This is a genomic window from Streptomyces sp. NPDC048257 (genome assembly GCF_043201855.1).
Taxonomy (GTDB): domain Bacteria; phylum Actinomycetota; class Actinomycetes; order Streptomycetales; family Streptomycetaceae; genus Streptomyces.
Genome location: NZ_JBICZI010000002.1, coordinates 631544 through 687570, shown reverse-complemented (window position 1 = coordinate 687570; position 56027 = coordinate 631544). Strand labels below are relative to the sequence as shown.

Sequence of the window (56027 nt, the reverse complement as noted above, 5' to 3'; positions counted from 1 at the left end):
ATCGCCACGATCAGCGCGGCGCGGGTCGTCGCGGGCCTCGTCCAGTCCGTGGCGGGTGCGCGTACCGGGGTGGCGGGGTCGGCGAGCATCTTCGTCAACATCACGCGGATCGTGGTCCTCGTGATGGGTGTGCTCGTCGCCCTGGAGACCATGGGCGTGTCCATCGCGCCCCTGGTCACCGCTCTCGGCGTGGGCGGTCTGGCGGTGGCCCTGGCGCTGCAGGACACTCTCGCCAACCTGTTCGCCGGTGTGCACATCCTCGCCTCGAAGACCGTGCAGCCCGGTGACTACATCCGGCTCAGCAGCGGTGAGGAGGGCTACGTCGTCGACATCAACTGGCGCAACACCGTGGTGCGCAACCTGTCGAACAACCTGGTCATCATCCCCAACGGGCGTCTCGCGCGGACGAACATGACCAACTTCACCCAGCCGGAGGCGCAGTTCTCGATCCTGGTCCAGGTGGGCGTGGGCTACGAGAGCGACCTCGAGCACGTCGAGCGGGTCACCCTCGACGTGGTCGGCAGCGTGATGGCGGAGGTGAACGGCGCGGACCCGCAGCACGAAGGGGCCGTCCGCTTCCACACGTTCGCGGACTCCCGGATCAACTTCACGGCGATCCTGGGCGTCGGCGAGTTCAGCGACCAGTACCGGATCAAGCACGAGTTCATCAAGCGCCTGCACGAGCGGTTCCGGGCGGAGGGCATATCGATCCCCGCCCCGACGCGTACGGTCGCACTCCACCGGGATGACGTCCAGGCGCCGGCGTCACCGCACGCGCCGGTCCCGCACCAGCGCGACACGTCGCCGTCGGCGTCGATGCTCGCGGACAGCGGCCGATAGGGCTGCCCGCCCTCGCCCGGACGTCGGAACGTCGCACTCCGCGCACGTTCCGACGTCCGGGGGCAAAATCCGTGTGTGGTACGTCAAGACCTCACCACGGCGGGTGCCTCCGCCCTGCGCGGTGGGCAGAGTGCCGGTGCGAGATCGTCACGTCCGGACGGGAGGCAGCACATGCCCGGGTACCGACTCCACGACCGTGCCGCACTGTTCGGGGCCCTCGTCGTGCCCTTCCTCGTGGCACTCGCGCTCGTACCCTTCCGCGCGTACCTCTCCGCGACCAACGAGGCCCTGGTCCTGGTGGTCGTCGTGGTCGCGATCGCGGCCTGCGGTACGCGGGCCGCAGCGGCCCTGGCCGCCCTGTCCGCGGCGGCCTGGTTCGGTCTGCTCCTCCTCGCCAGGCCCTACGAGCGGTTCGCCCTCGCCGACCGGGAGGAGATCGAGACGGCCGTCCTGCTGCTCGCCGTCGGCTTGATCGTCTCGCAACTGGCCGTCCGCGCCCGCCGGCTGGAGGCGGACGTGGTCACCGGCGCCGCGCATCTGTCCAGCCTCCAGGGCACCGCGCGGCTGACCGAGCAGGGCGGCTCACCGGACGCGGTGGTCGAGTTCGTCCGTCAGGAGCTCGTCGGTCTGCTGCGGCTGCGCGGCTGCCGCTTCGAGTACGGGACGCTGATCGGGCGCCGACCGCGGCTCGAGCGCGACGGCGGCCTGTGGCTGCGCCGCGGCAGCGAGGTCACCGGGTACGCCGACTGGCCGGACGGCGAGACCGAGCTGCGGGTCGTCGGGGGCGGGCACTACTACGGCCGTTTCCTCCTCGACCCGTTCCCCGGCCATCCCCTGCCCCCCGAGGAGGCCCGCTCGGTGGCGGTGGCGCTGGCGGCGCTGGCGGGCGCCGCGCTGGACACGGCCGGGGTGTGCCACCGGGGCTGAGCGACGCCGCTCACCGCCGGTCGCGGTGGACGCGGGCGAGAACGAGGACCGTGTCGTCGGCCGGCGGGTCGGGCAGCAGGTTCGCGAGGATGCGGTCCGCCGCCTCCTCCAACGGCTCTCCGTTCCTGCCCAGTTCGCGGCGCAAGGCGTCCAGCCCGGTCTCGATGTCCCGGCCCCGCGCCTCGATGAGGCCGTCGGTGTACAGGGCGAGGGTCGAGTGCTCGGGCAGTTCGATCCCGGTCGTGCGGAACGGGCAGCCGCCGACGCCCAGCGGGACCCCCAGGACCTCGTCGACGGCCTCCACCGTGCCGTCCGGCCGGAGCACCAGGGGCGGTGGGTGGCCGGCGCTGGCCATGCGGGCGCGTCCGCTGCGCGGGTCGTAGACGATGTACAGGCAGGTCGCGAGCTCGATGCCGGCCTCCTGGGCGCACGCGTCGAGTTCGGTGAGGAGCTCGGCGGGCTCGCTGTCGTGCCGGGCCAGCGCCTTGGTGGTGATGCGGAGACGGCCCATGGCGGCGGCCGCCGACACGCCGTGCCCCATGACGTCGCCCACGACGAGGGCGACCCGGCCGTCCGGCAGGTTGATCATGTCGTACCAGTCGCCGCCTACCTCGGTGATCCGGCTGCCGGGCACGTACCGGTGGGCCACGTCCACGTACGGGCTGGCCGCGAGCGTGCTGGGGAGCAGGGCGCGCTGCAGGGTCAGGGCGATGTCCTGCACCCGGCTGTAGAGACGGGCGTTGTCGAGGCAGATCGCGGCGCGCGAGGCGAGCTCACCGGCCAGACTGACGTCCTCCGGGGAAAAGGGCGGGCGGGCGGCGGACCGGCCGAACATGGCGATTCCCTGGACGGTGCCCCGGGCGACGAGCGGGGCGACGAGGATGCAGGCCACCCCGCTCTCGGCCATGAGCCGTGCGCGTGACTCGATGACGACGGTCCGGGCGAGGAACTCCTCGTCCACCATGGCCGAGATGGCACGACCGGTGCGCAGCATGTCGTGGATGACGGAGCCCGGCGGGTACCGCACCTTGTCCACGCCGCTCACGAGTTCGACGGCCGGGGCGGAGAGGGTCGTCCCCGAGGCGATCCGGCGGGTGATCAGCGGTCGTCCCGGATCAAAGTCCTCCGCCTCGTCCATCCACTCGACGATCTCGACGACGGCGCCGTCGCAGAAGTCCGGCATCGACGCGTCGACCAGTTCCTGGGCGGTGACGTTCACGTCCAGGGTGGTCCCGATCCGGGTGGAGGCCCCGTCGAGGAGCGCCAGCCGGCGGCGGCTGGCGGTGGCTTCCAGGATGGCCCGTTCCCGGTCCGTCACGTCCACCATCAGCCCGCCCACCCCGGGGCGCGAGCCGACCGCCTGGCTCAGCGGAAAGAAGCTCACGGAGCGCACCTGGTCGCGATCCGGATGTCCCCGGGGGCGTACACCGACCAGCGTCCCGACGACCGGAGCTCCGCCCCGGGCGACGGCGCGGAGCATGCGCTCGTACTCGCCGCCGTCGGACATGATCATGACCTCGTCCATGTGCCGCCCGAGGTGGGCCTCGATCGGCAGGCCGTCCATGTCGGCGAGCGCCTGGTTGAGGTGGATGTACCGGAGGTCCTGGTCGAGCATGACCAGGCCGATGGGGCAGGTCTCGAAGAGGGCGTCGACGAAGGCCAGGTTGGTCTTGACCCGGTCGAGTTCGTCGCTGCGGCTCGCCAGGACCATCACCACCGAGGGGCCGCCGGATCCGGTCACGGAGAAGGCCCGGAAGCCGCAGTCGAAGGGCGTGCCGTCCTGGTGCCGGGCCGTCAGGCGCCCCCGCCAGTAGCCCTGGGAACGGCCCTGTTCCGTCAGCCGGGCGCACGACGGCGACGTGCCCCGGGATCCGTCGGCGAAGAGGAGGGCGCCGGGCCGTGCCAGGACGGCGTCCGGTTCGTGGCCGAAGAGGCCGCGCGCGCCGGGTCCCCAGTAACAGACCAGGTCGTGGTCGTCGATGCCGAGGACGGCCACGGGCACGCGCTCCAGCAGCGACCCGGGCTCGGACCAGATCGGGCCGTGGGTCTCCTCGCCCCCCGGCAGAGCCGATGGCACGAGACGTCCCCTTCCGCACGCCGTTCCCTCCCCATCATTATGCGGACGCGCCGGGTGGCGCGCGGCAGGAGGAGGGTCGGAGTGCACCCTGCGACGCGGCAGCGCCACCGTCCGGCATTCACCAGATGCAGTGCCGTTCCCGGCCTGCACATGCAATCCGGATGGCCTCTTTTACCTCTTGGGTGATCCACTGACGTGGGACATGCCCGACCCGCTCGATCCCGTGGCCGGAACCAGAAGCCGCCGGGGGCTGCTCCTGGTTGACTGGGCCGTGGCCACCACCCTCCGGACCGCTTGGCGGCTCTCGCGGTCACGGAGTGACCTGGTGCAGGAAGCCCCTGCACGCCGACAGCGGTGTTCGGTGTGCAGGGGCCCCACCGTCACCTGTACATCGCGGCGCCTGCGCGGCCGGTGTTTCGACACCCCGGCACCTGCCGGGCCCGCCGGACTCCCGCATGATCGAACTTCTGCACCCACCTTCGATCATGCGGGAGTCCAGTCCTATGCCCGACATCAGCGTGCGTTCCGTGCGGGACGCGGATTTCGCCCAGTGGCGCGCCCTCTACCGCGGCTACGCCGACTTCTACAAGGTGGAGCAGACCGAGGAGGCGGCCGCCACGGTGTGGTCCTGGGTGACCGACCCGGGCCACGAAGTCGGCGCCCTGGTGGCCGAGGACTCCGAGGGCCGGCTGCTGGGACTCGCCCACTACCGGCCGTTCGCGCGCCCGCTCTCCGCGACGGTCGGCTGCTACCTCGACGACCTGTTCGTGGCACCGCAACACCGCGGCTCCGGCGCCGCCGACCTGCTGCTCGGTGCACTGCGCGCGCTCGCGACCGAGCGGGGCTGGAGCGTGGTCCGCTGGATCACGGCCGACGACAACCACCGGGCGCGGTCCAAGTACGACCAGGTGGCCAGGCGGACCATGTGGGTCACCTACGACATGACCCCCTGAAGCCCTGACCCGATTCCCGTCCGGCCAGGGTGGATCGGGGCGGGGCGGATCGGGTCGGGTCGGGTCGGCGTCAGGCGGGCAGGTCCATCAGGAGCAGCGGGGCCGTGGTGGGCTGCGGGGACCCCCCGGCGGGTTCGAGGGTGAGGCCGACCGCGGTGGCATCGGCGGTGTCGCCGTCGATGGGCACGGTGCCGTCCTGCGCGATGAACCCGGCCGGGCTCAGGGTGCCCTCGTGGTCCAGCCAGAGCTGATAGGTCGTGCCGGGGGCGGGCGCCGGCAGCCCGCCGGCGGTGAAGACGGCCTTGTTGCGCAGGGCCGAGGAGACGACCGTGGCGGAGGCTCCGTTACCGGTCCGTCCGTGAACGGCGCGGGCGTCGGGAGCGGCCAGGACCGCGCTGACGTCGTCGAGGCGCTGCTCGGTCTGCCGGACCTGCGCTTCGTAGTGGCGGGCTTCCTGGTTCTGCCAGGCAGCCAGGCCGGCGAACAGCGCGGCGGCGGCCACGCTCGCGGCCACGACCAGCAGGCCGGCCCTGCGGCGCAGCGGGCAGCGGAGCGGGACCGGGGTCAGGGCGATGGAGCTTCGGGGCGGGAGTTGGCGTACCCCGTCGACGGCCGCCATGGTCCGCTCCTTCATGGCGGCGGGCGGCGGCTGGGCCACGGCGGCGGCCAGGCGCGCGGCGGTGGCCCGGAACTCGGCCACCTCCTGTCGGCACTCCTCGCACTGGGCGAGGTGGGCGGTGAACGGCTCGTGTTCGCCGGGGTCCAGGGCGTTCAGGGCGTAGACGGCGCCGAGGGCGTGGACGTCGGGCGGGCGACGGCTCATGTGGTCACCCCCATGCAGTCGCGCAGCCGGATCAGTCCGTCGCGCATGCGTGTCTTGACGGTGGGAAGCGGTGTGTGAAGGGCTTCGGCGACCTCGCGGTAGGTCAGGCCCCGGTAGTAGGCCAGGGTCACCGCCTCGCGCTGGAGTTCGGTGAGGCCGCGCAGGCAGCGGCGGACCTGTTCGCTGTCCAGGCGGGTCTCGACCTGCTCGGCGACCTCGTCGAACGCCGTGCGGTGCTCGCGGGCGGCCTGCGCCTGTTCCCGGTCGGCGGATGCCTGGGCGTGGCGGACCCGGTCCACGGCCCGCCGGTGGGCGATGGTCGCCGCCCAGGTGGTGACGCTGCCGGAGTCGGGCCGGTAGCGGGCGGCCTGCCGCCAGAGGTCGATCATGACCTCCTGGGCGACCTCCTCGGACTGGGCCCGGTCGCGTACGACCTTGAGCGCGATCCCGTGGACCAGGGGGGCGAGGGCGTCGTAGAGGACGGAGAACGCCTGCTTGTCGCCCTGGGCGACCTGCCGCATGACCTGGGCGAGGCCGGCGGGGCCGCGGCCGGGTTCGGGACGGGGCCCGAAGGGGTTCGGCTGGTTCACGGGGCGGGCTCCGACCGTGGCGACCGGACGCAGGGTCCGGGGGCGGCCGGCCGGGGGCGGGGTGTCCATCGCATGGTGGTCCTTGTCCGGCCGGGGGATCGTCTGAGGGTTCTTCGTAGCGGACGTCTGCGCGGATGGGCGGGCATGCACGCGCGGGAACGGCCGCCGGTTCCCTCCTTCGAGGGATGCCGGCCGTCAGGTGTCCGGCCAGGTGATCACGGCGATGACCTGCTTGCCGCGCGGTGAGCGGCTGACGAAGACCTCCGCGCCGAGCGCCCGGACGATCTGCAGCCCGCGCCCCCGGGTGGCGAGCGTCCCGCATCCGGGGCCCCGCTGGGGCAGGGAGACGGAGCCGTCGCTGACGCAGATGCCCGCCCGGCCTCGCTCGAGGCTGATCGTGAGTGCGTACGGGGGCACGGCGTGCCGCACGGCATTGGTGACCAGCTCGGAGGCGATCAGCAGGATGTCGCAGGCGGCCTCCTGCGGGCAGCGGCAGGGGTGCAGGGCCAGGGTGCGGGCGGCGCTGCGGCGGGCTTCCCGGGCAGCGTGCGGCCCTGACGGCAGGGGGTGGTGCACGGTGCCCGGCCGCGCCGGGGGTGCGGTTGCGGTGTCCATGACGGTTCCTCGCTGTACGAGCGGTTCCGGGCGGGGTACCGGGGCGACGGCCCCGGAACCCCTTGACACCGGTTCGGCGCTACCACTTGCTGTGGCAGTTCCAGTGGCCCGGTACCCATTGCTTGCTCCAGTGGCCGGAGCTCTTGTTCCATCCATCGTCGTGCCAGTTGCCGTGCCGCCACTTCGCGTCCCAATGGCCCTTCACCCAGGTGCACCGCTCATGGCGGTCCCACCGGTCCCACCGGTTCTGACGGTGGTCACGGTCACGGTCACGGTCACGGTCGCCGGTGAGCGTCGAGGTCACCGTGGCGGACGCCGCCGGGGCGGCGTTCGCGGTGCCGGCGAGGCCCAGCAGCGATCCGCCGGCCAGCAGCCCGGCCGACGCGGCCCCCACGAGCAGACGCCGCGTGTACAGCGAACCGGTCATCGCACCCACCTCCTTCCCTTCATCGGACGGTCTTCGGTTAAGCGGCCCCTCCAACCTCAGGAGCCTCATCAGGGATTCGCCACGAACCGGGCGAGGGATTGGAAAAACCTCAGGAGGGAGGAAAAGGCCGCAGGCGAAGGCGTCCACCCCACCTACCGGCGAGTACGGCATCTGCCGGGTGAAGTCGCTGATTTCGGCGCATCTGCCGCCGGATCCCGCTGATGCATTCTGCAGGCTCCATCCGCACACCCCGCCCCGCCGCGGCTGTCCCCGACCTGGTTCGACGCCGTGCCGAGCGCCTCGGTCAGACCGAAGTCCCGAGAACCACCACGGATGCGTCGCAGGCGCGGCAGCAACAACAACACCGTGCGCGCCTACGCGATCTGCAGCGGGAACGCCGTCAACGCCAGCGGCGCCACCGTCAAGGTCCGGCACAGCGATGCGAGCGGCCCGACCGCGGCGACCAGCGGCCGGACACTTCGGGGACGGCCCGGTGCTGCTGGCCACCCGCCTGGACGGGGCGGACCTGAACGGGTCCGGGGCCCGGCTGGTGGTCCCCTCGGACCGGTGCGGGGCCCGCTGCGTCAGCGCGGTCACGAACGTGTGGTTCGGCGCCCTGGCGGCGCCGGGCATCCGACGGTGTCCGGGGCCGTGTGCGGATCAGGCGGTGGCGAGGGAGATCTCGGTCGACTTGATCAGCGCCATGACGGAGGAGCCGGCGGCCAGGCCCAGCGCCTCGACGGCGTCGGCGGTGACCGCCGCGGTCAGTCCGCCACCGTTCACATTGACCTTCACGACGGCCATGGCCGGGCCGGTGGCGACGTCGGACACCGTGCCCGTGATCTGGTTGCGGATGGAGATGTTCTCGACCGGCCCGGTGGCCAGGGCCACCTCGGTGGCCTTGACGAGGGCCTTCACCGCGGAGCCCGCGCTGATGCCGAGTTCCTTGACGGCGTCGGCGGTGATGGCCGCGGTGATCTCCTGACCTCCCTCCAGACGGACCTTGACCGCCGCCATGGCCTCGCCGACGGTGACGGCGGTGACGGTGCCTGCGATCTGGTTGCGGATGCTGAGACTCATGAAGCTTCGACCTCTTGCGTAGGCGGTTGGTGCGGTCCCGAGCGGCCGCCCGGGATCGACCGTAGGGCCACCCGATCCGGCCGGCGTCGACCTCCTCGGGTCGGCGAGCCGGAACCACCCGACCGGCTGGCCCCGCACATGGCCGAGCCCTGATGGCCCGCCACGGGACCCGGTGCTTCACTGAGGAACATGCCATTCGACCACTACGGCGTACTGGCCGGAACCTTGCACCAGCACTTCCGCGACACCCCAGACATGGAAGGCTCCTGGTACCACGTCAACCTCCGGGTCGACGCGCCGGACGGGCGGTACAAGTGCGCCGTCGACGTGGACAGCCACGACTCGGACACCGGTGTGCAGTGGAAGGCCTTCACCCTGGACGCGTCGGCACTCGGGCCGGTCCCCGCACTGGCGCCGGGCTACCACGAACTCGCCCGCACGGCCCGCTCCGGCGCCCTCGACTACCTCCGCCATCCGGCCCTGCGCAGGCGGCCGGCCTGGCCCGCGTGGCTGCCCGGCCCACTGCGCGAACTCCTCGACCGGCTGCTGAAGTCGTCCCCGCCCTGGACCTCCGGTTCCAACCTCGAGGCCGCCACCGCCTTCGAGCCGATGCTCGTCGTCGGACGGCCGATCCTGGTCTTCGGCGAGCCGTTCGACTCCGGGCTGGGCATGCACAACGTCCACCAGAACCAGGGCGACCCGTACGGCAGCCGGTGGTGGCCCGAGAACGGCATCTGGCAGGACGGCGCGACCATGACCCGCCGCCCCGACGGCCGCTACGACGTCTTCCTGAACAAGTTCTCGTCCCAGAAGGACCCCACGGACGCCGACGGCCACCCGGTCTGAGGCCTTCCACCCCACCCTCCCGAACGGTTCCCGGGCAGCCGGGAACCCCGGGCGCCCCGCATCCGACTACTGCGGTGTGGGAGGCGGAGCTTCGCCTCCCCGCACAGCGGAGGACGAGTGTGGGGGTGTGATGGGCGGGCTGGATGTGCGGATGCGGGAGGTCGTGTGCCGGCACGGACGGGTCGAGGCCGTCGCCGACGTCGATCTGGAGATCGCCGCCGGTGAACGCGTGGCCCTGACCGGCACCAACGGCTCGGGCAAGACGACGCTGCTGCGCGCCGTCCTCGGCCTGCACCGCCAGACGACCGGCTCGATCCTGGTCGGCGGCCGCGAGGGACGTTCTCCCGCGGAGTGGGCCTGGCGGCGCCGGGCCTGCGCCTGGATCCCGCAGAAGCCGGCCGCCGGCCGCTTCCCGCTGCTGGGCGCCGAACTGCTGGCCGCCAGCAACGCCCCGGCGGAGGCGGCCGAGGCCGCGCAGCGGCTCGGTGTGGGCCCGCTCGTCGGGCGGCCCCTGCACACCCTCTCCGGCGGCCAGTTGCAGCGGATGTACCTGGCCCGGGCGATCGGCTGCATCGCCGCGGGGGCCGAGTTGCTGCTGGCGGACGAGCCGACCGCCGCGCTCGACTTCGACGGGCAGTCGGAGGCCGCGGACGTCCTCACCTCCCTGCCCGTGACCCTCATCGTGGTGACCCACGACCGGGCCCTGGCGGACCGCTGCGACCGCGTGCTGGAGATGGCCGCGGGCCGGCTGCGGGAGGTCCGGTGACCCTCGCCACCGCCGACCTCGGTGAACTCCTCCAGCTGCTGCCCGTGCAACGGGCGGGCGTGGCCCTGCTGCTGGCCGCGATCGGTCTGCCGGTCATCGGTGTGGTCATCGTCGGGCTCGACATCATGCCGGTCCGGTTCGCGATGATGCACGTGGCCCTACTGGGCATCGCCGTGGGCCTGCTCACCGGGCTCGACCCGATGCTGTGCGCGCTGGTGGCCTGCGCGCTGGCAGGTGCGGGCGTGGCCCCGCTCGCCCGGACCCCGGACGGGCTGTCGGGGGCGATGGGCCTGCTGATGAGCCTGGCCATCGCCGCGGCGCTCCTGCTGCTGGCCGTTTCCGGGGTCAACGCCTCCGGCGCCTTCGCCCTGTTGTGGGGGTCGATCCTGTCGGTGGGCACCTCCGACCTCGTCGTCCTGGGCGTCCTGGCCGTCGTCGTGCCCGGCCTGTTCTGGTGGCGGCGGCGCGAGATCGGCCTGTTGCTGTACGACCGTGAACTCGCCCAGTGTTCCGGCGTGCCGGTGCGCGCGCTGACGGCCGCACTGCTGGTGCTGGTCGCCATCGCGGTCGCCGGGGCGATCAAACTCACCGGCGCACTGCTCGTCGACGCCCTGACCCTGCTGCCCGCACTCGCCGCGCGCCGCCTGGGCAGCTCGCTGAAGTCGATCACCCTCTGGGCGGTCGGCATCGGCGTCGCGGTGAACCTGACGGGGTTCCTGCTGGCCCTGTGGCTGGACTGGCCGCCCGGCCCGGTCCTCGTCCTGACCGCGGGGGCGCTGGTCCTCGCGGTGCATTTCATACCCGAACGGAGAATCAGCTCATGGCGCGCACCAGCGTCCGTATCCCTTCCCTCCTCGCACTGAGCGCGGCCCTCCTCCTGACCGCCGCCTGCGGGAACGACGCCTCGTCCGAGGCCGGCGAGCAACCGCACGACGGGAAACCGGTCGTGGTCGTGACCACCACCTGGGAGGGCGCCTTCGCCAAGGCCGCGGGAGCCGAGGACGTCAAGGTCATCGTGCCGCAGTCGGTCCACCACGCCCCGGACTACGACCCCAAGCCGTCGGACCTCGCCGCCGTGGCCAAGGCCGACTTCGTGCTGTACGCGCCCTTCGAGCCGTACGCCGCGAAGATCAAGGAGGCTGCCGGCTCCAAGGCGCGGCTGGTCGAGGTGAACCTCGACAACGACCCCGCCAAAGCGGCGGCCGAAGTCGCCAGGCTGGGCGGGCTGTTCGGCACCGAGGATGCCGCCACGCGGTGGAAGACCGGCTTCGACACCGAGTATGCGCAGCTGAACAAGGAGGTCCAGGCGGGCTGGCCCGGTGGCCGCAGCCCGTCGGTCGTGACGCAGGTGTTCACCGCGTGGTCGGCGAAGCTGGCGGGCGCGACCACGGTGGGCACGTACGGCCCCGAGGCCGTGACCCCGGCGCAGCTGGCGGAGCTGGCGGCGAAGAAGCCGGAACTGGTGCTGGACAACGCGCACATGTCCACGGGCACGGTGCTGCCCGACTCCGGAGCGAAGCAGGTCAAGATCGTCAACTACCCGGGTGAGGACCTGGACCTCCTGGCGGTCTACCGCAACGCCGCGGCCGAACTGAAGAAGGCCATGGGCAGCTCCTGAGCCCGGACGGCCTCAGGGCCTCAAGGTCTCACAGCCTCAAGGCCTCAAGGCCGCGCTCGAGCACGAGGCACCGCTCGAGCGCGGCCCGCTGCCGCCCGCGGAAGGACGCCGTCAGGCGGGCTGCCACAGCTCGACACGGTTGCCCTCGGGGTCGGTGACCCAGCCGAAGCGGCCGACGCCGTCCATGTCCTGCGTCTCCCCGGCCACGTCCGCCCCTTTGGCGCGCAACTGCGCGAGCATTGCGTCCAGGTCGCGGACGCGGAAGTTCAGCATGGTCTGCTGGGTGCGGGACCCGAAGTAGTCGGTCCCGGACTCGAACGCCGCGAAGACCGTCGGCCCGGCCGCCTGCTGCCACAGACCGTACTCATCGGTGTCCAGGCCCAGGCAGTCGCGGTACCACGCGCTCAGGGCCGCCGGGTCGGCCGCCCGCATGAAGTGTCCGCCGATTCCAAGCACACGTTCCATGCGGCCATCCTGCCAGGACGCCGCCCGGGCGGCCCGGCACCACACCACCGATCGCAGGGACGGGCCCCGGCCCCGTCGGGGCCGGGGCCCGTCCCTCATCCCGCCTGGGCGAGCGGGACCTCGGCGAGGAGCTCCCGCAGCGCCGCCCGGTCCGGTTTGCCGGCCGCCGTCAGGGGCAGTTCGGCGAGCAGCAGGAGCCGCTCCGGGTGCTTGCGCCGTTCCAGCCCGCGCCGTGTGAGGTGTTCGCCGAGGGAGGCGAGCGTGGGGTGCTGCCCGCCCCGCGGTACCACGCAGGCCGCCAGCCTCTCCCCCATCAGCGGGTCCGGGACGCCGACGCAGGCCACGTCCCGGACCTGCGGGTGCGCGGTGAGTTCGCGTTCCACCTCGGCCGGGCTGATGTTCGCGCCGCCGCGGATGACGATGTCCTTGAGTCGCCCGACGATGTGCAGGACGCTGTCGGAGTCGAGGTACCCGAGGTCACCGGTGCGGACCCAGCCGTCGGGCGTACGGTAGCGCGCGTCCAGGTCGGGGGCGCCCACGTAGCACAGCGGGGTCATCGGGCCGCGCGAGATGATCTCGCCGACGGCGCCGTCGGGCAGCGGTCGGTGCGTGTCGGGATCGGCGATCCGGATCTCGGCGACCCGGGGGTCGGGATGGCCGGCGACGACCCCGGATCCGTCGGTGGGCGGCACCGTGCTGCCCAGGCCGGTGTGGCAGTTGACGCCGTCCGCGGAGCCGTAGAGGTTCACCACGGAGCAGCCGAAGGCCTCGGCCGCGGCGGCCGCGGTGGTCTCGTCGAGGGGCGCCCCGCCGAGGACCAGCGCGGTGGGCGCGGGCAGCTTCTCGTCCGTCCCGTCGAGGCGCTCCAGCATCATGCGGACCATGGTGGGCACGCCGAGGATGTGCGTCGGCCGGTGTTCGCGTACCGCCTCGATCGCCGCTTCCGGGGTGAAGTGGTCGAGCAGGACCAGGGTGCCGCCGTGCCGGGCGAGGGTGACGGCGGTGCCGTTGGAGCCGAAGGCGGAAGCCAGCGGTACGAGGAAGAGGCAGCTCGGTGGGGTCCGGTCCGGGATGAGGGAGGCGAGGAAGTTTCCGCGGCCGCCGGCCAGCGCGTTGTGCGAGTACGCGATCATCTTCGGCTCGGCCTCGGAGCCGGAGGAGACGAGGATGCGCGCGGCGCTGTCGGGGTCGGGCCGGGCGGGCACGAATCCGCTGGGATCGGAGCGCAGCAGACCCGATAGCAGAATCGTTCCTTCAGGGGCGGATCCGGGCCGCCCCGCCGCGATGACGTGGCGCAGCGCCGGGAGCGCGCCCGCGAGCGTGCTCAGATCCGCCGCGTGCCGGAACTCCCGGTGCTCGGTCGCCGCGATGACGGCGACGGCCTCGGCACGGCGCAGCAGGCACTCGGCCTCGAGGACTCCCCGGCCCACCGGGAACGGGAGGGCGATCGCGCCGAGCGCGGCCAGCGCCAGATCGGCGATGACGGCGCTCCGGTTGTTGGGCAGTTGTACGCCGACCACGTCGCCCGGGCCGATGCCGAGTTCCCTGAGGCCGGTGGCCAGACATCGCACCTTGCGGTCCAGCGCGGTGTAGCAGAGCTTGCCCTTGGCATCGATGACCGCCGTCCGGTGCAGGTCGGCGATCTGGCGTGCCCGGAAGAGGCTGTAGAGGTCGAGATCGGGGCAGGTGCCGTCGACCACCCAGGAGCGGCGGAGTTCGGCGGGCAGCAGGTCGTGCAGGACGAGCCTGTCGGCGGTCATACGAAGCTCCAGGGGTCGGGGACTGCGGGCGCGCCGTGCGCGTCGCGGCTGATCGAGCCGGTGAAACGCGGATCGCGGTGCAGATCGGACAGCTCGGTGGTGACCGCGGTCGCGGTCAGCCCGTGCTCGTGCAGCCGGGCCAGGGCCTCGGTCGTGGACAGGCCGGCCAGGTCGTGGCCGGCCACGGCGTGGGCATCGGCGTCGGCGGGCGCGAGCCAGCCGTCCGCCGTCCGCCGCGGGAGGCGGAACCCGGCCGGTCGCCGGGGGTTCTCCCCGCGGGCCGTCCGGCGCAGGGCGGGGGCGGTCAGCGTGTCGGCCGCGCCGAGCAGGGAGGAGTCCACCCGGACGCCGTGGCCGGTGCGTTCGCGCAGCAGCAGCCCGGCGAGGACGGCCTCGGCGCCGAGCAGCCCTCCGAGTACGTCCAGCAGGGTCATCAGTGAGGGCGCCGGGGGCACTCCCTCGGGGCGGACGGCTTCGCCGACGCCCGTCCGGGCCTGGACCATGAAGTCGGTGCCCATGGGGGCGTCCTCGATCCGGTCGGCCCAGCCGCTCGTGTACGCGTAGACGAGCGCGGGATTGACCCGTGCGAGGTCATCGGAGTCGAGGCCGAGCTCGGCGGCCTTGCCGGGCGCCCAGTTGTGCAGGAAGACGTCGGCACCGGCCGCCAGCTCCCGTAGACGATGCCGGTCGACGTCGCGCTTGATGTCGATCTCGACGGCCCGCTTGCCCCGGTTGAGGGCGAGCCAGCGCGCGGAGATCCCGGAGCAGGCCGGGGGCATGCCGCGCAGCGGGTCGCCGCCCGGCGGTTCGATCCGGATCACGTCGGCTCCGAGGCGCCCGAGCAGGTGCGCCGCGAGCGGTGCCTGGATACGGCGGCCCGCCTCCAGCACGGTCAGCCCGGCCAGCGGGGCGCCGGGCAGGGGGCCGGCGGACGGCCGGTGCGGTCCGAGGGACATGGACCCGGCGACCGTCGGTACCAGGGACCAGGGGGCAGCGCCATCGTGTTCGGCGGCCCGTTCCGCGAGCGGGTGCAGGGCGCACACCTCGGCGCCGTAGGCGGTCGCGGCCCGGCGGATCCGCTCCCAGGTGTGGCTCCGCGCCGTGAGGTGGAGGGCGGCCGGGAAGGGGGCGCAGGCGGTGGCGTAGCGGAACTGGAAGGGCCGCCAGCCGGCCCGCAAGGCCTCGGCCGGTGCCTCCAGAGCCTTCCAGAAGGCCGCCCAGGCTCCCGGATCGAGTGTCTCCAGTTCGAAGAGGACGCCGTCGGCGGAGGTGAACGGAGGTCCGCCCGGGGCGAGTTCGGCGGCTTCTCCCTCGTCGGCCCCGGCGGCGGCGAGGTACTGGGATACCGCGAGCAGGCCCGCCCGGTCCGCGCCGGTGGTGACCGCGGCCGCGGCGCCGCCGCGGGCCTGGCCCACGAGGGCCGCGAGCAGCCCCTGCACGGTCAGGACGCCGGTGGCCGTGGCCGCGTAGTCGACCGCCAGGCCGCGCGGGCCGCCGTCGCGTCGGCCGTGCACGGCCATGATGCCGGTGGCGGCCTGCACCGTGGCCTCGTCGGCGAGCCCGCGTGCGCGATCCCCCCAGGTGGCCCTCGCGTGCGCCGGGTCGAAACCGCCGCCCGTGAGCGTGGTGCCGCCGTCGCCGGCGGCGCCGCCGGTGGACGCGTCCCCGGGTCCGGGGCGGTCCGTCCGTGCGCCGAGCAGCCGCAGGTGATCGGTGACGACGCTCGTGATCTGCGGGGGCCCCGAGGTGTCGAAGCGCAGTGTGTCGAGCGGCCGGACCGTCTGCGTGGTTGCTGGTGACGCCATGCCTCTCCTCTCCTGGCGCGGCGGTGGCCGACGCCCGGGTCTTGCCGAATACGGGAACCCGGGAGCGTCCGCACCCGACCAGTTCCACGGACAGACAGTCGGCCGGCCGTTCCCGCGAGTTCCCGGGAATGAGGAGGAATGCAGTGACCGATCCAGACACGGACCGCAGCTCGTGCACCCAACAGCAGTTCACAGAAGGGGAGTTGAGGGGGCGGATCGATCGGTTCGTCCGCTCCCGGGTGATCCCCCTGGAGCCCGTACTGGACGGGGGCGGCCCCGCTGCGGCCGACGCGCTGACCGCACTGCGCGGCCGGGCCCGGGACGAGGGGCTGTGGGCGCTGCCGCTGCCCGTGGAACTGGGCGGCGGCGGGCTGGACTTCCGGACGTACGCCGGGCTGGCCGAGGCGGAGGGAGCCAGTGACCACGGTCCGGCCGCGCTGGGGTCCGCCCCGCTGCTCGATGTGACCATGCTGGCGCGGCACGGCGGGTCCGCGGTCCGTGAGGCGTACCTGAAGCCGCTGGTCGCCGGGGAGATGCGGACCTGCTACGCCATGACCGAGCCGGACGTGCCCGGCACCGATCCGTTCGGGACCGGCACCCGCGCCGAGCGCGGCCCGGACGGCAGTTGGCTCGTCACCGGCCGCAAGTGGTTCACCTCCGGCGCCGCGGGCGCCGACCTGGTGACGGTCATGGCCCGCACCGGCGGGAGCGCCGGTGCCCGCGAGGGGCTGTCGTTGCTGCTCGTGCCCACGGCGTCGCCCGGTTTCCGCGTCGTACGCGAACTCCCCGTCCTCGGTACGGGGGGCCAGTACGAGATCGCACTCGACCGGGTCCGGATCCCGGGCGACCACCTCCTCGGCGAGCCGGGCGATGCACTCGCGATCGCCGGTGAGCGGCTGCAGCTCGGCCGCACACTGCGCTGCCTGCGCTGGCTCGGCCAGGCCCAGCGCGCCTTCGACCTCATGTGCGAGCGGGCCGCCACCCGCAGCGGATCCCGCGGGCCCCTCGCCGACCAGCAGCTGATCCAGGGCCACGTCTTCGACGCCCTCCTCGCCCTGCGCACCACCCGGCCCCTCGTCCACGAGGCGGTGGCTCTGATCGATGCCGGGCAGGACGCGCGTACGGAGGTGGGGCTGGCCAAGGTCGCGGCCGCGCGCATGCTCCAGCAGGTCACGGACTCCGCCATCCAGGTCCACGGCGCCGCCGGGCTGGGTCCGGACACCCCGCTGCCCGCGCTCTTCCGCACCGGACGCGCCGCCCGCATCCTCGACGGTCCGGACGAGCTGCACATCACCTCCGTGGCCCGCCGCGTGCTGCGCGCGTACGGGCGGGAGGGGGAAGGGGAGGGTCGCGGCCCGAAGTGAGCCGCTACACGCGGGTGATGTCGACGACCCCGTGCAGGGCGGCGAGGCCGAGCGCCAGGAAGAAGTCGCCCCAGACGAGTTCGTGCCGGACCGCCAGCCCCTTCGCGGCGTCGTAGCAACCGTGCAGCAGCATCCCGGGCGGCCGGCCGGAGCCCGGGCCGCTGAGGTGGCTCTCCGCCAGGCGGCCGAGGATCGTCTCGGCCCGGTACGCGCTCTGCGCCGCACGGGGACCGGGAACACGGGCGAGTTTCAGCAGGGCGACCGCGGTGATCGCGGCGGCCGAGGTGTCGAGCGGCCCGTGCGGCCGGGCCTCGTCGGCCGCCGGGACGAGGCCGCAGGGCGGGAACCCGCCCTGCTCCAGCAGGAGTTCGGCCGCCTCGTGGAGACGGGCGGTGGAGCCGGCCGCCGCAAGGTCCGGGCGGAGCAGGGCGTCGGCGACGGCGAGGAGCAGCCAGGCCCGTCCCCGGCTCCAGCCCGGCGGCGGATCCGCGCAGGGCTGCCAGCCCGCGGCTCCGTCGAGGCGCAGGGCGGGCCTCAGGACCGGAGGGTTCGCGCCGAGGCAGAGGTCGAGGTGGCGGTGGAGGTGGGCGGCCGCGGCGGCGGCCCCGTGCGGCCCGGCCCCGGTCAGCAGCGGTACGGTCCCGGGCACGCCGTCCACCCGGGCGAGCATGCGGGGCCCGCCGAGCGCGTCCCCCCAGGGCACGAGCCCCAGTTCGCCGTCATGGGCCGACAGCACGGCCGCGGCGGCGCGGTCCCGCAGCGCGGTGGCCTCGGTGTCGTCGCCCGCCGGAGCGGTCCCGTACCAGAAGATCAGGCCGCGGGTGGCGGTGTCGGCCCGGACCCATGGTGCGAGCCGGGCGGTGCACGCGGCGGCGGCGCGGCGGTCGGCCCCGTCGCCGGTGTACCGCGCCCTCAGCCAGAGCAGCCCGGCCCAGAACCCGCCGGTCCACGAACCGCGGCCGGTGGTCGTCCACCGCCCGTCCTGCGGGTCGGCGTACAGCGGGAAGCGGGTGCCCACCGCCCCGGCGGTCACCGCCACCCGCTCCATGACGGCCGCGAAGGCGTGGTCGAGCCCGGTCGCGCCCGTGCTCACGCCCCGCCCTCCCGCCGGTCCCGTACGGCCCAGAGGAACGCGACGGCCGCCGCCGTCGCGAACTCCACCGCCACCAGCAGCCAGCCCGGCCCGTACCGGCTGCTCTGCGCGAGCAGGCCGAACAGCGGGGGTCCCACCGCGAATCCGCCGAAGAATCCGGCCGCGACCAGTGCCGAGTCCTGTCCGGCCCGGCCGGGGGCGGCCCGCTGCATGACCAGCACCATCGAGACGGCGTTGCCGGAGACGGCGAAGACGCCGACGGCGATCGCCCCGACCCACACCAGCGGGCCGGCCACCAGGGCGGCCGCGAGCAGTACCGCCGCTCCCAGGGCCCCGCAGGCCAGCCAGCCCGGCAGCCACTCGGCGCGCCCGGGCCGGGCCGCCTTCGACCACCCCACCCGGCCCGCGATCCCCGCCACGCCCAGTACGGCGACCAGGGCGGCCGCCGCCGTCGGGCCCATGCCCAGCCGCTGTGCGCCGAAGAGGGCGAGGTAGGTGTTGACGGAGGCGATGCCGGCTCCGAGGAACAGCGAGAAGAGCGCCAGCCATGCCACCATCCCCCGCGGCACGAGCGCCGTACGGGGACCCGCGGGCGGCGGGGCGGGGTCGGCGGGCAGTACGCGCAGTGCCCACAACCCGGCGAGCAGGGCCGCGCCCGCTCCCGTCCAGACCGCGCCCCGCCAGCCGATGCCGCCCGCCAGCAGGGCGAGCGGCAGTCCGGCTGCGAAGGCGCCCAGCTGCACACCGGACTGCTTGAGCCCGGTCACCGCGCCGCGCCGGGCGGGCGGCACGGCCCGCAGCACGGCCTTGTTCGTCGCCGGGTTGGCCAGAGCCTGGGGTACGCCGCCCAGTGCGACGGCGCCGAGCAGCAGCCCGGCGCCGGGCGCCGCACCGATCAGGGCGAGCGCCGCCGCGGAGACCAGCAGCAGGACCACCAGCGAGCGCCGCGGACCGATCCGGTCCACGATCCGGCCCCCCGCGGGGGACAGGACGGCGGCGGTGCCGAATCCGATCGTGGTCGTCAGCCCCAGCACCGCGGGCGACACACCGAGTTCGGTCACCAGGCGCGGGCCCAGCGCTCCCAGGAGGAACAGTTGCAGCATCGAGAACGCCATGGCGCAGGTGAGGAGCGCGGTCAACTGCCGCCCCGCCCCGTCGTCCTTCTCCACCGGCGATGCGGTCGCCGTCCCCTCCGCCGCCACGAAGTCTCCCTTCCAAGGACGTTGAACTCTCCGACCGAGCGGGTAGGCAGTCGGTGGGAGCGGCGGGCCGGTTCCCCCGTTCCGTTGTGCCCTGCACCACATGAGGCGTGCGGCCCGGCCGTGACAAGGCCGGACGCGGGAACTTGTCCGGAAGTGCGCACCCTGATGTGCGGCTCGAGAGGCCGGTGCAAGGATGAGCCCTCCATGAACCCGGTCCGCTGTTTACGCGCCGTGAGGGCTGCGATGTTCGCAGCCCTCTGTGTGCTGCTCGCGGCCACCGGGCACATGCTCATGTCGGGTGCGGCGGTTCCCTGGTGGGCCTTGTCCGTCGCGTTCCCCGGCACGGCGGCGACGGCCTGGGCCCTCGCCGGCCGCGAGCGCGGACTGCTCGCCGTCACCTCGGCGGCCGTCGCCGTCCAAGGCCTGCTCCACGCCGGTTTCTCCCTGTCCCAGTCCCTCGTCCCGGCCTCACCGACGGCCGGATCCGGGCGGATGTCACCGTCGCCGCCGGGCAGCGGAACGCAGGAAGCCGCAGCTCACGTACACCCCTTCATGCACGGGACGGCGGACGCCGCGTCCGCCGTCAGCGGTGGGTCCGGCGCGGCCGGCGGGCAACTGCCGGCCGGAGTGCACGACGCGGCCGCCATGTCACCGGCCGGCATGCTGGCCGCTCACCTGCTGGCCGCCGTGCTGTGCGGGCTGTGGCTCGCCCACGGTGAGCGGGCCGCCTTCCGGGTGCTGCGCGCCGTCGCCGGACGCCTCTGGACCCCGCTGCGGCTGCTGCTCCGTACGGCCGCGCCGGTGTCCCACCCGCCGCGCCTGCGGAGGGGACACCGGCGCCGGCAGCGCGCGCCGCGGCGGCTCTTCCTGGTCCACGCCATCACCTCGCGGGGTCCGCCGGCGGGAACCGCTGTCCTCTGACAGCTGGTTCCCCGAGCCGCGTCCGCGACCGCTCTCGCGCCCGCGTACCGCGCCTCGGGCCTCGGTCGTGCCTTCCGGCAGGCCGTACTCCTCACCGGCCCCGCCGCACGCGGCGCCGGACCCCCCTTGCCCGTAAGGACCTTGTGGCGATGACTGCTGCCCTGACGACCCCTTCCTGTACCGCCGGCGACCGGCCGGCCCGGCGCACCCAGGACGCCGACGCCGCGGTGACCCTGCTGGCGCTGGACGCCCGCGACGGCGATCCCGTGAAGACCGACCGGTTCGTGCGCGCGCTCCAGCGTGACGTCTGGCGCTACGTGGCCTACCTCAGCGCCGACACCCAGGCGGCCGACGACCTCACCCAGGACGTCTTCCTCCGTGCGCTCGCGAGCCTGCCCCGGTTCGAGGGCCGTTCCTCCGCGCGCACCTGGCTGCTGTCGATAGCCCGGCGCACGGTGGTGGACAGCCTCCGGCACGCGGCGGCCCGGCCCAGACTCTCGGACCGCTGTGACTGGCAGACGGCTGCCGAGCAGACCCAGCCGTACGACGTGCCGGGCTTCGAGGACGGCATCGCCCTCGCCGAACTGCTCGCCGTGATCCCGTCCGAGCGCCGGGAAGCCCTGGTCCTGACCCAGCTGCTGGGTCTGTCCTATGCCGAGGCGGCCACGGCCATCGGCTGCCCCATCGGTACGGTCCGCTCCCGCGTCGCCCGGGCCCGCACCTCCCTCATCGCGCTCCTGACGGACACCCGCGCGGCCGAGCCGGCGCCGGAGCCCCCGGCCTCGCGGCCCGACCGGGCCGCCGAGCGCATGCTCACGGCGGCAGCGGCGCTCGCCTGACCCTCCGGACGTGCCGACGGGAGGGCCGCGGGGCAGCGCTTGCGCCCCCGGCCCTCCCCCGCCTCCGCGGGACACCGTCCCGGGCGCGGACGGGACCGGTACGTCCGGTCGATGCGCACTGGAAGCCCGAGGGGAGGGGAGCGGAAGGCCGCTCGAAGGCGCCCGGTTGCTTCCGGATCGGGCCCCAGTCCACCACGGCGGCGGGCCGCGAGAGCGGCCCCGCCGCCGTTTCCCGTGCCCCGGCTCTCCCCGGGCGCCCGACGCGGGACCGGCGTTAAATGGACGTATGCGGCGCAACAGCAAGCGGAGAGGGCTGGCCCTGGTCGCCGGGCTCGCCCTGACGTCCGGGACCGCCGCCGCCGCCGCACCGTCGCCGAGCCCCGGTGACTTCGACGTGGCGAGGGCCCTGGACACGCTGGATTCGCAGGTGCAGGACGGCATGCGGCGCACCGGGGTGCCCGGCGTCTCCGTGGCCGTGGTCCACGACGACAAGGTCGTCTACCTCAAGGGCTTCGGTGTCCGCAGCACCGATGCCCCGGGCGACAAGGTCGGCCCGGACACCGTCTTCCAGCTCGCCTCGGTCTCCAAAGCGGTGGCCTCCACCGTCCTGGCACAGGCCCTCGGCGCAGACGGCTTCGACGACCCGCTCAAGGACGTCACCCTCAAGGACCCATGGGTGAGCTCGCACGTCACGGCGGCCGACTTGCTCTCGCACCGCTCGGGCCTGCCGGATCACTCGGGCGACCTCCTTGAGGACCTGGGCTACGACCAGGCGTACATCCTGTCGCACCTGCGCTACGAGCCCCTCAGCCCGTTCCGCACCAGCTACGCGTACACCAACTTCGGCTTCACCGCGGCCGCCGAGGCCGTCGCCAAGGCCAAGGGCGTGCCCTGGGACAAGCTCTCCGAAGACCTGCTGTACAAGCCCGCCGGGATGACGCACACCAGCTCCCGCTTCAGCGATTACGAGAAGGCGGCCGACCGCGCCCTCACCCACGTCAAGACCGACGACGGCACCTGGAAGCCGCGCTACGTGCGCGACGCCGACGCACAGACCGCGGCCGGCGGCGTCAGCTCCAACGCCCGGGACATGGCCCGCTGGCTACGCCTCCAGCTGGGCGGCGGAAAGCTCGACGGCAAGCAGGTCGTCAACAGCGCCGGCCTGGCCGAGACCCACCTCCCGCACAGCATCAGCCAGCCGCCCGCCGAACCGAACACCCAGCCCGGCTACTACGGCCTGGGCTGGAACGTGCGCTACGACGACCACGGCCGCCTGCGTCTGAGCCACGCCGGCGCCTTCGCACTCGGCACCAACACCAACGTCACCCTGGTCCCCGCCGAGAAGCTCGCGATCGTGGTGCTCTCCAACGGCGCCCCCACGGGTCTCCCCGACACCGTCGCCCTCAATTTCTTCGACACCGCCGAGTTCGGCAAGCCCAGCCGGGACTGGCTGCCCGTGGTGGCCGAGGCCTACAAGCAGCAGCTCGGCGAGGGCCGCTCGAAGACGGACTTCGCCAAGCCGCCCGCGGACCCGAAGCCGGCCCGCGCGGACAGCGCGTACACCGGTACGTACACCAACGCGTTCTACGGGCGGGCCACCGTCACGGCCGGCCCGGGCGGCGGGCTGCTGCTGCACCTGGGACCGAAGCCGATGGCCTTCCCCCTCACCCACTACGACGGGGACACCTTCAGCTTCGAGACCGCCGGCGAGAACGCCATCGGCCGCACCGGGGTGACCTTCACCGACGGCAGGATGCGGGTGGAGTACCTGGACGCCAACGGCCTCGGCACCTTCGAGAAGGGCAGCTAGGGCGTGTCCTTCGCGGGTCACCTGGCCGACCGGATGAAGAGGGCGGCGAGGTGGAGTCCGGCGAGGTAGGTGGCGGCTGTCTTGTCCTGGCGGATCGCCGGGCCGCGCCACTGCCTGAGCTTGTTGCTGCAGCGTTCGACGGCGTAGGCCTTGTCGGCCAGGACCACGTCCGGCGTGACCCCGGGGCGGCCGACTCGCCGAGGCACCCGCAACCGGGCCATGACCCGCTCGAACGCGGGTGCGTCACCAGCATGGTTCGGCGTGAGGACGGAGGCCGGCGGCCCGCAGCGGCTGTCGGCGGCGAGGTGGATCTTGGTAGTCAGTCCGCCGCCGGAACGTCCGGGGGCACGGCCGGCCGGCTCGCCGGCCGACGCCCCTTGTGACGGGCCCCGGCGGCGAGCCGGTGGGGTCGTGTGCGACCGGCATCCAGGCGCAGCCGGGCGGCTCGGCCGCATCTGACGCAAGGAGGTCAGGTCCCTCGGGGACCGGTCCGGGCCGACCGCGCCCGGGGACGGGACGGCCGGGTCGTCGACGGACTCAGCGCTGCGGCCGGCGGCATGACGGCGGGCCCGCAGGCATGACGGGTGGCACCGCCCGTCCGTACGGGCCGACGCGCGGCAAGATATCAGCCTTCCGACGGCGCGCCGGGATGTTTGTCCGATGGTGATGTCCTCCGGCAGCGGCGCCGCGCCCGGCACTAGCGTCCCGTGACACCCCGGGAATGCGGGTGTGCACCGCACGGCATGTGCGGACCCTCCTGCCCCGCCACCCCCTCCCGGCCCCTGGAGCGAGGAGGCACAGTGCTGTCATTGCGGCGGAGATCCATCAGCAGCTTGTCGATGGCCACGAGATACACGATCGGAAGCGGCCTCGTCATCACCGCTCTTGCCCTCACCCTGATCGCGCTGCTGATACCCGTGGACAGTTTCGGCAGCCGGGCCTCGGCCGCCGCCACGGGTCCGGCGGGCGATGACGACGGCGGCGGAACGCTGAGCACGGCCTACGGGCCGCTGACCGCCGCGGACCGGGACTTCGTCCGCAAGGTCCGGCTCGCCGGACTGTGGGAGCTGCCCGCCGGTCGCCAGGCCCAGCAGCGCGGTACGCGCCCTGCGGTGCGTACGGCCGGGCAGCACCTCATCGACGGCCACACCGAGCTGGACCGGCAGGTCATTCAGGTCGGCGGGGCCCTCGGTATCGATCTGCCCAACCAGCCCTCCGCGCAGCAGCAGGACTGGCTGGGCCAGCTGAATCGTGCGCGCGGCGAAGAATACGAACGACTGTTCGTCCAGTTGCTGCGCCGAGCGCACGGAAAGGTGTTCGCACTGTTGGCCGGAATCCGGGCCCAGACCCGCAACTCCATGGTCCGAGCCCTCGCCACGTCCGCCAACACCACGGTTCTGGACCACATCACGGTCCTCGAAGACACCGGACTCGTCGACTTCGACGTGCTCTCCGACAATGTCCAACCGACGAAGTGAAGTGATCGCATGAGTAAAAAGGGCCACAAACGCCCACGGCTGTCGAACAAGGTCCTGGGCGTGATCTCCGCGCTCGTGCTGGGCGGTGGCGGGGTCGCCGTCGTCGCCGGAAACGCGTCCGCCGGCCAAGGGGGCAACCGTGCGACAGAGATGACATCGACCATCGACTGCCCCGACGTGGGAGAGAAACTCACCGCGGTCCCCGACCAGGCCAAACCCGAGGTCGACGAGAACCTCGCCAAGCTGGACGACCAGGTGGCCGACGCCTACCAGCGGCTCGCCGCCGGCAAGGCGAAGGGCGACGCCGCCCTCCTCGGTGACCTGAAGCAGCAGCGCGACAAGACGATCAAGGGCATGGCCGACGCGATAGGCCGCTCCGCCGAACGTCCCGCGGACCTCCAGTCCTTGAGCGCGTGCACGATGAAGGAGGCGCCCGCCGCGGACGACGCCGCAGCCGCGGCCGCGAGCAAGGGCGAGCAGGGGGTCGCCAACCAGGCCGCCGGGCAGAAGGGCGGTCCGGCCAAGAGCGACTTCGTCAACATCACCAAGATCCGGCCGAACGTGAAGGCTCCCGCGGCCCAGGGGGGCGCCTCGAAGGGATCCTTCACCTCCCAGTGCGGCCGCAACGACAACGGCCACTTCAACCCCGACAACGTCATCGTCGCCCCCGGCGTCTCCAACGGCGCGCACCACATGCACGACTACGTGGGCAACAACTCCACCGACGCCTTCTCCACCAACGACAGCCTGGCCAAGTCCGGCACCACCTGCGGCAACGGGGACCAGTCCAGCTACTACTGGCCCGTACTGCGCTTGCGCGACGGCAAGGTGGAGCGGGACGCGAAGGCGCCCGGCGGTGGCCAGGACGCCAACGTCGGCACCATCCTGAAGCCGAAGCAGGTGTCGATCGCCTTCAAGGGCAGCCCCGTCGGCAAGGTGACGGCGATGCCCCGCTTCCTGCGCATCATCACCGGTGATGCCAAGGCCTTCACCAACGGCACGGCCAACGCCAACGCCTCGTGGAGCTGCACCGGCTTCGAGAACCGCCAGCTGAAGGACAAGTACCCGGTCTGCCCGAAGGGCAGCGACGTCGTGCGCAGCTTCACCTTCCAGAGCTGCTGGGACGGCAAGAACATCGACAGCGCCAACCACCGGACCCACGTGGCCTTCCCGGACAAGAACGGCCGCTGCCAGAAGGGCTTCAAGGCCATTCCGCAGCTGGTCATGCGCCTCACCTACGGGGTGGCGCCGGGCGCCCGCTTCGCCGTCGACAGCTTCCCCGAGCAGTTGCACAAGCCGGTGACCGACCACGACGACTTCATCAACGTGATGTCGAACGGCCTGATGAACAAGGCCGTGGGCTGCATCAACGACGGACGTACCTGCCGCTGATCCCAGCGGCACGACTCCCCCTCCACTCCCGGGGCCGGACGCTCCTCTCCCCACCACCCGCGTCCGCCCCGGGAAAGGTGTTGGCCCGAAGCCGACTTCGGGCCAACACCGCACGCGTGTGTACGCCGCCGCCGCGTCCCCGGCGGCGTACACACGACGTTCCACTCCCGACGACACGAAGCGGCGCACGCCCGGCGGTCCACCCACAGCGGCGCACGCTCAGCACCCCACGCACCGCGGCTGCACACCGCGGCTGCACACCGCGGCGTACGCACGACGCAGCCCGGCCCGGCCCCGTGATACGGGACCGGGCCGGGCTGCGTGCGGTGCTACAGGCCGTTGACGCGAGCCATGCGTCCGACGACCAGGGGGGTGAAGTCCGCCTGGATCACGCGGGCGGCCCTGCGGCCCACCCTCGAGTGCTGACGGCGTACCTGGGCCATCAGCCGGCGGCTGCGCAGAGCCATCTCCAGCTCGAAGCGGGTACGGGGGTCCCGCAGGCCGGTCCCGAAGAGCTTCTCGAGCTGGCGCATCCGGTACCGCACGGTCTGCGGGTGCACACTCAGGGCCTTGGCGGCCTCGGGAGCCCCGCCGCCCTCCAGCCAGGCGAGCAGGGTCACCTCCAGCCGCTCGCTCTGGCGGGGGGTCAGATCGGCCAGCGGGCGGAGCCACCGGGCGGCCAGCGCGTGGGCCAGGGGCTCGTCCTGGAGCAGCAGCAGGGTCGAGAGGTGGTCGTCCACGAAGACGGGGCGGGCCTCCAGGCCCGAACGGGCGGGGGTCAGCGCGGACAGGCGCAGCGCCCAGCGCAGTGAGGAGGCCGTGTCACGGAGCGGGACCGCGTGGCCGACGGACGCGAACCGGCCGCGCAGCAGGTGTTCCAGCGGGCCGCGGGCGTCCGGGTCGGCACTGGGGACGAGCAGGCAGGGCCGGCTCGCGAACATGCCGACGAGGGCGTGGTCCATCGCGGCGGCGAGCTGCTGGGTCTCGCCGGGCGTGGCCGGCACGATGGCCCGTACGGCGGACGGGAGGGGCCAGCCGGCCTCCTCCGCGATTTCGCCGAGGGACATCTCGGATGCGGCCCGGTCGTCGGTGAGGGCCTTGAAGAGCTCCTGCCGCGCCCGGTCGCTCTCGCGGGCGCCTTCGTTGCGGGCCTCGCGCAAGCCTTCGCTGCGGGCCTCGCGCAAGCCTTCGCTGCGGGCCTCGCGCAGGCCTTCGTGCCGGGCCTCGCGCAGGCCCTCGTGACGGCCCTCGTTGCGGGCCTCGCGCAAGCCTTCGCTGCGGGCCTCGCGCAGGCCTTCGTGGCGGCCCTCGTGCGTGACTTCGCACTCGTCCATGGCCGCGATCCCGGGGGTGATCCCACGGCGGGCCTTGCTCTCGAACTTGTTCTCGACCTTGACGTCGACCTGGTTCTCGATCTCGTCCTCGCTCTCGGCCAGTTCATCGTGCTCGTCCGGTGCTTGTTCCCGGGGTTGTTCCTGATAGCCGAGGACGGTGAGGAGAGCCTCTTCCACCCGCTGCCGGAACAACTCGTCATCAATGGCATCGTTGTCATCGATAAGTGCGGAAAATTCCGGAATTCCATGCAGAAGCTCCTCCACTATCTCGGCGGCCAGCGCGGGGAGTTCCCTGCGCAGGACGCGCGTCCACTCGCCACGTGGGCGGGACCAGATGCGGTTCAGAAGTTCACACATCGTTTTCCTCGTTCGTGCCGGGGTGAGGCTTGTCCGGGGAAGAGCGACAAGCCCGCCGAGGTTGCCTCGTGCGTCAACGTCCTTTCCTGACACACGAGTTGCGGCCCTCGTACTCCCTCCTGGAGAGGTCCGGCCACTTACGGTCCCGTTCTTTTACCTTGATTTTGCCGTCGGGGACGCGTAGGTGGCGGGCGGCGCGGTGGCCTGTCGCAACCTCCGCTGGAGGGGAATCTTCCGGTGTTGTTCGATGCCTCGGAGACGCGCTGCGAGAAATTATCACGTTTCGATAAATCCTGTGGAGCTGCTGTGCAGCTCCACGATGCTGCTGCACTCCGGCCCCAAGTTCCCTCGGCCGGCGCGGAGTTTCACAGCGCTGCCGGGCAGAGACGACAACGACCCCCGGGTGCCGAGCGCCAGGTGGAGTGCTCGGACGCCCAGGCGCACAGGAGAACTGGATGCCCCTGCCCCAGCCTCACATGCCCAGCTCACACAGAGCCCGCCGCAAGAGCCGTCACGCGGCAGCGGCTCCGGCGGCCGGAAGGCGGGCCGTCCGGCGGCCCTCCCTCCTCCCCACGGCCGGAAGGCTGAGCCCCGGCGTGCTCTGCGCCGCGGGCGCGGCCGTCGTGGCCGTCACCGTGGCCGCCCGCGCGGGCGCCCTCAGCCATGTATGGGACTTCCTCGACTTCGGGGCGGGCGTCATATCGCTCGTCTCGCTCACCTCCACCGTCCTGTGGGGGCTGATGGCGACCGACCGGGTGATCCTGGGTTCGGGCCACCGGCTGCTCGCCCAGGGGGTGCACCGCGGCCTCGCCGTGTCGGGGCTCGGCTTCCTGGTCCTCCATATCTGGGTCAAGATCGCGGAACAGCGGACGACCGCCGCCTCCGCGATGGTGCCGTTCACGGACGACGCCCGGCCCGTCCTGGTCGGACTCGGCTCCCTGGCCGGATACCTCTTCATCGCGGTGGCCGTCTCCGGAGCGGCGCGCAGCGTGTTCGCCACCAAGCGCCGCTCGCTGTGGTGGCGGGCCCTGCACTTCGGCGCCTATCCGGCGTGGGGCGCCTCATTGGTGCACGGCCTGAAGTCGGGCCGCGCCGCCGACACCTGGGTCACGGTGGCCTACGCACTGGCCGTGCTCGGTATCGCCGGCGTGCTCGTGGTACGCGTCAGGTCCCGGATCCGCGACACGGCCACCCTGCCGCCCGTCCCCCAGCCCGTGCCGCAGACACCCGTCAAGGCCACCGTCCCCCGGCCCAGGCGCGGAACGCGTCCGGCGGCAGCTGCCGTGACCGCGAGCCCGGCCCCGCCGCCCCGGCCCGAACAACCGCCGCGTGCCGCCGTGTACGCACCGAGCCGGGTCAGCTCGACCGCGGACACCGAGCAGTTCGCCACCCCCGAGCGGTGGATGTGAGCGGCGACCCGCGCCCCAGCCTCGGCTGCGTGGGCGCCCCCCGACTGCTCGCCGGTCTGGACCAGGCCGAGCGGCTCGACCGCGTGGCCCATCTGACCACGCACGGCTCACTGCCGCGCTACCGGCCGGACGAACTCGTCGACCTCGCCGACAACATCGACCTGCGCGGCCGCGGCGGTGCGGGCTTCCCCTTCACCCGGAAGCTGCGCGCCGTCATGCAGTCGGCCCGCGGGCGGGACGGGCAGACCGCCGTCGTCGTCAACGGCAGTGAGGGCGAACCGAGTTGCCTCAAGGACACCGCACTGCTGCTGCACGCCCCGCATCTGGTGCTCGACGGAGCCCTGCTGGCCGCCGCCGCGCTGAACGCCGAGGACATCGTGGTGGGCGTCACCAGGGGCGACGTGGAGCAGTCGGTACGGCAGGCCGTGGCGGAACGTGGCCCGGCCGGCCGCCGGGTGCAGGTGACGCGGCTTCCCGAACGCTTCGTCACGGGCGAGGGAACGGCCCATGTGAACGGTCTGAACGGTGGCCCGACCCTGCCGTCCGGGCAGAAGGTGCGCACCAGCGACCGGGGCCTGAACGGCGTGCCCACCCTGCTGTCCAACACCGAGACCTTCGCCCAGCTCGCCGTCGCCGCACGGCTCGGCGCGCTGGACTACCGTACGACCGGCCTGCCCAGCGAGCCGGGCACCGTCCTGCTGACCGTCGCCGGCACCACGGTCGTCGAGACCCCGACCGGGGCCGCGCTCTCCTACATCCTGGAACTGTGCGGCACCGATCCGGGCCAGGGCGTCCTGGTCGGCGGCTATCACGGGAAATGGCTCGATCCGGGGTCGGCCCGCGCCGCCGAGGTGTCGCGGGCCTCCCTCGACTCGCTCGGCGCGAGGCTGGGCGCGGGGGCGGTGCTGCCGCTGCCCCAGGACACCTGCCCGGCCGGCGAGGTGGCCCGCGTGACCCGCTGGATGGCGAAGGAGTCGGCCGGCCAGTGCGGCCCCTGCGTACGGGGGCTGCCCGCACTGGCCGACGTACTGGAGGACGCCATCCGGGGCGGGGGCAGAGCCGCCCTCGAAATGCTGGAGGCGCGCATGAAGGCGGTCCTGCGACGCGGTGCGTGCAGCCATCCCGACGGCACCTCGGCCTTCGTGGCCTCGGCGCTCAAGACGTTCCCGGACGAGTTCCGGGACCATGCGCTCGGCAGCGGCTGCGGCAGACGGGTGCTGGGCGCCCTTCCGCTGCCCGAGGACGAGAGCCCGGAGCGGCTGGTGGTCGACTGGACCCTCTGCAAGGGGCACGGGCTGTGCGTGGACGTCCTGCCCGACGTGGTGCGGCTCGACGCGGACGGCTTTCCGGCCCAGGCGTCCATGCCCGTGCCGGTACAGCTGCGGCAGAAGGCGCTGCGCGCGGTGCGGCGCTGCCCGGCCCTCGCACTGCGCATCCAGGACTGAACCATTGCCCCGGGTTCAATCTTGGCGCGATCTGACAAATTCCCGGGGATATTCGCTTCCGCCGCTGCGGGCCCCGTATCAATTACCGGGGGCAAGAAAACGCGGAACCGAACCTGAAGGAGAGATCGTGAAGAAAATGCGTCGTGAGATATTCGCCGGGTCGGCGGTCGCGGTACTGATGATGACGGCCGCATGCGGAAGCTCGGACAATTATGGGGGAAAGGGAAATTCAGTTCAGCCGGTGGGCGACAGCAAACAGGTCGGATCGGCCTACGGCGACGTCTACGGAAGCGGCGCCGGAAGCGGTTCGGGTGCCGTCCCGGCGGGCCAGGCCGGCAAGACCGGCCCGGCCGGACAGCTGAAGGTGAGCGAGATCCAGGGCCTGGGTTCCGGGGTCACCGACAGCGCGGGCATCACGCTCTACCGGTTCGACAAGGACACTCCGAAGCCCCCCAAGTCCAACTGCGAGGGGGACTGCGCCACGGCCTGGCCCGCGGTGGCCGCGGACGACGCCTCGGTCAGCGAGGGAATCGACGCGGCTCTCCTCGGCTCCGTCGACCGGGCCGACGGAACCAAGCAGCTCACGCTCGCGGGGTGGCCCGTCTACCGCTACGCGAAGGACGCCAAGGCGGGCGACGCGCTCGGCGAGGGGGTCGGCGGCACCTGGCACGTGCTGGGGCCGGGCGGTAAGCCCGCCGGTGCGGGCAAGGCCGCGGGCGCCGGGGCGGAGAAGGAGGAGAAGGCGGACACGGCGGCGAAGGCCGGCGAACTGACCGCCGTGCAGAACCCCGAACTCGGGACCCTCGTGGAGGACGCGGAGGGCAAGACGCTCTACCGGTTCGACAAGGACAGCGCCTGGCCGATGAAGATCGGCTGCGTGGACGCCTGCACGGACACCTGGAAGCCCGCCAAGCCCGTCGACAAGGCAAAGGTAAACGGAATCGCCCCGGAATTGATTGGAAAGGTGAAGCGGCCCGACGGTACCGAGCAATTGACGATCGACTGCTGGCCGGTTTACACCTTCACCGGGGACAAGGAGCCCGGGGACACCACCGGGCACAACAACAAGGGCCTCTGGTTCGCCATCACGGACAAGGGCAAGAAGGCCAAGGTCGTCGGCTAGGACATATCCGCGGCGCGCTCCGCTCTCCCCCGAAACGCGTGGTGCCCGGGACCTCCCCGCCCGGGCGCCACGACCCCTCCCCGATCAGCCAGAGAGGCCGTCATGCCGTCCACCGACCGCCGCACCCGCCGCGCCCGGCGGATCCGCCCGTCACTTCCGGCCGTCGCCGCGGCGTGCGTCGCCGCGCTGCTGTGCGGGGGCTGCGCCGCGAAGGCGTCGGCGCACCACACCCCGGCCGGGGCGCAGAAGACCGCGTCGGCGACGCCCGCAACCTCGATCGAGCAGATCGCCACGGCTATCGGCTGTACCGCCGAAGTGAACGTGGAGGCAGAGGAGTTGCGTCAGGGTGGTTGCGAGACCGGGCAGGTCGTCTACCGCATGGTCACCTTCGCCGCCGAGAAGGGCCTGCACGCCTGGCTGACCGAGGCCCGGATGTACGGCGGCATCTATCTGGTCGGGGACCGATGGGTCGTCACCGCACAGAAGGAGGAGGCCCTGACCGCGCTGCGCGGACGGCTCGGCGGCGCCCTGGAGACCGGCGACTCCCACGACGGCGGCCACTCCGGCCACTAGGGGGTGTCTTGCCCCTGTCCTGTGAGTCGCGCGTCGGTCGGCCCCCGGTCCTGTACCCGGGGGCCGACTGCGGCGTGTCGGCCACTTGTCCTGATATCGGCTCGTTCGTGAGGAGCACAGGGCACGGCCCTTCGGGATGATTCGGCGCGGCCTGGCGTGCAACAAGGTGGACGTGTAAGCGACTTCACCGAAAGGAACCGCTCAGTGCGTCTGAAACGCTTCGCACCACTGGTCGCCGCCGCCGGACTCATCGCCACCACCGTGCCCCTGCTCTCCGCCACGCAGGCATCCGCCGCCCCGGCCACGGACTACCTTCGGCAGAAGCCGGCCTGGCACCGCTGCAGTCCGGAGCAGCCGGCCTCGTACGAGTGCGCCACGCTCAAGGTCCCGCTCGACTACCGGCGTCCCGACGGCCGCACGATCGACCTCGCCATATCCCGGATCAAGAGCGAGAACCCCGCCAAGCGGCACGGCGCCATGCTGCTGAACCCCGGCGGCCCGGGCGGTTCCGGGCTCGACCTGCCGCTGCTGATGAACGGGGCGATGCCGAAGGACGTACGGGACGGTTACGACCTCATCGGGTTCGATCCCCGCGGGGTCGGCGCCAGCAGCCCGATCACCTGTGGACTGACGGACACCGAGCAGAACTTCGACCGCGCCTACCGTCCGGAGACCTTCGGCTCCGACGTGACGTGGGCGCGCACCGTCGCCGACAAGTGCCGTGAGAAGGCCGGTTCGGTGCTTCCGCACATCACCACCCGCAACACGGCCCGGGACATGGACACGATCCGCGCGGTGCTGGGCGAGCGCAAGCTCTCCTACCTGGGCTACTCGTACGGGACCTACCTCGGCGCGGTGTATTCGCAGATGTTCCCGGACCGCACGGACCGCTTCGTGCTGGACAGCGGTGTGGACCCGCAGCGGATCTGGCGCGGCATGATCCAGGTCTGGGCCACCGAGGCCGAGCCGGCCTTCGCGCGGTGGACGCAGTGGGCGGCGGAGCGCTCGGCGGAGTACAAGCTGGGCGACACCCCGAAGGCCGTGTCCGAGACCTTCTGGGGGCTGGTGGCGCGTGCCGACAAGGAGCCGATCGAGCTCGACGGCATGAAGGTCGACGGGGACACGATCCGCTCGGCGCGCGGAGTGTTCTTCTACCCGGCGCAGGCCACCCCGATGGTCGCGGCCCTGAAGGCCGCGGCCGAGGGCAAACCGCTGCCCGCCGGTGTGACCGCGACGGAGCTGAAGCGGCTGCTGACGGGCGGCGCGGCGGCCGAGCCCGCATCCGACAACGGCACCGCCGTGTTCTGGGCCGTGGTGTGCGGGGACACCGGCAGCTGGCCCCGCTACACGGAGCAGTACGAGCGGGACGCGGCGAAGGACAAGGCCAGGTACCCGCTGTACGGGGACTTCGCGTCCAACATCAAGCCGTGTGCCTTCTGGGACCGTCCGGTCGAGGCGGCCACGCCGATGAACAAGAAGGCCAACGTACTGACGGTGCAGAACGAGTGGGACTCGCAGACCCCGCTCGTCAGCGGCCAGGGCCTGCACAAGGCCCTCAAGGGCTCGCGGATGGTGCTGGCGGCGGGCGGTGAGGGCCACGGCGTGTACCTCTTCGACCCCACCTCCTGCGCCAACGCCCCGGTCGACGCGTACCTGACCACGGGCCGGCTGCCCGCCCAGGACGTGACCTGCCAGAACCCGCCGGCCGCGGCCGAGCGGCGCGAGTCGGCGGCGCCGTCGAAGCCGCTGCCGTTCCCGTCCGGCCCCGGCCGGTTCTGACACCGGCCGGACCCGGGCCCGGCACGGGCTCTAGCGCGTGAGGGACGCCTCCGCGGCCGCCTTGATACGGCGGCCGAAGTCGGGGGCGTCCTTGCGTGCCGCGCCGAGCGCGAGGCCGACGAGCAGCTTGCCGATGCCGTGGCCTTCGAGGGTGTTGAAGATGCGGACGCGGGTGCGGTCGCCCGGAAGTGGCTCGAGGTCGTAGCCGCCCTCCGCCGTGACGAGGTTGCGGGTCTGCTCCGTCCAGCGGATCAGGTGCGGCGGGTCGAGGCCGACGATGCGGAACTCGCGGCCGGTCTTCATCCCGGCGTCCTTGACCGTGCTGCGGAAGACCGTACCGAGCGCCGTGGGGCCGTCCGGGGTCTTGGTGATCTCCTGGACGCGCGGGCTGAACTCGGGGTCGTGCCGTCCGTCGGCCAGGTAGGCGAAGACCGCCTCCACCGGCCGGTCGATCTCGACGCTCGCCTCGAACTGTCCGGACATGTCGGCTCCTCGGTGCGACTACCTGTGATCCACGATCTCAGAAGGCGACTCCGTGCGCGCGGCGATCGCTGCACGGCTGCCGCGCAGCGGGGTCAGCAGTCCGCCGCCGAGGATCAGCAGGCACAGCGCCCCGCCCGCCAGGCTGACCGCGGGGACCCCGTGCCGGGCGGCCAGCAGCGTGAGCACGGCCGCGCCGACCGGGCCCGAGGCGTTGTGCACGGTCCAGAAGGCGGACGTGACCCGGCCGAGCAGATGGTCGGGGGTCACCTCCTGGCGCAGCGTCATGGTGCAGATCCCGCCCAGGGTGAGTCCGAACATGGAGACGGCGGCCAGGGCGGCGATCACCGGCAGGCTGCGGCTGACGCCCGTCACCGTCACCCCGACGGCGATCATCGCGATCGAGGCGAGCCAGCACGTGCCGAAGCCGAAGATGCGGCGCAGCCGCCCCGCGGTCAGGGCCGCGGCGACGGAGCCTGCCCCGCTGACCGCGATCACGTAGCCGAGGGTGGCCGCGTCCCGGCCCAGGTCGTGCTGGACGCGGTAGATCAGCAGGTCGGTTGCGCCCATGGTGACGAAGGTCAGCAGGGTGAGCTGGATGGTCAGCGGGCGCAGCAGCGGGTGGCTCCACAGGAAGCGGAAGCCGACCACGAACATCTCCCGGAGCACCCCGCCTCCGCCTCCGGCCCCTCCTCCGGCCTTGGCCGCGCCCTCCTCGGCGGGGCGGGCGGTGAACCTCACCCATCCGAGGCTCGCGGCGGAGACCAGGAAGGTCGCCCCGTCGAGGGCCAGCGCCCAGTCCGCGCCCAGTCCGGCCGTGAGGAATCCGGCCACCACCGGCCCGAGCAGGGTCCCGAGGGCGAAGGTCCCCATCAGCCGTCCGTTGGCCGCCGTGAGGTCCTGCGCACGGACGAGATTCGGGATGGCCGTCACGTACGCGACGTCGAACAGGGTCTTCAGTACGGCGACCAGCGCGGTCAGCACGTACAGCAGCCAGACCTGCGGCCCGGCGGCCCACCAGACGAGCGGGACCGCGCCGAGCAGCACGGCCCGCGCCAGATCGCAGACGATCATGAGCCTGCGGCGGTGCACCCGGTCCACCACGTACCCGGCGAACACCCCCGTGCCGATGGCGGTGGCGCCGGAGACGACCGTGACCAGCCCCATCTGGACGATGGACCCGGTGGCGTGGAGGACGAGCAGGGGAAGCGCGAGCAGGGAGACGGACCCGCCGAGCACGGACAGGGCCTGGCCGAGCCAGAAGACGTTGAAGTCCTTGTTCCGCCGCAGCGGCGTATCGCGTCGTACGTTCCTGGTTTCCCCGAGATGATCCCGCTCCCCGTGCCGTGCGGCCGCCGTGGTGGTCGGCCGGCGGGGCGAGCGTAGAGGACCCGGTGTGCCGCCCGCCAACGCAAATCCGCCCCGGCTCCCCCTGGTCCCGGGGGTTACCCCTACCCGGAACGAACCGGTTGGCATGATCGTCCCGGGTGGCCGCCGCCGGAGAGGCTGGGACCGGCACGTACCGCTGGATCCCAACGTCTCCACAGGAGTTGACCCGTGCACGAGCAGACATCGCTAAGGCCCCGTTCCTTCCGTCGGCAGCAGGGGGGCCGGCGCAGAGCGGCGACGGCCGCGGCCGCGATGGCCGTCTGCGCGATGACGCTGGGCGCCCTGGCGCCGCCCGCTGCATCCGCGACCGGGCCGGACGCGGTCCAGCAGGGCCTGAACGCGCTGGTGCGCTCCGACGGCCTGCCCGCCGCGCTGGCGAGCGTCCAGGACGGCGCGGGCCGCACCCGTACCTACACCGCGGGGGTGGGCGACCTGGCCACGGGGGCGAAGGTGCCGAAGGACGGGCAGGTGCGGGTGGGCAGCACCACCAAGACCTTCACCGCGGTGGTCGTCCTGCAACTGGTGGCCGAGGGGAAGGTCGGCCTCGACGCCAAGGTCGACACCTATCTGCCGGGTCTCGTCCGCGGGGAGGGGATCGACGGACGCCGCATCACCGTCCGTGAGCTGCTCCAGCACACCAGCGGGATTCCCGACTACGAGGAGGAGGTCGACGACGCCCTCCTCCAGCGCCGGTACCTGGAACCCCGCGACATCCTGGACATCGCCCTGCGCAAGAAGGCCGTCTTCGAACCCGGGAAGAGCTGGGCCTACAGCAACACCAACTACGTGCTGGCCGGCCTGATCGTCCAGAAGGTCACCGGCCGGCCGCTCGCCGAGGAGATCGACAAGCGCGTCGTGCGGGCCATCGGGCTGCGCCACACCTACTTCCCGGCCGCCGGGGACACGACCGTCCGGGAACCTCACCCCAAGGGCTACCGCCAGGACGCGGCGGGCGCGCCGTGGCGCGACGTCACGGACATCGACCCGTCCGCGGCCTGGGCGGCAGGCCAGATGATCTCCACCAACTCCGACCTCAACCGGTTCTTCACGGCGCTCCTGCGCGGCGACCTCCTGAAGGAGGCAGAGCTCGCCGAGATGCGCACGACCGTCCCCCTCGGGGACACGGGCGCGGCCTACGGACTGGGGATCATGAGCAGGACGCTGTCGTGCGGCGGCCTCTACTGGGGCCACGGCGGCGACATCATGGGGTACGAGACCCGGGGAGGGATCACCGAAGACGGCCGCACGGCGGCGAACGTCACGGTGACCGCCATCCCGGTCGACGTGGCGGCCACGAGGCGGCTGGAGAGCACCGTGGACACGGCCCTCTGCGCCGCGAAGCGCACCTAGCAACGAGGGGGTGCCCGGGCCGTCTCCGGCGGAGGTCGCCGAGCGGGCCTAACCGAGCAGGGCGTACACCGTGGAGGCCGTGGCCGCCGGCTCCTGCGCGCCCTCGGGGGTCAGGGTGATGTCGGCGAAGGCCATCCGCTTGCCGAGCTTGGTCACCCGTACGTGGATCAGTACGTCGGCCCCGACCACCGGCCGCTGGAAGCTGGTGGACTGCTGGACGGTGGTCATCGGGCCATAGGCGCCGCGGGCGGCGGAGATCGCGATGACGGTGGCGGTGTCGGCGGCCGCCATCATGGCCTGGCCCGAGAGGCCGCCGCCGTCCCGGGCCAGTTCGTCGGACCAGGGCAGCCGCAGCACGGCGTGCCGCTCGCCGGTCTCCTGGACGGTCAGTCCGAGGGCGAGCACCCAGGGCGCGAAGTTGTCGGTAAGGATCTTGTCTGCGTCAGCCGGTGAGATCGTCACCGGGAGATTGTGGCGGTCCGGCCGGACCGCCACAATCCCCTGTCGGTCAGAGGCCGGCGGCCAGTTCCGTGCCCTGCCGGATGGCCCGCTTGGCGTCGAGTTCGGCCGCCACGTCGGCGCCGCCGATCAGGTGTGCCTCGACGCCGGCCGCGCGCAGGGCCTCGTACAGGTCGCGGCGCGGCTCCTGGCCCGTGCACAGGACCACCGTGTCGGCGGGCACGAGGTGCTGTTCGCCGCCGACGGTGACGTGCAGGCCCTGGTCGTCGATGCGGTCGTACGTGGCTCCCGCGACGGAGACGACCCCGCGGTGCTTGAGCTCCGCGCGGTGGATCCAGCCGGTGGTGGTGCCGAGGCCCGCGCCGACCTTGGTGGCCTTGCGCTGCAGGAGGTGGACCTGGCGCGGCGGCGCGGGGCGCTCGGGGGCCGTGAGACCGCCGGGGCCGGTGTACGTGGTGTCGACGCCCCAGTGGCGGAAGTAGACCTCGGGGTCCTGGGAGGCGCCCTCGCCGCTGTCGGTGAGGTACTCGGCGACGTCGAAGCCGATGCCGCCGGCGCCGACGACGGCGACGCGCTCGCCGACGGGGGCGCCGTCGCGGAGCACGTCGAGGTAGTTCACGACGTTGGCGTGGTCCACGCCCTCGATGTCGGGGGTGCGGGGGGTGACGCCGGTGGCGACGACGACCTCGTCGTAGCCCTGGAGGGTCTCCACGTCGGCGCGGGTGTTCAGGCGGACCTCCACGCCGGACTCCACGAGCTGGGTGCCGAAGTAGCGGATGGTCTCCTCGAACTCCTCCTTGCCGGGGATGCGGCGGGCGATGTCCAGCTGGCCGCCGATGTGGCCGGAGGCCTCGAAGAGGGTGACGGCGTGGCCGCGCCCGGCGGCGGAGACGGAGCAGGCGAGACCGGCCGGACCGGCGCCGACGACGGCGACGCGCTTCCTGGTCCGCGTCGGGGACAGGACGAGCTCCGTCTCGTGGCAGGCGCGCGGGTTGACCAGGCAGCTGGTGATCTTGCCGCTGAAGGTGTGGTCGAGGCAGGCCTGGTTGCAGCCGATGCAGGTGTTGATGGTCTCGGAGCGCCCGGCGGCGGCCTTGGCGACGAAGTCGGCGTCGGCCAGGAAGGGGCGGGCCAGGGAGACCAGGTCGGCGCGGCCGTCCGCGAGCAGCTCCTCGGCGATCTCCGGGGTGTTGATGCGGTTGCTGGTGACGAGGGGGACGCTCACCGCGCCCATCAGCCGCTTCGTGACCCAGGTGTACGCGCCGCGCGGGACGGAGGTGGCGATCGTGGGGATGCGGGCCTCGTGCCAGCCGATGCCGGTGTTGATGATGGTGGCACCGGCCGCCTCGATCTCCTTGGCGAGGTGGACGACCTCGTCGAGGGTGGATCCGCCGGGGATCAGGTCGAGCATGGAGAGGCGGTAGATGAGGATGAAGTCCTCGCCGACGGCCGCGCGGGTGCGCCGGACGATCTCCAGCGGGAAGCGGACGCGGTTCTCGTACGCGCCGCCCCAGCGGTCGGTGCGCTTGTTGGTCGCGGCGGCGATGAACTCGTTGACCAGGTAGCCCTCGGAGCCCATGATCTCGACGCCGTCGTAGCCCGCGAGCTTGGCGAGGCGGGCGGCGCGGACGAAGTCCTCGATGGTGCGCTCGACCTCGATGTCGGTGAGCTCGTTCGGGACGAAGGGGCTGATGGGGGCCTGGATGGCGCTGGGGGCGACCAGGTCCTTGTGGTAGGCGTAGCGGCCGAAGTGGAGGATCTGCATGGCGATCTTCCCGCCCTCGGCGTGCACGGCCTCGGTGATCACCCGGTGCTCGGCGGCCTCGTCCTCGGTGGTGAGGCGGGAGCCTCCCTCGAAGGGGCGGCCGGCGTCGTTCGGGGAGATGCCGCCGGTGACGATCAGGCCGGCGCCGCCGCGGGCGCGCTCGGCGTAGAAGGCGGCGAGCCGCTCGAAGCCGCCCTGGTGCTCTTCGAGGCCGGTGTGCATCGAGCCCATGATCACGCGGTTCGGCAGGGTCGTGAAACCGAGGTCCAGGGGGCTCAGCAGGTGCGGGTACCGGCTCTGGGAACTCATGAGGGGCGCCTCCTCGCGCGGGGGTGATGAACCTGTTCTAGCGAGCGCGGGCCGGTTTTGCAACTAGGTGCAAAATCCGGCGGGGGCCCGGTGGCTCCGGATTCCCCGCAGTCGGCGGCCCGCCCCGGCGAGGGCTGTGGCGGAGTTCACGCCCGCCCGTACGTCACTTCCGGCTCAGGACGGGTCTGCGTAGAGGGCGGCCATCGCGGCGGCGCGATCGCGCAGGGCGGTGCGCAGGGACAGCGGGGTCAGGGCTTCCGCGTCCGTGCCGAGCTGCCACAGGGCCCATTCGGCGTGTCGTGAATCCTGGAAGGTCAGCTCCAGCCGCAGCCGGCCGTCCGCGTCGGGTTCCTCGGCGCGGACGGCCACCGCGGTGTCCAGCAGGTCCTCCCGCCGCGCCGGGTTCACCCGTACCAGCACGGTCATGTGGCCGCTGCCGAGGAACTGCGCGGAGCGTTCCCGCCAGATCCGGTCCAGGTCGACGCGGTTCGGCCGCTGCGCCGTCTCCGGGAGTTCCTCGGCGGCCAGCACCCGCGACAGCCGGTAGGTGCGGTCCGCGCCGGATCGCGTGGCCAGCAGGTAGCCCCGGTCCCGTACGGTGACCAGGCCGATCGGGTCCACCGTGCGCCACTGCGGCGTCTGGCCCGTGGCCGCGTAGTGGATGCGCAGTTTGTGTCCGGCGAGCACAGCGCGCCGGACCTCGATCATGGTGCGGTGGGGTACCTCGTCCGTGACCGGCCGGCGGGAGAGCAGGTCGGTCTCCGGCTCGACGAGAAATCGCCGGGCCGCGTCGCTCGCGGTGGCCCGATGGCCTTCGGGCAGCGCGTCGACCACCTTCCGCATGGCCGAGGCGAGCGCCGAGCCGAGACCGAACACCCGCTCGCCGCGCACCGATCCGGCGGCCAGCAGGGCGAGGGCCTCGTCGTGGTTCAGGCCGGTGAGTTCGGTCCGGAAGCCGGGCAGCAATGCGAAACCGCCGTGCCGGCCGCGTTCGGCGTAGACGGGGACGCCGGCCGCGGACAGTGCCTCGATGTCGCGCAGCACGGTGCGGGTGGACACCCCCAGCTCGCGGGCCAGTGTGTCCGCGGTCAGCCGGCCGTGCCGGCGCAGCAGGAGCACCAGCGAGACCAGCCGGTCGGCGCGCATGCGAGAACGTTAACGGCAATACCTGACCGAGGGTGTCGTGATTTGTTGGGAGGCTCGTGGGCGCAGGCACTCCCCATGAAACGAATGGAGCTGATGTGGCGATGCAGCGAACGGCGGTCAACCCGGTGACGTGGTCGGTGGAGATGGGGTTCAACCAGGGTGAGGTCGTCTCCGGGCACACACGCACCCTGTACATCTCGGGTCAGACCGCGATGAGCGGCGACGGCGAACCCCTGCACGAGGGGGACATGGCGGCGCAGTTGGCACTGAGCATCGACAACCTGGAGGCCGTGCTCGGCCAGGCCGGCATGTCCCTCGCGAACCTCGTGCGGCTGGGCGTCTACACGACCGACGTCGATCTGCTCTTCCCGCACTACGGCGGGCTGGTGGCCCGGTTGGGCGCCGCCGGGGTGGCGCCCACGACCACGATGCTCGAGGTGACGCGACTGGCCGTCCCCGGCCAGCTGGTCGAGCTCGAGGGGACCGCCGTCGCGTGATGCGACGGCGGCGCCCCCTGCTCCGCGTGCCGGCCGACCCGGCACGCGGAGCAGGGGGAGCGGCGGTCAGGCGCGGCGCAGGCGGACCGTGACGATCTGGAACGGGCGCAGAACGAGCGCGACCGTTCCCTCCGGGGTGGGCACACCCACCGCCGAGCCGGTCAGGGGCCGTTCGAGCAGATCGCTCTCCACCGCCCCCACCACGGGGAAGTCCGCGGTGAGGGTGGCCCGGGCGCGGCCGCCGCGGGACTCGTAGAGGCGGACGATCACATCGCCGCTGCGGTCCTCGGCCAGCTTGACCGCCTCGACCACCACCGCGTCCTCGTCGACGGCGACCAGCGGGACCACCGGGCCCGCACCGGAGACCACCCGCTCGGGCAGGTTCAGCGCGTGGCCCTCGCGGACCGCGTCCCCGATCCGCGCGCCCGGCGCGAGCGAGAACCGCAGGGTGTGGGAGCCCTGGTCGGTCTCCGGGTCCGGGTAGCGCGGGGCGCGCAGGAGGGAGAGGCGGACCGTGGTGGTCTGGCCGCCGTCGGCCCGGACGTCGCGGGTCACGTCGTGCCCGTACGTCGAGTCGTTGAGCAGGGCCACGCCCCAGCCCGGCTCCTGCGCGTGGATCCAGCGGTGGGCGCAGATCTCGAACTTGGCGGCCTCCCACGAGGTGTTGGTGTGCGTGGCCCGGTAGACGTGCCCGAACTGGGTCTCGGAGGCCGTCCGTTCGGCCTTCACGTCCAGCGGGAAGGCGGCCTTGAGGAACTTCTCCGTCTCGTGCCAGTCCACGTCCGTGACGATGTCGACCCTCTTGGCCCCGGCGCGCAGCGTGATCTGCTGGACCGCCTTCGACCGCCCGAAGGAGCGGGTCACGCGTACGGTCGCCGAGCGCGGGCCGCTCCCGGTGACCTCCAGCCGGTCCAGCTCCACGAGGTCGGTGACCCGGTTGCGGTAGAACTCGTCGATGTCCCAGGCGTCCCACATGTTCGGGAAGTCGGGGTGGATCTGCAGCAGGTTCGCCGCGGCGCCCGGGGCGACGGACTCGCGGCGCGCCTCCAGGTCGTAGACGGAGACGATCAGCCCGCGGGCGTCGATCTCCACCAGCAGCCGGCCGTTGGCCAGGATGTGGCCACCGCCGTGCCGCTCCTCGACCGTGACCGGCTCCCGGGCCTCGACGGGACGGCCCGCTCCGCCGGCCGGGACGCCGCGACGGGTGTGCGGGGCGCAGTTGAAGACCAGCTCCTCGTCGCCCTGGCCCGCCAGCGCCTGCTGTGCGGCGAGGGTGATCCCCTCGAGCTCCTCGCGTACCGCCGCGTACGTCTCGCGCGCCTCGCGGTGCACCCAGGCGATGGAGGAGCCCGGCAGGATGTCGTGGAACTGGTGGAGGAGCACCGTCTTCCAGATCCGTTCCAGGTCCTCGTACGGGTACGCGTACCCCGCGCCCCGCACCGCGGCCGTCGCCGCCCACAACTCGGCCTCGCGCAGGAGTGATTCGCTGCGCCGGTTGCCCTGTTTGGTCTTGGCCTGGGAGGTGTAGGTGCCGCGGTGCAGCTCCAGGTAGAGCTCGCCGGCCCAGACGGGCGCGTCCCCGTACTCGGCGTGGGCCTTCTCGAAGAAGGCGTCCGGGCGCTCGATCCGGACCTTCGGGGAGCCTTCCAGGTCGCGCTGGCGGCGGGCGCGGGCGAGGTGTTCGCGGGTGGGGCCGCCGCCGCCGTCGCCCCAGCCGAAGGGGGCCAGCGAGCGTGAACCGTGTCCCTTCTCGCGGTAGTTGCGGGCGGCGTGGGCCAGTTGGGCGCCGCCGAGGTCGCAGTTGTAGGTGTCGACGGGCGGGAAGTGGGTGAAGACGCGGGTGCCGTCGATGCCCTCCCACCAGAAGGTGTGGTGGGGGAACCTGTTGATCTGGGACCAGGAGATCTTCTGGGTCAGGAACCACTTGGAGCCGGAGAGCTTCACGATCTGCGGCATCGCGGCGGTGTAGCCGAAGGAGTCGGGGAGCCAGACGTTCTGGGTCTCGATGCCGAACTCGTCCAGGAAGAACTTCTTGCCGTAGAGGAACTGGCGGGCCATGGCCTCGCCGCCGACCATGTTGGTGTCGGACTCCACCCACATGCCGCCGACCGGTACGAACTGCCCGTCCGCGATCTTCTTCTTGATCCGTTCGAAGAGCTCGGGCCGGTACGTCTTGATCCAGTCGAGCTGCTGGGCCTGCGACATCGCGAAGACGAACTCGGGGTGGCGGTCCATCAGGCCGACCATGTTGGACGCGGTGCGCGAGACCTTGCGCACCGTTTCGCGCAGCGGCCACAGCCATGCGGAGTCGATGTGGGCGTGGCCGACCGCGCTGACGCGGTGCGCCGAGGCGTTGGACGGGGCGGCGAGCACCCCGGCGAGACAGGCACGGGAGGCGGGTGCGGTGCCGGGCACGTCGCCGAGGTCGAGCGCGTCCAGCGCCGCGCCGAGGGCCCGCAGGATCTCGTACCGGCGGGCGTCCTGGGTGTCGAGCTGGGTCATCAGGTCGTAGAGCACCTCCAGGTCCTGGACCAGCTCCCAGACCTCGGTCTCGAAGACGGTGAGCTCCATCCGGGCGAGCCGGTACAGGGGCTGGTCGCCGCTGGTCGGCAGGTCCCCCTCGTACGTGGCCGCGTGGTCGACCAGGACCGGGTTGGAGGCGGCCTCGACGTACCACTCGACGTGCTCGCCGCCCTCCGCACGGTCGGCCACGCGCACCCAGTCGTTGTACGGGTTGAGGGCCTTGACCTCGCCGCCGTCGGCCCGGTGGACCAGGCCCTCGCACTGGAACCCGGGCATCATCCGGTCGAAGCCGAGGTCGAGGACGGCTTCCACCGTACGGCCCGCCCAGTCGGCGGGTACCGTGCCGGTGACCTTGAACCAGGTGGTGCCCCAGGCCGGGCCCCACGGGTCGCCGACCGCGCAGGGTTCGTAGCGCGCCGCGAGGCCCTCGGCGACGGGGACGGGCTCGCCGGGGGCCTCCCAGCGCTCGACGGTCAGCGGGACCGCGCGGGAGTGGACGGCGGGCTTGACGCGCTCCTTGAGGACCCGGCGGAGACGGTGCTCGGTGATGCTGCGGTCGTCGTGCATGACGGCTGCTCCAAGGGAGGTGTCGGTAGGGACGGTAGTGGGCTCAGGTCTTGACGGCTCCCTCGCCCACGCCCTTGAAGAAGAAACGCTGGAGGGCGAAGAAGAGGAGCATCATCGGGATGAGCGCGGCCATCGCGCCGGCGGCGACGAGTCGCTGGTCGTTGACCGTGGTGGCGCCGGCCAGGGTCTTCAGGCCGAGCTGCAGGGTGTAGTTGTCGCTGTCGGTGAGGATGAGCAGGGGCCACAGGAAGTCGTCCCACGCGCCCATGAAGCTGGTGATGCAGACGACGGCCAGGGCGCCCTTGGCGGCGGGGAGGAAGACCCGGGTGAAGCGGGTCCATTCGCCCGCCCCGTCCAGGACCGCGGCCTCCTCGACCTCCTTGGGCACGGCCAGGAAGGCCGCCCGCATGACCATGATGTTGAGCACGGAGACCGCTCCGGGAAGCCAGACGCCGATGAGGGTGTCGACCAGGCCCATCTCGCGGACCGTGAGGAACATCGAGATCATCACGGACTCGAAGGGGAACATCAGGGTCGCCACGAGCACGGTGAAGACGACCCGGCGGCCCTTCCAGGCGGCCCGGGAGAGGGCGTAGCCGCCCATCGCCGCGAAGAGCATGTTCGAGGTGATCGCCAGGACGGCGACGAGGAGGGTGTTGCCGACGTACTGCAGCAGCGGGAAGGACTCGGCGACGCGGACGTAGTTGTCGAGGGTGGGCTGCGAGGGCAGCACGCCGTCGTACACGTTCTCGGTGCGGCCGCGTATCGAGGTCAGGAACTGCCAGACGATCGGGCCCAGCATGACCACGAGCATCAGCACCAGCGTGGCGTACCGCCCGGCCAGGCCGATCCGGTGGCGCCTGCGGCCGGCGGCGGTGCGCCGGGGCGGCTCCCCGCTCCCGGGGGAGGACGGTGTGCTCACCTCTCGTCTCCCTTCGACAGACGGCGGCCCAGCAGGCTGAAGACCAGGGTCAGCAGGAACAGCAGGATGGAGATGGCGGAGGCGTAGCCCGTCTCGCCGGAGAAGCCGAGGCCGACCTGCCGGATCAGGAAGGGCAGGGTGCGGGCGCCGCCGCCGGGTCCGCCGCTCTCGCCGCCGAGGATGTAGATCTCGGTGAAGACGCGCAGCGCGGAGATGGCGGAGAGGGTGCCGACCAGCAGCATCATCGGCTTCACCTGGGGGACGGTGATGCTGAAGAAGCGGCGGACGGGTCCGGCGCCGTCGATCGCGGCCGCCTCGTGGAGGGTGGCGGGGACGTTCCCGAGGGCGGCCAGGTAGAAGACCATGTAGTAGCCGAGGCCCTTCCACACGGTCACGATCATCGCGGAGACCAGCAGCATCGTGGAGTCCGTCAGGAACGGGACCGGCTCGGACACGAGGTGCAGCCGCCGGAAGACCGTGTTGACGAGACCGTCGCTGCGCAGCACCCACTGCCAGATCAGCCCGACGACCACGGCGGAGGCGATCACCGGGGTGTAGAAGGCGGAACGGAAGAAGCCGATGCCGGGGATCTTCGCCTGGACGAGGACCGCGAGGGCCAGCGGCAGGAAGACCAGGCAGGGCACGACGACCACGAGGTACAGCACGCTGTTGCCGGTCGCGACCCAGAAGTCGGGGTCGGCGAAGGCGCGCCGGTAGTTGTCGAGGCCGACGAAGCCGCCGCCGCGCAGGATCTGCGCGTCGGTGAAGGAGAGGATGACGGTGTTGACGAACGGCCAGAGGCTGAACAGCGTCACCATCGCCAGACCGGGGGCGAGGAACAGGTAGGGGGTCCACCAACGGCGGTGGAGCAGCCCGGTCTCGGTCTCCATGGCCCGCAGCGCGCGCCGCCGCCGCGCTGCTCCGCGACGCCGCTCGAACGCCGTCGTACCGCCGCCCAGGGACCCGCCGGTGGCGGCGCCGCTCACTTCTCGGCCGCGGCGGTGAGGAGCTTGTTCGCGGCCTCCTGGGCCTTCTGCACGGCTGTCCGGGGGTCCTGCTCGCCCTTGATGGCCTTCTGCATCTCGCGTACGACGGCGTCCCCGACCTGGTTGGTCCACTGGACGGGGGTGTTGGCGTCGAGCGCGGCGGTCTTCAGCTGGCCGGCGCCGACCGCGCGGGCGAGGGTCTCCGCGTCCTTGCCGTCGCCCTTGTCGGAGAAGAACGGGTCGGCGAGGCCCTGGGCGTTGGAGGGATAGATGGTGGCCTTCCTGGAGAACTCCACCTGGTTGGGGCCGTTGGTGACCCACTTGGCGAACTCGGCCGCGGCGTCGAGGTGCTTGGTGTCCTTCCTGATGCCGAGCGACTGGGCGTATATGCCGATGTGGCCGAGCTTGCCGGTGACGGCTCCGGCGACCTGGGTCTTGGCGTAGATCTGCGGGGCGTTCTGCTTGATGTCCTTGACGAAGCCCGGGGAACCAGGACCGAAGACGATCTTGCCGCCGCCGTAGAGCTGGTTGACGTCGTCCGACTTGAGCAGCGACTCCTTGGGCATGGCGCCCTGGGCGTACAGGTCCTTCATCCGCTCCACCCACCGGACGGCCTGGTCCGTGTCGAAGGTGAACCGGTCCCGCTTCTCATTGAGGATCGGGATGCCCATCTTCTGCCAGTCCCCGGGCAGCCGGCCCTTGGGGTCGGCCATGAAGGCGGAGTACCGGCCACCGGAGGTGGCGGCGATCCGCTCGGCGTAGTCGAAGAACTGCTCCACGCTCGTCGGCGGCTGCGCCGGGTCCAGGCCGGCCTTCTCGAAGAGCTCTCTGTTGTACGTGAGGATCTCCGGGGTGACGTACCAGGGGTACGCGTACACGCTGTCGCCCTTGCCCGGCAGCTTGAACTGCTCCCAGGCGCCCGGCACGTACTCCTTGGCCATCGCGCCGTCGAGTGCGGCCACGTCGGCGAGCATGCCCCGGTCGCCGAGGAGCTGGAAGGAGTCGGTGGAGAGGTTGACCACGTCCGGGAGGGCTCCGGCCTGGGCGTCGGCGACGAGCTTCTCGTTGTAGCCGTCGCCCGGGACGTCCTCCCAGCTGATCTTGACGTCCGGGTACTGCTTCTCGAAGCCGTCGATGACCGCCTGTACGTAGGCCGTGAACGTGGGCTTCAGCTGAAGGGTCCGGAAGGTGATCTCACCGGCCACCCTGCCCGTCCGCTCCGCCTCCTTCGCGTCACCGGCGCCGCCGCTCAGGCCGCAGGCGGCGGTCGAGAGGAGGCCGCCCGCCGCCAGCAGGGCCACAGCAATACGGGTCGGGTTCGAACGGGTCATCGTCGCCGCCTTTGCAGAAGTCCGGCCTCATTGCCGGAGGCGGTGCCCACGGTCGTCCGAAAGCAAGACCTCGTCAATGAGGCAGGGGGAGGGCTGGCCGGTGACGCATTGGTGCCGAATGGCACGACGGGACCCGGAGCGCCGCGAAGGCCTCGATGATTCAAGCTATGAGCTGGACTAATGCGCATTAGTTCCACGGCGGTTGGAGATGGTATCGATTCGATAACAAAGCAGCTGCTCCGGCAAAAGTTGACTTTTTATCGACGGTTCGCCCGGGGCGGGACTAATGCGCTTTAGCCGATACCGGGTTGTGCGGTCGGCACCCGCACGTCTAGATTTCACCTCGAACGGCGTGTAGCTCAGTAGCCAGAGCACCGGCCTGCACAGCCGGAGGGCGCAGGGGCAGGACCTGCCACGCCGGCCATGGACAAGAACGCCGGACAGCAACCCACCTTCGACCAGTGCCTCACCGACGAGGGCCTCGCCGGGCTGTGGTCACTGCTCGACAGCAGGCGCTACGAGCTGCGCGCACCCGAGGAGGCCGCGCTGCTCTACGTCGCGTGGCTGGTGCGCGCCGGGGAGAACGACGCCGCGGCCGGACTCGTCGAGGAGCTACGGCCCTTCGCGGACACGGTGCGGTTCGCGCCGCACCCCGCGGCCCGGCCCGTTCCGGACGCGGACGCCGTCCACGTACGCACCGTCGGCGAGGCCGCCCGGACCCTCGCGCGCCGCGCGCCCCGTCCCGGCATCGCGGCGCAGCACGAGGCCCTCACCGTCTGGCGGCCCTTCGAGGACGAGCTGCTCGACCACTGGCTGCGCGCCGAGGCGGACCACGAGCGGGGAGCCGCCCTGCTCGCGCGGTACCGGCACCTCGCGGCCACGCACACCCGCTGCACCGAGCACCTCGACCCCACGTCCAATCCGGCCGTCCTGCGCCGCGCGCTGGAGGAGGCGGTCGCCGGGCGCGAGCCGTCGCCCCGCCTCGCCGGACTGCTGCGCCACGCCCTGGCATCGATGGTCGCCGGACGCGGCCGTCCGGGCTCCGCCGAACACACCCGGCTGCGCCGGGCCCAGGCCCGGCAGGCGGGCGGGCCCGCGCACCACGACCTGGCCGCCCTCGTACTGCGCAGGCTGGCTCCGTTCGACGTGAGCCGGGGGCTGGAGGACGTCGGACCGCTCATCGGCCCGGTGACCGACGAGGAGGCCGCGGAGTCCGGGCTGCCCGCCGGGACCGTTGTCCCGGCGCCGGTACGGGCCACGGTCACCGCCGCGCGCAGCGCGCCCCTGGACACGCTGCTGGAGCGCGGGCAGATCCCTTCCGCGGAGGTGCTGGGTGAGGTGGCGCAGCAGTTGGTCGCCGCGCACACCGCCCGGGGATACGCCGACCCGTCGCTGCGTACGCTGATCGCGGCGACCTACCGGGCCCGGCGGAATCACCGGTACCCGTTGTGGTGGACCCCGGAGCAGCATGCCCGGATCACCGAGCTGCCCTGGGTCCGCGCGGTCGCCCCCTGGGCCGCCGACCCGGTGGAGCAGGCGCGCTCCACCCTGCGGACGCTCGGCGAGGCCTGTGTGCAGGCCTTCCCGGGCACCGGCCTGCCCAACCTGCTCGTACGGCAACTGTCCGGGCTCGCCCGCCTGGCGGAGCTGCCCGTACCGTTCGCCGCGGAGCCGCTCGCCGACCCGTACAGCGGTCTGGCCACTCCCGACCTCCTCGAGGCCGCCCGGACCGCCGCCGATCTGCTGCGCGGCACCGTGTACGAGCGCTACTACGGCATCGACTACGCGGCGGTACGGAAGCTGACGGGCAGCCAGGGCCGGCACGCCTTCGCGCAGTTGTGCGCCGAGCGGGCCGGGCGCCCGGGGCATCCACTGGCGAGCGACCCGGCGGTCATCGAACAGGCCCGGACCCTCAGCACCTTCAACCTCGCCACCCTGGTCGTGCACGTGGGCATCGCCCCGCGGGCCGGCTGGGACGGCCTCGCCCGGGGCGCGTTCGCCGCCGCGACCGGACGGGCGGCCACCGCCAGGGGCAGCGCGGGCGCCTGGCGCCAGCTCCTGTTCCACCTCGCGCTGTGCGACGCGGACGAGCAGGCCCGCGTACTCGCCTGGATCGACGCGCGGGCCGCCCGGCTCCCGGCGCGCACCGCCGCGCGGATCGCCGTGCCCCTCGCCGACCTCCGCCTCGCCGTCGCGCTCGCCCCGTAGCTACGGGGCGTCATGCCCCGGGACGTCCGCAACGCGGGGCGGCGCCGGCGCGGGCGACCGACCCGCGTCCGGCGCCACCGCACCGACGACCCGCTCCCGCTACTTCATGGGGTACTGGACCTTCTCCGCGAGCTTGCCGTCCTTGAAGCAGAACCGGAGCACGGTCTCGTTGCCGTTCTTGGCCTCGCCGCTGGAGATGTACCAGGAGCAGGCGCTGCCCTCGGGCTCGGCCGGGCCGCCGTCCTTGAGGGCGCTCTTGACGAAGCTTTCACCCGAAGGAAGCCTGCCGCGCACCTCGCTCTCCGCGTCGCCCGTCTTCACGGCCTCGTAGACCGCCGGGTCGACCAGGGTCTCGTCGGCCATGTCGAGGACCTTTCCCATGCCGAAGACCACGGCGACGAGGAGACCCACGCCGAGCACCAGCGCCACCGCGCACCCGATCAGACAACCCTTGCGCTGAGCCACGCCCGTTCCTCCATGTCGTTCGCGTCCGGCGGCGGTCGCCTGGACGCTCACACCCTCGCAAGGGACGGGGGACGCGGACTGTCCTCGAAAGTCGTCGGCCGTCGCAACGATCGTCGTTCGAGGTCAGGCCCTCTGATCCGTGTATACAGGGAGGAGATCGACTGTTCGGGCGCAGCGAGAGGAACCCACCGTGAGTGAGCAGACCATCGAGCCGCTGATCGTCGTGGGCGTGGACGGGTCGAACCATTCGAAGGAGGCCCTGCGGTGGGCGGTCGCGCAGGCCGCGGCGACCTCCGGCCGGGTGCACGCCGTCATGGCCTGGGAGTGGAACCGCAATCCGTTCTCCATCGGCCCGACGGCACCCGAGAGCTCCGACGCGGAGGCGCTGACGGCCGAGGAGACCGCTCGCCGGAAGCTGGCGGACACGGTCGCCTCGGCCGTCGGCACCTCCCCCGGGGTGCCGGTGTTCCGGCGCGTCGAGCAGGGATCCCCGGCGCAGGTGCTGGTCGACGCCTCGAAGGAGGCCCACCTGACGGTGGTCGGCACCCGCGGGTACGGGGGTTTCAAGGGCGCGTTGCTGGGCTCGGTGAGCCAGCAGGTCGTGCAGTACTCGGCCAGCACGGTCGTGGTCGTCCGCGAGGGCGAGGACGACAACGACTGACGGCCGACCGGACCGACGCGAGCGACGCGAGCGAACGGCTCAGGCGCCGGGGAGCACCAGGTCCCGGGGGTCCGTGTTGGCCCCGCAGAGGATGACGGCGACCCGCTCGCCCAGCGGTTCCGGCGCACCGCGCAGCCCCGCCAGGGCGGTGGCCGCGCCCGCCTCGACCACGATCCGGTGGTCCTCCCAGAGCGCGTGCCGGGCGGCCGTGATCTCGGCGTCGGACACCAGCACCGACGTCACGTTCTTCTCTTGGGCGGCGGCCAGCGCGTCCGCCGAGACCCGGGTGGCCCCCAGGGAGTCGGCGGCGACCGAGTCCACGGCCACGTCCACGACCCGGCCCGCCGCCAGGGCCGCGTTCAGGGCCCGGCAGTTCTCCGGCTCGACCGCCACCACCCGTACGCCGTGTTCGCGCGCGGCGGTGGCGACGCCTGCGAACAGCCCGCCGCCGCCGACCGCGACGACCACCGTGTCCAGCCCGGGCAGGGCGGCATGGATCTCCTCGAGCAGGGTGCCGGCGCCCGCCGCGATGAGCGGATGGTCGTAGGCGTGGCTGCCGAGGGCCCCGCTCTCGGCGGCGAACTCCTCGCAGGCCGCCAGTGCCTGGGCGTACCGGTCGCCGACGAGTCGCACCTCGGCCCCGTACCCGCGCAGCCGTTCCACCTTCACGCGCGGGGCGTTGGCGGGCAGGAAGACGGTCGCGGGCACGGACAGCGCGCGGGCCGCCCAGGCGCAGGCGAGCCCCGCGTTGCCCCCGGAGGCGATCGTGACGCCGGCGGCCGGGAGGGCGCCGGCCTCGTGGTGGGCGGCGAGGAAGTTGCGGGCGCCGCGCGCCTTGAAGGTGCCGGTGTGCTGGAGGTACTCCAGGGCGTACCAGACGCCTTCGGCCGCGGGCGCCACGGTGACGGGCCGCACCCCGCCCGCGATCCGGGCGGCGGCGGCCCGTACGGCGGCGTGGTCCAGCTGCTGGGCCGGTACTGGTTGCATGGACTGTCTCCCCATCGGGTCGGGCGGTGGGCCGGGCGGGCGGAGCGGGGCTGTCGGGCCGGGCGGCCTCGATCAACCGGTGGGCCGGGCGGCCTCGATCAGCTGGTGCAGGGCGCCGTAGTACACCTCGTGGTCCGTCAGGGAGGGCAGTACGTCGGGCAGTCCGCCGGAGAGCACGGGGAACTCCTCGGGATCCAGCGCGGCGAGGGCCGCCCGCGAGGCGCCGGTGGCCGCGGCCGGATCTCGGTGGTCGACGAAGGCCGCGCTGCCCAGAGTGAGCAGGTACATGCGGCGGTAGACGGTCATCGCCTCGGCGACGGTCATCCCGGCGGCCACGCTGTCGGCGAGGGCGGGCTCGACGAGCCGGGCCAGCAGCTGCCGCCCGAGCCAGGGCCGGCCGCCACGCAGCACCAGCAGCCCGGGGTGGGCGGTGAGCAGCAGGTACAGCGCGCGGAACCGCTGCTCGGTGGCCTGCGCCCAGTCCGTGCCGGCGGGGATCTCGGGCAGCTGCCCGGCGAGGTGCTCGGTGCACAGGTCGAGCAGGCCGGCGAGGTCGGTGCAGCGGCGCTGGACGGTGGCGTGGGAGACCTCGAGCCGGTCGGCGAGGGTGCGGAAGCTCAAGTGGCCCGGCCCCTGGTCGTCGAGGATCCGCAGGGCGGCGACGGCGATGGCCTCGGGGGTCGCACGGTCCAGGGCAGCTGATCTTCTCGGCATAGATACAACGTAACATACGATGTATCTGCACTTTCGTGTGACATCGATTGCAGCCATATTGCTGGTCATCAGCCGACAATCAGCGACTTGTGTTGACAGTGGGTAGTCACCTCGGTGCACTGGGCGCACGACTGCCCCCACGTCAAGGAGACTCCGTGCCGCCTCGCCTGCGTGCGACGCTCCCCTGTCTGACCGCGGCCGCCCTGTTCACCCTCGCGCTCTCCCCCGCCCCGGTGGCGGCCGAGCCCCGGGCGACGTCGGACACCCCGCTCGCGCTCACTCCTCCCATGGGCTGGAACAACTGGGCGCATTACATGTGCGACATCGACGAGGCCAAGGTGGTCGCCAACGCCGACGCGCTCGTGTCCACCGGGCTCGCCGCCAAGGGCTACGACACGGTGACCGTCGACGACTGCTGGATGACCAAGAGCCGGGACGCGCAGGGCAGTCTGGTCGTCGACACGGCGAAGTTCCCGCACGGCATGGCCTGGCTCGGCGAGTATCTGCACGCCAAGGGGCTGAAGTTCGGCATCTACCAGGACGCGGGCTCCCTCACCTGCGAGAAGTACCCGGGAAGTGGCGCCCCCCAGGGCGGCGGCGAGGACCACTACGCCCAGGACGCACGGCAGTTCGCCTCCTGGAAGGTGGACTACGTCAAGATGGACGGCTGCAATCTGTGGGTCCCCGAGGACACGACCAAGGAGCAGGCCTACCGGGACGCCTACAACGCCGTCGCGAAGGCCCTGCGGGAGAGCGGCCGGGACATGGTCCTCTCGGCCTCCGCGCCCGCCTACTTCCAGCAGGGTGAGTGGGGCGGCTCCGACTGGCACAGGGTTCTCGGCTGGGTCGGCGAGACCGGCCAGCTGTGGCGCGAGGGCAAGGACATCAAGGTCTACAACCCGGCCGCGCCCGCCACCTCGCGGTGGAGCGCGGTCCTGGGCAACTACGGCTACAACCGCTGGCTCGGCCGGTACGCGGGCCCCGGCAACTGGAACGATCCCGACTTCCTGATCGCCGGCGCCCCCGGCCTCACCGCCGCCGAGGGCCGCAGCCAGGTCGCCCTGTGGGCCATGATGGCGTCCCCCTTCATCCTGTCCTCCGACGTCTCGAAGCTGACGCCCGCGGGCCTGGAGGCCCTCGGCAACACCCGGATGATCGACCTGGACCAGGACCCGATGGGCCGCCAGGGCTCCGTGGTGTCCTCCAACGCCACCTTCGAGATCCTGGTGCGGCCGCTGGCGAACGGCGACCGCGCGGTGGCCGTGCTCAACCGCTCGGCCACCGCCCGGGACATCAACGTGCCCCTCGACGAGGTCGGCCTGACCCACTGCACCGCGAGCGCCCAGGACCTGTGGAGCGGCACGAGCCGCGAGGTCTCCGAGACGCTGACCGGGAAGGTGGCCGGGCACGACACCGGCGTCTGGCGGCTCAGCCCGCGCGGCTGCGCCGAGGCCGTCCCGACCGGGCAGGTCGTCGGTGACGGCGCCCGGTGCGCCGACGGGGCCAACACCACCGGCGTCGGCGCCGTGGTGATGGCCGCCTGCACCGGAGCCCCCGACCAGCGGTGGACCGTGGGCGCCGACGGGAGCCTGCGGCTGGCCGGCGAGTGCCTGTCGGTGGGCGAGGACCGCGTCGTGGAGCTGGCCGACTGCGCGAGGCAGCCGGAGCAGCAGCCCGGCCAGAGCTGGTCGCACCGCCGCGACGGAGCCCTCGTGGAGGGGGCCGGCGGGCTGTGCCTGACGGCTCCCGTGGCCACGGCTCCGGCCGAACGGCTGCGGCTGACCGACTGCGGCGACCACCAGGTCGACCAGGCCTGGGCCCTGCCGGTCTGACGGGCCGGGCCAACCGATGAGGAACCCGATGCACCGCAGCGGACGCGGGCCGGCCGCCCCGCGCCGCCCGCTCGCGCTCGCCGCCCTTCCCGCGGCGCTGCTGGCGCTGATCTGCGCGGGGCCCGCGCCCGGGGCCACCGCCCCGGCCGCGGGGTCGCCCGCACCCGCCGGCGTACGGACGGACGGACGGGTCCTGGCGCCCGCCGGGGCGGCCCGGAGCCCGTACCGGGCCCGCACCTTCGACGTCGAGCCCGCGCGGGCCGCCCTGGAGCGGCTGCTTCCGCGCCACTGGCGGCAGTTCGCCCTGGAGCCCGGCACCACCGCCGGCGCCGACACCTTCACCGTGTCCGGGACCACCGGCGCGATCACCGTGCGCGGCAGCACCGGCGCCACCCTGCTCACCGGGGTCGGCTGGTACCTCCAGCACGTCGCCGGGGTCGACATCGGCTGGCCCGGCGACAGCATCGGCATGCTGCCCGCCCGGCTGCCGGCCGTCCCCGCGCCGGTCACCCGCCGCGCCGAGGTCCCGCACCGGTACGCGCTGAACGACACCGACGACGGCTACTCCGGCCCGTACCGCTCCTTCGAGGAGCACCAGCGGCAGATCGACCTGCTCGCCCTGCACGGCATCAACGAGGTGTTCGTGCAGGTGGGCGCCGAGTACCCGTACTACCGGGCGCTCCAGGGCTTCGGCTACTCCGCCGAGGAACTGCGGCAGTGGATCCCCGGCCCCGGCCACCAGAGCTGGTGGCTGCTGCAGAACCTGAGCGGTTTCGGCGGTCCGGTCTCCGAGCGGCTGATGCGCGAGCGCGCCGAGCTGGGCGGGCGGATCACCGAGCAGCTGCGCGGGCTCGGCATGACCCCGGTGCTGCCCGGATACTTCGGCACCGTGCCGCCCGGGTTCGCCGCGCGCAACCCGGGGGCGGCCACGGTGGCGCAGGGCGACTGGGCGGGCTTCGACCGCCCGGACTGGCTGGACCCCGCCTCCCCCGTGTTCGGCAGGCTGGCCGCCGCGTACTACGCCGAGCAGCGCGAGGTGTTCGGGGACAGCACGATGTACCGGATGAGCCCGCTGCACGAGGGCGGCCAGACCGGATCCGTCGACGTGGGGGCCGCGGCCGGCGCCATCCAGGGCGCGCTGCACGCCGCCCACCCGGGTGCGCTGTGGGCGGTGCTGGGCTGGCAGGACGACCCCACCGCCGAGCTGCTGGCCGGGGTGGACACCTCGAAGCTGCTGATCCTGGACGGGCTCTCCGACCGGTACAACCGGCTGGACCGCGAGGCCCGTTGGGGCGGGGTCCCGTACGCGATGGGCACCATCTACAACTTCGGCGGGCACACCACGGTCGGCGCGAACAGCTCGGTGTGGATCGAGCGGTTCGGACCCTGGCGGGACAAGGCGAACAGTGCCCTCGCCGGGATCGCCTACCTCCCGGAGGCCACCGGGACCAATCCGGCGGCCTTCGACCTGTTCACCGACCTGGCCTGGGAGCGCGGTCCGATCGACCAGCGCGCGTGGTTCGCCGGCTTCGCGGCCCGCCGCTACGGCCGCCCCGACGCCGAGGCCGCCGCGGCCTGGGAAGAGCTCCGCAAGGGGCCGTACAGCACCTCCTCGGGGCTGTGGTCGGAGTCGCAGGACAGCCTGTTCACCGCCCGGCCGAGTCTGGCCGCGGCCGGGGCGGCGTACTGGAGCCCCAGGTCCATGCGCTATCCGGCCGGTTCGGT

48 protein-coding genes, 1 tRNA gene and 2 pseudogenes (2 of these 51 running past the window's edge) are annotated in these 56027 nt (G+C 72.6%); 26 read left to right on the top strand and 25 right to left on the bottom strand.

Going from position 1 to position 56027, the window contains the following annotated elements:
- Window positions 1-840 carry the 3' portion of a mechanosensitive ion channel family protein gene (locus ACGFZK_RS07165; protein WP_393847814.1) on the top strand. Its footprint begins 279 nt before the window's first position, so the window shows 840 of its 1119 coding nt (coding positions 280-1119); its start codon lies off the left edge, out of view; its stop codon occupies window positions 838-840.
- Window positions 841-1011: 171 nt separating this feature from the next.
- The gene (locus ACGFZK_RS07160) at window positions 1012-1767 is read left to right on the top strand and encodes a DUF4118 domain-containing protein (RefSeq protein WP_393847813.1); all 756 of its coding nucleotides are present in this window, start codon (window positions 1012-1014) and stop codon (window positions 1765-1767) included.
- A 10-nt stretch (window positions 1768-1777) separates the two neighbouring features.
- Here the strand turns inward: ACGFZK_RS07160 and ACGFZK_RS07155 are convergent, their stop codons facing one another.
- Entirely contained in the window at window positions 1778-3844 is a 2067-nt protein-coding gene (locus ACGFZK_RS07155; protein ID WP_393847812.1) for a SpoIIE family protein phosphatase, read from the bottom strand.
- 503 nt (window positions 3845-4347) lie between these two features.
- Here ACGFZK_RS07155 and ACGFZK_RS07150 point away from each other — a divergent pair.
- Entirely contained in the window at window positions 4348-4797 is a 450-nt protein-coding gene (locus ACGFZK_RS07150) for a GNAT family N-acetyltransferase (RefSeq protein WP_393847811.1), read from the top strand.
- 70 nt (window positions 4798-4867) lie between these two features.
- On the opposite strand, the gene ACGFZK_RS07145 is transcribed toward ACGFZK_RS07150, so the two are convergent.
- The 4 genes from ACGFZK_RS07145 to ACGFZK_RS07130 all read right to left on the bottom strand — a co-directional run bounded on the left by ACGFZK_RS07145 (window position 4868) and on the right by ACGFZK_RS07130 (window position 7252).
- Window positions 4868-5620 (bottom strand): anti-sigma factor domain-containing protein, encoded by a 753-nt coding sequence (locus tag ACGFZK_RS07145; protein ID WP_393847810.1) that lies wholly within the window; start codon window positions 5618-5620, stop codon window positions 4868-4870.
- The gene (sigK, locus tag ACGFZK_RS07140; RefSeq protein ID WP_393847885.1) at window positions 5617-6141 is read right to left on the bottom strand and encodes an ECF RNA polymerase sigma factor SigK; all 525 of its coding nucleotides are present in this window, start codon (window positions 6139-6141) and stop codon (window positions 5617-5619) included. Before sigK ends, ACGFZK_RS07145 begins: the two co-directional genes overlap by 4 nt.
- A gap of 264 nt (window positions 6142-6405) precedes the next feature.
- Window positions 6406-6825, bottom strand: coding sequence for an ATP-binding protein (locus tag ACGFZK_RS07135; RefSeq protein ID WP_393847809.1), 420 nt, complete (start codon window positions 6823-6825; stop codon window positions 6406-6408).
- 79 nt (window positions 6826-6904) lie between these two features.
- The gene (locus ACGFZK_RS07130) at window positions 6905-7252 is read right to left on the bottom strand and encodes a hypothetical protein (protein ID WP_393847808.1); all 348 of its coding nucleotides are present in this window, start codon (window positions 7250-7252) and stop codon (window positions 6905-6907) included.
- 478 nt (window positions 7253-7730) lie between these two features.
- Between ACGFZK_RS07130 and ACGFZK_RS07125 the strand changes: the two are divergent.
- Window positions 7731-7868 (top strand): annotated as a pseudogene (locus ACGFZK_RS07125) (molybdopterin-dependent oxidoreductase); the annotation flags it as partial.
- Between the two features lie 44 nt (window positions 7869-7912).
- Here ACGFZK_RS07125 and ACGFZK_RS07120 read toward each other — a convergent pair.
- Window positions 7913-8332: a molybdopterin-binding protein gene (locus ACGFZK_RS07120; protein ID WP_393847807.1), complete on the bottom strand. Its 420-nt coding sequence runs from the start codon at window positions 8330-8332 to the stop codon at window positions 7913-7915.
- Between the two features lie 189 nt (window positions 8333-8521).
- Between ACGFZK_RS07120 and ACGFZK_RS07115 the strand changes: the two genes are divergently transcribed.
- The 4 genes from ACGFZK_RS07115 (at window position 8522) to ACGFZK_RS07100 (ending at window position 11562) form a co-directional block, all read left to right on the top strand.
- Window positions 8522-9178 (top strand): DUF2278 family protein, encoded by a 657-nt coding sequence (locus ACGFZK_RS07115; RefSeq protein WP_393847806.1) that lies wholly within the window; start codon window positions 8522-8524, stop codon window positions 9176-9178.
- A gap of 130 nt (window positions 9179-9308) precedes the next feature.
- Complete coding sequence (locus ACGFZK_RS07110) at window positions 9309-9944, top strand: ATP-binding cassette domain-containing protein (protein WP_393847805.1); 636 nt, start codon at window positions 9309-9311, stop codon at window positions 9942-9944.
- Window positions 9941-10807, top strand: coding sequence for a metal ABC transporter permease (locus ACGFZK_RS07105; RefSeq protein ID WP_393847804.1), 867 nt, complete (start codon window positions 9941-9943; stop codon window positions 10805-10807). The genes ACGFZK_RS07110 and ACGFZK_RS07105 overlap by 4 nt, the downstream gene beginning before the upstream one ends.
- Entirely contained in the window at window positions 10765-11562 is a 798-nt protein-coding gene (locus ACGFZK_RS07100; RefSeq protein ID WP_393847803.1) for a metal ABC transporter solute-binding protein, Zn/Mn family, read from the top strand. Before ACGFZK_RS07105 ends, ACGFZK_RS07100 begins: the two co-directional genes overlap by 43 nt.
- A 111-nt stretch (window positions 11563-11673) precedes the next feature.
- On the opposite strand, the gene ACGFZK_RS07095 is transcribed toward ACGFZK_RS07100, so the two are convergent.
- The 3 genes from ACGFZK_RS07095 to ACGFZK_RS07085 all read right to left on the bottom strand — a co-directional run bounded on the left by ACGFZK_RS07095 (window position 11674) and on the right by ACGFZK_RS07085 (window position 15592).
- Window positions 11674-12027 carry a VOC family protein gene (locus ACGFZK_RS07095; protein ID WP_393847802.1) on the bottom strand — a complete coding sequence of 118 codons (354 nt, stop codon included), beginning with the start codon at window positions 12025-12027 and terminating at the stop codon, window positions 11674-11676.
- A 95-nt stretch (window positions 12028-12122) separates the two neighbouring features.
- A complete protein-coding gene (locus ACGFZK_RS07090; protein ID WP_393847801.1) occupies window positions 12123-13787 on the bottom strand; it encodes a class I adenylate-forming enzyme family protein in 1665 nt (554 codons plus the stop codon).
- Complete coding sequence (locus tag ACGFZK_RS07085) at window positions 13784-15592, bottom strand: CoA transferase (protein ID WP_393847800.1); 1809 nt, start codon at window positions 15590-15592, stop codon at window positions 13784-13786. The genes ACGFZK_RS07090 and ACGFZK_RS07085 overlap by 4 nt, the downstream gene beginning before the upstream one ends.
- 143 nt (window positions 15593-15735) lie before the next feature.
- Between ACGFZK_RS07085 and ACGFZK_RS07080 the strand changes: the two genes are divergently transcribed.
- Window positions 15736-16956 (top strand): acyl-CoA dehydrogenase family protein, encoded by a 1221-nt coding sequence (locus tag ACGFZK_RS07080; RefSeq protein WP_393847799.1) that lies wholly within the window; start codon window positions 15736-15738, stop codon window positions 16954-16956.
- Window positions 16957-16960: 4 nt separating this feature from the next.
- Here ACGFZK_RS07080 and ACGFZK_RS07075 read toward each other — a convergent pair whose 3' ends face one another.
- Together ACGFZK_RS07075 and ACGFZK_RS07070 are read right to left on the bottom strand one after the other, a co-directional pair.
- Complete coding sequence (locus ACGFZK_RS07075; RefSeq protein WP_393847798.1) at window positions 16961-18049, bottom strand: sugar ABC transporter permease; 1089 nt, start codon at window positions 18047-18049, stop codon at window positions 16961-16963.
- Window positions 18046-19251 carry an MFS transporter gene (locus tag ACGFZK_RS07070; protein ID WP_393847797.1) on the bottom strand — a complete coding sequence of 402 codons (1206 nt, stop codon included), beginning with the start codon at window positions 19249-19251 and terminating at the stop codon, window positions 18046-18048. Before ACGFZK_RS07070 ends, ACGFZK_RS07075 begins: the two co-directional genes overlap by 4 nt.
- A 243-nt stretch (window positions 19252-19494) precedes the next feature.
- On the opposite strand from ACGFZK_RS07070, the gene ACGFZK_RS07065 reads away from it, so the two are divergent.
- The 3 genes from ACGFZK_RS07065 (at window position 19495) to ACGFZK_RS07055 (ending at window position 22821) form a co-directional block, all read left to right on the top strand.
- Window positions 19495-20172: a hypothetical protein gene (locus tag ACGFZK_RS07065; protein ID WP_393847796.1), complete on the top strand. Its 678-nt coding sequence runs from the start codon at window positions 19495-19497 to the stop codon at window positions 20170-20172.
- A gap of 149 nt (window positions 20173-20321) precedes the next feature.
- On the top strand, window positions 20322-21011 hold the full coding sequence (locus ACGFZK_RS07060) for a sigma-70 family RNA polymerase sigma factor (RefSeq protein WP_393847795.1): 690 nt from the start codon (window positions 20322-20324) through the stop codon (window positions 21009-21011).
- 286 nt (window positions 21012-21297) lie between these two features.
- Entirely contained in the window at window positions 21298-22821 is a 1524-nt protein-coding gene (locus tag ACGFZK_RS07055) for a serine hydrolase (protein ID WP_393847794.1), read from the top strand.
- A gap of 17 nt (window positions 22822-22838) precedes the next feature.
- Here the strand turns inward: ACGFZK_RS07055 and ACGFZK_RS07050 are convergent.
- A pseudogene (locus ACGFZK_RS07050) lies at window positions 22839-23162 on the bottom strand (IS5/IS1182 family transposase); the annotation flags it as partial.
- Window positions 23163-23660: 498 nt separating this feature from the next.
- Here ACGFZK_RS07050 and ACGFZK_RS07045 point away from each other — a divergent pair.
- Together ACGFZK_RS07045 and ACGFZK_RS07040 are read left to right on the top strand one after the other, a co-directional pair.
- Window positions 23661-24299, top strand: a complete 639-nt coding sequence (locus ACGFZK_RS07045; RefSeq protein WP_393847793.1) for a DUF4142 domain-containing protein — start codon at window positions 23661-23663, stop codon at window positions 24297-24299.
- Between the two features lie 9 nt (window positions 24300-24308).
- Entirely contained in the window at window positions 24309-25691 is a 1383-nt protein-coding gene (locus ACGFZK_RS07040) for a DUF1996 domain-containing protein (protein WP_393847792.1), read from the top strand.
- Window positions 25692-26020: 329 nt separating this feature from the next.
- Here the strand turns inward: ACGFZK_RS07040 and ACGFZK_RS07035 are convergent, their stop codons facing one another.
- Window positions 26021-27382: a helix-turn-helix domain-containing protein gene (locus tag ACGFZK_RS07035; RefSeq protein WP_393847791.1), complete on the bottom strand. Its 1362-nt coding sequence runs from the start codon at window positions 27380-27382 to the stop codon at window positions 26021-26023.
- 455 nt (window positions 27383-27837) lie between these two features.
- Between ACGFZK_RS07035 and ACGFZK_RS07030 the strand changes: the two genes are divergently transcribed.
- From ACGFZK_RS07030 to ACGFZK_RS07010, 5 genes are all read left to right on the top strand, one after another.
- On the top strand, window positions 27838-28791 hold the full coding sequence (locus tag ACGFZK_RS07030; protein ID WP_393847790.1) for a hypothetical protein: 954 nt from the start codon (window positions 27838-27840) through the stop codon (window positions 28789-28791).
- A 29-nt stretch (window positions 28792-28820) separates the two neighbouring features.
- A complete protein-coding gene (locus tag ACGFZK_RS07025) occupies window positions 28821-30236 on the top strand; it encodes an NADH-ubiquinone oxidoreductase-F iron-sulfur binding region domain-containing protein (RefSeq protein ID WP_393847789.1) in 1416 nt (471 codons plus the stop codon).
- 136 nt (window positions 30237-30372) lie between these two features.
- Entirely contained in the window at window positions 30373-31359 is a 987-nt protein-coding gene (locus ACGFZK_RS07020; protein ID WP_393847884.1) for an SCO0930 family lipoprotein, read from the top strand.
- A gap of 102 nt (window positions 31360-31461) precedes the next feature.
- The gene (locus tag ACGFZK_RS07015; RefSeq protein ID WP_393847788.1) at window positions 31462-31932 is read left to right on the top strand and encodes a hypothetical protein; all 471 of its coding nucleotides are present in this window, start codon (window positions 31462-31464) and stop codon (window positions 31930-31932) included.
- Window positions 31933-32136: 204 nt separating this feature from the next.
- Window positions 32137-33711 carry an alpha/beta hydrolase gene (locus ACGFZK_RS07010; RefSeq protein WP_393847787.1) on the top strand — a complete coding sequence of 525 codons (1575 nt, stop codon included), beginning with the start codon at window positions 32137-32139 and terminating at the stop codon, window positions 33709-33711.
- 30 nt (window positions 33712-33741) lie between these two features.
- On the opposite strand, the gene ACGFZK_RS07005 is transcribed toward ACGFZK_RS07010, so the two are convergent.
- Both ACGFZK_RS07005 and ACGFZK_RS07000 read right to left on the bottom strand, forming a co-directional pair.
- Window positions 33742-34194 carry an SRPBCC family protein gene (locus ACGFZK_RS07005; protein ID WP_393847786.1) on the bottom strand — a complete coding sequence of 151 codons (453 nt, stop codon included), beginning with the start codon at window positions 34192-34194 and terminating at the stop codon, window positions 33742-33744.
- 18 nt (window positions 34195-34212) lie between these two features.
- Window positions 34213-35601, bottom strand: coding sequence for an MFS transporter (locus tag ACGFZK_RS07000; RefSeq protein ID WP_393847785.1), 1389 nt, complete (start codon window positions 35599-35601; stop codon window positions 34213-34215).
- A 231-nt stretch (window positions 35602-35832) separates the two neighbouring features.
- Between ACGFZK_RS07000 and ACGFZK_RS06995 the strand changes: the two genes are divergently transcribed.
- Window positions 35833-36930 carry a serine hydrolase domain-containing protein gene (locus ACGFZK_RS06995; RefSeq protein WP_393847883.1) on the top strand — a complete coding sequence of 366 codons (1098 nt, stop codon included), beginning with the start codon at window positions 35833-35835 and terminating at the stop codon, window positions 36928-36930.
- Window positions 36931-36978: 48 nt separating this feature from the next.
- Here ACGFZK_RS06995 and ACGFZK_RS06990 read toward each other — a convergent pair whose 3' ends face one another.
- From ACGFZK_RS06990 to ACGFZK_RS06980, 3 genes are all read right to left on the bottom strand, one after another.
- Window positions 36979-37392 (bottom strand): PaaI family thioesterase, encoded by a 414-nt coding sequence (locus ACGFZK_RS06990; RefSeq protein WP_393847784.1) that lies wholly within the window; start codon window positions 37390-37392, stop codon window positions 36979-36981.
- A gap of 46 nt (window positions 37393-37438) precedes the next feature.
- The gene (locus ACGFZK_RS06985) at window positions 37439-39463 is read right to left on the bottom strand and encodes an FAD-dependent oxidoreductase (protein ID WP_393847783.1); all 2025 of its coding nucleotides are present in this window, start codon (window positions 39461-39463) and stop codon (window positions 37439-37441) included.
- Between the two features lie 174 nt (window positions 39464-39637).
- The gene (locus tag ACGFZK_RS06980) at window positions 39638-40609 is read right to left on the bottom strand and encodes a helix-turn-helix transcriptional regulator (protein WP_393847782.1); all 972 of its coding nucleotides are present in this window, start codon (window positions 40607-40609) and stop codon (window positions 39638-39640) included.
- Window positions 40610-40710: 101 nt separating this feature from the next.
- Here ACGFZK_RS06980 and ACGFZK_RS06975 point away from each other — a divergent pair, with 101 nt between their 5' ends.
- Window positions 40711-41106, top strand: a complete 396-nt coding sequence (locus tag ACGFZK_RS06975; RefSeq protein WP_393847882.1) for a RidA family protein — start codon at window positions 40711-40713, stop codon at window positions 41104-41106.
- 66 nt (window positions 41107-41172) lie between these two features.
- On the opposite strand, the gene ACGFZK_RS06970 is transcribed toward ACGFZK_RS06975, so the two are convergent.
- The 4 genes from ACGFZK_RS06970 to ACGFZK_RS06955 form a co-directional block, all read right to left on the bottom strand.
- On the bottom strand, window positions 41173-44196 hold the full coding sequence (locus tag ACGFZK_RS06970; RefSeq protein WP_393847781.1) for an alpha-mannosidase: 3024 nt from the start codon (window positions 44194-44196) through the stop codon (window positions 41173-41175).
- A gap of 43 nt (window positions 44197-44239) precedes the next feature.
- Window positions 44240-45118, bottom strand: a complete 879-nt coding sequence (locus ACGFZK_RS06965; RefSeq protein WP_393847780.1) for a carbohydrate ABC transporter permease — start codon at window positions 45116-45118, stop codon at window positions 44240-44242.
- On the bottom strand, window positions 45115-46008 hold the full coding sequence (locus ACGFZK_RS06960; RefSeq protein ID WP_393847779.1) for a carbohydrate ABC transporter permease: 894 nt from the start codon (window positions 46006-46008) through the stop codon (window positions 45115-45117). The genes ACGFZK_RS06965 and ACGFZK_RS06960 overlap by 4 nt, the downstream gene beginning before the upstream one ends.
- 92 nt (window positions 46009-46100) lie before the next feature.
- Complete coding sequence (locus tag ACGFZK_RS06955; RefSeq protein WP_393847778.1) at window positions 46101-47435, bottom strand: ABC transporter substrate-binding protein; 1335 nt, start codon at window positions 47433-47435, stop codon at window positions 46101-46103.
- Window positions 47436-47783: 348 nt separating this feature from the next.
- Here ACGFZK_RS06955 and ACGFZK_RS06950 point away from each other — a divergent pair.
- Both ACGFZK_RS06950 and ACGFZK_RS06945 read left to right on the top strand, forming a co-directional pair.
- Window positions 47784-47859, top strand: a tRNA-Cys gene (locus tag ACGFZK_RS06950).
- Window positions 47859-49643: a hypothetical protein gene (locus ACGFZK_RS06945; protein WP_393847777.1), complete on the top strand. Its 1785-nt coding sequence runs from the start codon at window positions 47859-47861 to the stop codon at window positions 49641-49643. The genes ACGFZK_RS06950 and ACGFZK_RS06945 overlap by 1 nt, the downstream gene beginning before the upstream one ends.
- Window positions 49644-49742: 99 nt before the next feature.
- On the opposite strand, the gene ACGFZK_RS06940 is transcribed toward ACGFZK_RS06945, so the two are convergent.
- The gene (locus tag ACGFZK_RS06940; RefSeq protein ID WP_393847776.1) at window positions 49743-50108 is read right to left on the bottom strand and encodes a hypothetical protein; all 366 of its coding nucleotides are present in this window, start codon (window positions 50106-50108) and stop codon (window positions 49743-49745) included.
- 190 nt (window positions 50109-50298) lie between these two features.
- Between ACGFZK_RS06940 and ACGFZK_RS06935 the strand changes: the two genes are divergently transcribed.
- Window positions 50299-50769: a universal stress protein gene (locus ACGFZK_RS06935; protein ID WP_393847775.1), complete on the top strand. Its 471-nt coding sequence runs from the start codon at window positions 50299-50301 to the stop codon at window positions 50767-50769.
- Window positions 50770-50808: 39 nt separating this feature from the next.
- Here ACGFZK_RS06935 and ACGFZK_RS06930 read toward each other — a convergent pair whose 3' ends face one another.
- Complete coding sequence (locus ACGFZK_RS06930) at window positions 50809-51756, bottom strand: serine/threonine dehydratase (RefSeq protein ID WP_393847774.1); 948 nt, start codon at window positions 51754-51756, stop codon at window positions 50809-50811.
- A gap of 72 nt (window positions 51757-51828) precedes the next feature.
- The gene (locus ACGFZK_RS06925; RefSeq protein WP_393847773.1) at window positions 51829-52470 is read right to left on the bottom strand and encodes a TetR/AcrR family transcriptional regulator; all 642 of its coding nucleotides are present in this window, start codon (window positions 52468-52470) and stop codon (window positions 51829-51831) included.
- A gap of 155 nt (window positions 52471-52625) precedes the next feature.
- Here ACGFZK_RS06925 and ACGFZK_RS06920 point away from each other — a divergent pair, with 155 nt between their 5' ends.
- Window positions 52626-54302 carry a ricin-type beta-trefoil lectin domain protein gene (locus tag ACGFZK_RS06920; protein WP_393847772.1) on the top strand — a complete coding sequence of 559 codons (1677 nt, stop codon included), beginning with the start codon at window positions 52626-52628 and terminating at the stop codon, window positions 54300-54302.
- A 28-nt stretch (window positions 54303-54330) separates the two neighbouring features.
- On the top strand, window positions 54331-56027 hold the 5' portion of the coding sequence (locus ACGFZK_RS06915) for an alpha-N-acetylglucosaminidase (RefSeq protein WP_393847771.1). 619 nt of this gene lie beyond the right edge of the window; the window shows 1697 of its 2316 coding nt (coding positions 1-1697); it begins with the start codon at window positions 54331-54333; its stop codon lies off the right edge, out of view.

Excerpts from the sequence above, each read along its gene's own strand:
- ACGFZK_RS07160 (WP_393847813.1), top strand. The coding sequence starts at position 1,012 with ATGCCCGGGTACCGACTCCACGACCGTGCCGCACTGTTCGGGGCCCTC.
- ACGFZK_RS07150 (WP_393847811.1), top strand. The coding sequence starts at position 4,348 with ATGCCCGACATCAGCGTGCGTTCCGTGCGGGACGCGGATTTCGCCCAG.
- ACGFZK_RS07145 (WP_393847810.1), bottom strand. The coding sequence starts at position 5,620 with ATGAGCCGTCGCCCGCCCGACGTCCACGCCCTCGGCGCCGTCTACGCC.
- sigK (WP_393847885.1), bottom strand. The coding sequence starts at position 6,141 with ATGCGGCAGGTCGCCCAGGGCGACAAGCAGGCGTTCTCCGTCCTCTAC.
- ACGFZK_RS07135 (WP_393847809.1), bottom strand. The coding sequence starts at position 6,825 with ATGGACACCGCAACCGCACCCCCGGCGCGGCCGGGCACCGTGCACCAC.
- ACGFZK_RS07130 (WP_393847808.1), bottom strand. The coding sequence starts at position 7,252 with ATGACCGGTTCGCTGTACACGCGGCGTCTGCTCGTGGGGGCCGCGTCG.
- ACGFZK_RS07120 (WP_393847807.1), bottom strand. The coding sequence starts at position 8,332 with ATGAGTCTCAGCATCCGCAACCAGATCGCAGGCACCGTCACCGCCGTC.
- ACGFZK_RS07115 (WP_393847806.1), top strand. The coding sequence starts at position 8,522 with ATGCCATTCGACCACTACGGCGTACTGGCCGGAACCTTGCACCAGCAC.
- ACGFZK_RS07110 (WP_393847805.1), top strand. The coding sequence starts at position 9,309 with ATGGGCGGGCTGGATGTGCGGATGCGGGAGGTCGTGTGCCGGCACGGA.
- ACGFZK_RS07100 (WP_393847803.1), top strand. The coding sequence starts at position 10,765 with ATGGCGCGCACCAGCGTCCGTATCCCTTCCCTCCTCGCACTGAGCGCG.
- ACGFZK_RS07095 (WP_393847802.1), bottom strand. The coding sequence starts at position 12,027 with ATGGAACGTGTGCTTGGAATCGGCGGACACTTCATGCGGGCGGCCGAC.
- ACGFZK_RS07090 (WP_393847801.1), bottom strand. The coding sequence starts at position 13,787 with ATGACCGCCGACAGGCTCGTCCTGCACGACCTGCTGCCCGCCGAACTC.
- ACGFZK_RS07085 (WP_393847800.1), bottom strand. The coding sequence starts at position 15,592 with ATGGCGTCACCAGCAACCACGCAGACGGTCCGGCCGCTCGACACACTG.
- ACGFZK_RS07065 (WP_393847796.1), top strand. The coding sequence starts at position 19,495 with ATGTTCGCAGCCCTCTGTGTGCTGCTCGCGGCCACCGGGCACATGCTC.
- ACGFZK_RS07060 (WP_393847795.1), top strand. The coding sequence starts at position 20,322 with ATGACTGCTGCCCTGACGACCCCTTCCTGTACCGCCGGCGACCGGCCG.
- ACGFZK_RS07055 (WP_393847794.1), top strand. The coding sequence starts at position 21,298 with ATGCGGCGCAACAGCAAGCGGAGAGGGCTGGCCCTGGTCGCCGGGCTC.
- ACGFZK_RS07045 (WP_393847793.1), top strand. The coding sequence starts at position 23,661 with ATGGCCACGAGATACACGATCGGAAGCGGCCTCGTCATCACCGCTCTT.
- ACGFZK_RS07040 (WP_393847792.1), top strand. The coding sequence starts at position 24,309 with ATGAGTAAAAAGGGCCACAAACGCCCACGGCTGTCGAACAAGGTCCTG.
- ACGFZK_RS07035 (WP_393847791.1), bottom strand. The coding sequence starts at position 27,382 with ATGTGTGAACTTCTGAACCGCATCTGGTCCCGCCCACGTGGCGAGTGG.
- ACGFZK_RS07030 (WP_393847790.1), top strand. The coding sequence starts at position 27,838 with ATGCCCCTGCCCCAGCCTCACATGCCCAGCTCACACAGAGCCCGCCGC.
- ACGFZK_RS07020 (WP_393847884.1), top strand. The coding sequence starts at position 30,373 with ATGCGTCGTGAGATATTCGCCGGGTCGGCGGTCGCGGTACTGATGATG.
- ACGFZK_RS07015 (WP_393847788.1), top strand. The coding sequence starts at position 31,462 with ATGCCGTCCACCGACCGCCGCACCCGCCGCGCCCGGCGGATCCGCCCG.
- ACGFZK_RS07005 (WP_393847786.1), bottom strand. The coding sequence starts at position 34,194 with ATGTCCGGACAGTTCGAGGCGAGCGTCGAGATCGACCGGCCGGTGGAG.
- ACGFZK_RS06995 (WP_393847883.1), top strand. The coding sequence starts at position 35,833 with ATGGCCGTCTGCGCGATGACGCTGGGCGCCCTGGCGCCGCCCGCTGCA.
- ACGFZK_RS06985 (WP_393847783.1), bottom strand. The coding sequence starts at position 39,463 with ATGAGTTCCCAGAGCCGGTACCCGCACCTGCTGAGCCCCCTGGACCTC.
- ACGFZK_RS06980 (WP_393847782.1), bottom strand. The coding sequence starts at position 40,609 with ATGCGCGCCGACCGGCTGGTCTCGCTGGTGCTCCTGCTGCGCCGGCAC.
- ACGFZK_RS06975 (WP_393847882.1), top strand. The coding sequence starts at position 40,711 with ATGCAGCGAACGGCGGTCAACCCGGTGACGTGGTCGGTGGAGATGGGG.
- ACGFZK_RS06970 (WP_393847781.1), bottom strand. The coding sequence starts at position 44,196 with ATGCACGACGACCGCAGCATCACCGAGCACCGTCTCCGCCGGGTCCTC.
- ACGFZK_RS06960 (WP_393847779.1), bottom strand. The coding sequence starts at position 46,008 with ATGGAGACCGAGACCGGGCTGCTCCACCGCCGTTGGTGGACCCCCTAC.
- ACGFZK_RS06955 (WP_393847778.1), bottom strand. The coding sequence starts at position 47,435 with ATGACCCGTTCGAACCCGACCCGTATTGCTGTGGCCCTGCTGGCGGCG.
- ACGFZK_RS06945 (WP_393847777.1), top strand. The coding sequence starts at position 47,859 with ATGGACAAGAACGCCGGACAGCAACCCACCTTCGACCAGTGCCTCACC.
- ACGFZK_RS06930 (WP_393847774.1), bottom strand. The coding sequence starts at position 51,756 with ATGCAACCAGTACCGGCCCAGCAGCTGGACCACGCCGCCGTACGGGCC.
- ACGFZK_RS06925 (WP_393847773.1), bottom strand. The coding sequence starts at position 52,470 with ATGCCGAGAAGATCAGCTGCCCTGGACCGTGCGACCCCCGAGGCCATC.